The organism is uncultured Cetobacterium sp., from assembly GCF_945952365.1.
Taxonomy (GTDB): domain Bacteria; phylum Fusobacteriota; class Fusobacteriia; order Fusobacteriales; family Fusobacteriaceae; genus Cetobacterium_A.
In genome coordinates this window covers 57,672-115,342 of the sequence record NZ_CAMFHX010000002.1, presented here as the reverse complement: position 1 = coordinate 115,342, position 57,671 = coordinate 57,672, and the positions used below count along the sequence as shown (strand labels likewise).

Genomic DNA, 57,671 nt, shown 5'->3' with positions numbered 1-57,671 from the left:
AATGCCAGTGGAGGAGTAGTTCCTTGGATAAAAATTATAAATGATACTGCTGTGGCTGTTAATCAGCAAGGAAGAAGGGCTGGAGCTGTTACAGTAGCTTTAGATTCTTGGCACTTAGATATAGAACACTTCTTAGAGCTTCAAACAGAAAATGGAGACCAAAGAGGAAAGGCTTATGATATCTATCCACAAGTTGTTTTATCAGATATGTTCATGAGAAGAGTTGAAGAGGATAGCACTTGGACTTTGGTTGATCCATATGAGATTCGTAAAAAGTATGAAGTTGAACTATGTGAAATCTACGGAGAGCAGTTTGAAGAGTTATACTTAAAAATAGAGGCTGACGATAACTTAAATCTTAAAAAAGTTATAAAAGCTAGAGAGCTATTTAAAGAGATAATGAAAGTTCAAATAGAAACAGGAATGCCATATATTTTCTTTAAAGATAGAGCAAATAAAATGAATCATAACAGTCATGTAGGGATGATAGGAAATGGAAATCTTTGTATGGAAAGTTTCTCAAATTTCTCGCCAAGTAAAAAGTTTAATGAGGAAACTGAAGGTGAAACAGGTGTTAGAACTACAAAGTTGGGAGAGGTTCACACTTGTAATCTAGTTTCTATGAATTTAGCTGAGATAGAAAGAGAGGAGTTAGAGGAGATTGTAGATATATCTGTAAGAATTTTAGATAATACAATTGATCTAACAAAGACTCCAATAAAAGAGTCGGATAAACATAACTTAGCTTATAGAACTATAGGTGTTGGAACTATGGGACTAGCTGATTACTTAGCTAGAGAGTTTATGATATATGATGAATCTTTAAATGAGATAGATGAGTTGTTTGAAGAGATTGCAATTTATAGTGTAAAATCATCTGCAAAACTTGCAAAATCTAGAGGAGTATATCCTATGTTTGAAGGTTCAATGTGGGATAAAGGTATTTTCTTTGGGAAAGAGAAAGCTGAATATTTAGAAAGTTCAAAGTTTGCTGAGAAATGGGCAGAGGTTTTCGATTTAGTAGAAACTTATGGATTACGTAATGGTGAACTTACAGCTATAGCACCAAATACATCAACATCACTACTTATGGGTTCAACAGCTTCTGTAAATCCTACGTTCTCTAGGTTCTATATAGAGAAAAATCAAAAGGGTGCTGTTCCAAGAGTTGTAAAACACTTAAAGGATAGAGCTTGGTTCTATCCAGAGTTTAAAAATGTGGACCCAAAGACTTACGTAACAATTATGAGTAGAATCGGAAAATGGATAACTCAAGGTGTTTCTATGGAGTTAATTTTTGATTTGAACAAAGATATAAGAGCAAAAGATATATATGATACCTTTATGACAGCTTGGAAAGAGGGATGTAAATCGGTTTATTATATAAGAACGATACAGAAAAATACAAATATAGTTAATGAAAAAGAGGAGTGTGAGAGCTGCAGTGGATAGAAAAAAACTTTTTAATCCTTTAGGAAACGACTCTTTATCTGAGAGAAAAATTATAAAGGGTGATAGTACAAATATATTTAATCTGAATAATGTTAAATATGGTTGGGCAAACCAACTTTATAGATCGATGATGGGTAACTTTTGGATTCCAGAAAAAATTGACTTAACTCAAGATAAAAATGACTATGAGAATCTGACTGATGAAGAAGCAGCGGCATACGATGGGATACTATCATTTTTAATATTTTTAGATAGTATTCAAACAAATAATATTCCAAATGTATCAGATTATATAACAGCTCCAGAGATAAATTTGATTCTTTCGATTCAGACTTTCCAAGAGGCTATTCACTCACAATCTTATCAATATATAATAGAGTCTATTCTTCCAAAAGAGATTAGAAACTCAATCTATGATAAATGGAGAGAGGATGAGGTTCTATTTAAAAGAAATAAATATATTGCAGAGATATATCAAAGTTTCTTAGAAAATCCGAGTGATGAAAACTTCTCAAGAGTTATTGTAGCGGATTACCTTCTAGAGGCAATATATTTCTATAACGGATTTAATTTCTTCTATCTTTTAGCAAGTAGAAATAGAATGATGGGAACATCTGATATAATTAAACTTATAAATAGAGATGAGTTATCACATATTGTTATATTTGGGCAGTTGATTAAAGAGATTAAAAATGAAAATCCAGGATTCTTCTCGGATGATATGATATATGAGATGTTCAAAAATGCTGTTGATGAAGAGATAGCTTGGACAAATCATATAATTGGAAATGGGATTTTAGGTATAACTGAAGAAACAACTGAAAAATATACGAAATGGTTAGCAAATGAGAGATTGAAAACTATTGGATTAAAACCAATATATGAAGGATTCCAAAAAAATCCGTATAGACATTTAGAAAAATTTGCAGATACAGAGGGAGAGGGAAATGTTAAAGCAAACTTCTTCGAAGGAACTGTGACGAGTTATAATATGAGTTCATCTGTAGATGGATGGGATGAATTTTAAATAGTGGTCAACAAATAAAAACGACAGAAAAAATCTGTCGTTTTTTTGTTGGAAAATTATAAATCAATTGACAAAATTAAAAATAACTATTACAATTGTAGTATAAAGTAATTTGAAAGTCAAATGTTTTTGTATTTAAAAAATTTGTAAACGGGAGAGGGAGAGATGTTTAAAACAAGATTTAAATCACATCATGATGTAAAAGATGTAATCTTATCAAAAAGTAAGAGAAAATTAAAATTACCAACTTCTTATTGGAAGTTAATGAATAAAGAACCAGAGGATTTAGATGGTGGAATTTATGTTCATGTACCATTCTGCGATAAAATTTGTTCATTTTGTAATATGAATAGAAAACAATTAGATAATGATTTAGAGGATTATACAAAATTTTTAATAAAAGAGATTAATAAATATAGAGATAAAGTTTATATTCAAAAGAAAAAGTTCTCTGTAATTTTCTTCGGTGGTGGAACTCCAACGATATTAAAGCCTCATCAGTTAGAAAAGGTTCTGTCAACTTTGAGAGAGGTATTTCCTTTAGATGAAACTTATGAGTTTACTTTTGAGACAACTTTACATAACTTAACTTGGGAAAAGTTAGAGATAATGAAAAAGTATGGAGTGAATAGACTGAGTATTGGAATTCAAACATTCTCAAATAGAGGAAGAAAGTTATTGAATAGAACTTATGAACAAGAGTTTGTAATGAATAGAGTTAAAGAGATAAAAGAGAAGTTTGGAGGATTAGTTTGCCTAGATATAATCTATAACTACTTAGATCAATCTTTAGAAGAGGTTGTTGAAGATGCGAGAATAGTTGGAGAGGTAGCACCTGATAGTGTAAGTTTCTACTCACTTATGATACACGATGGGTCATCAATTTCAAAAGATTTAAGTTCTGGAGAAAAGAGTTTTGATTACAAAACTGAAAGGGATAGAGAGTTACACGATGCATTCTTAAATAACTTATTAAGTAATGGATATGAAGTTTTAGAACATACAAAACTTACAAGAGGAACGGATTCGTATAGATATATAAGAAATGTTCATAAATTAAAAGATCTAATTCCTATAGGTGTTGGAGCAGGTGGAAGAGTTCAAAATATGGAGCTTTATCATCTAAATAAATTAGTGACATTCTACTCAGCAGATTCAGAGAAAGTTATGAAGATGAAAAGAATATCAGGATTAACTCAGTATGAGCATGTTGCCTTAGAGGATTTAAAAATCGTAGCTGGAGATAGATATTCAAAACTTTATGAAGCATTACAAAACCTAGAAAAAGAGGGTTATATTGAATTGAAAGAGAATGAGTATAAATATACACAAAAAGGGATTTTCTGGGGAAATAATATCTCATCACTATTAGTTGAAGTATATTTTGAAGGATAAAAGGGGAGAGAAATGAAAAAAACAGCATTGATATATTCATCATTAACAGGTAACACAAAAAAAGTTGGAGAAGCTATTTTTGAAGTTATAGAGGGAGAAAAAACAATTTTCTCTGTAGAAGAGGTTACACCTGAAATGATAAAAAGTTATGATAGAGTTATTTTTGGTTTCTGGGTAGATAAAGGAACGGCAGATTCTAGAATCAGAAAACTTTTAGGAAAAACTTCTGGAAAAGAGGTAGCTTTCTTTGGAACTTTAGGAGCTGAACCTGATTCAGACCATGGAAAAAAAGTTTATAGAAGAGTCACTGAGCTTTGTACTAAAAATAACACTCTTCTTGGAGGATTTTTATCTCTAGGAAAGGTTGCCGATAAATTAGTTGAAAGAATGGGGAAATTCCCAATCAATTTAATTCATCCATTAACTCCTGAAAGATTAGCAAGAATTGAAAATGCAAGTACTCATCCAAATCAGCAAGATTTTGAAAACGCACAAAAATACTTTAAAATGATTTTAGGATAGAACTATACATACATAAATAAAAAAGGTGTGAAGCTTGAATTGCTTCACACCTTTTTGTATAAAGTATTAGTTAAGTTTTTCTAAAATCTCTTCGATAGATTGCTTTCCAAAGATTACATCTTTATCATTTATAATAAGGGCAGGTACTCCCATCAAATTGAATCTCTCTTTTAGAGCTGGGAATGCGAAAATGTCAATCATCTCAGCAGTGATATTAGAATTTTCTATAGCTAATCTATGGGCTCCTGTAACTACTTCAGGACAAAGAGAACAAGATAAAGAGACTGCTATCTTTAAATTTACCTGCTTATTTACAGAGTTTATTTTTGTTTTTAAATCAGCTGAAATCTCTTGGCCAGGACCAGCTATATTATATAGTGCTAGAATAAATGAGTTTAATTCATGTCCACTAGGAAGACCAGAGAACTTAACACCTCTAAAGTTATTTTCAGAATCGATAATAGCTATAGTAGGGTAGTTTTCTAATTTTATCTTCTTCTCTAGTTCAGGATTTTCTTTTTCTTTATAGATTTTTAAAGTTATCTTATCTGATATATCAGAAATCTCTGTTAAGAATCCATCTATATTTTTTGAAAGTTCAGATTCATTTAAGATTGCTACAATTTTGATATTGCTAGTAAATCTTTCGAAGATACCTGTAAGTTGAGAGATGATACCCTCATCTAAGAACTTAGAATCTGAAATATCCTTAGATATATCAGAGGTTGTAGCTATCTCTTTTTCCTCTTTTTCAAGACCTAAAGCCTCTCTTTTCTCTTCGACAACTTTCTCTAGAACAGTTGCAGCAAGAGCACCATCAGCTACAGCAGTTACAACTTGTCTCAATTTTTTAGGTCTTATATCACCTATAGCATAAATGCCTTCAACATTTGTTTTTAAGTTTTCATCAGTTAAAATATAACCAGCAGAATCTAATTGAACATGAGATTTGAATAGATCACTTTGTGGTTTATATCCAATGAATACAAAGATTCCAAATGATTCATTATCTGTAGCGATATGTTCCCAAGTTGTATTTGTAGAGTTATCTCTAAAAATAGCTTTTCTAAGTTTTGTATCTCCAGTAGCTTCCAAGATTTCAGAGTTAAATTTCACCTCAATTTTAGGATGCTTTAAAACTTTCTCAGCGATAGATTTAGCACATGTAAATTCAGGTTCTCTAGCTACTATTGTAACTTTTTTAGCAAACTTTGTTAAAAACATAGCTTCCTCTGCTGCTGCGTATCCAGCACCAATAACAAAAACTTCAAGACCTGTGAAGAATTCTCCGTCACATGTAGCACAATAAGCTACACCTCTTCCAGTAAACTCTAACTCTCCAGGGAACCCAAGTTTTCTAGGATTAGCTCCAGTAGCGATAATTGTACTAAGAGCCTTGTATGTACCAGAAGTTGTATGAATCTCTTTTATATCATTTTTAAAATTCATATCTGTAACTTCAGCTTTTAAGAATTGTACTCCAAACCCAACAGCTTGCTCTTTCATATGAACACCTAAGTGATGACCTGAAATCTCTTTTATACCAGGATAGTTAACAACTTCTGAAGTTGTAGTTATTTGCCCACCTACTTCTCCTTTTTCAATAATAAGAACATCCATTTGAGCTCTACCAGCATAAATTCCAGCAGATAAACCAGCAGGACCTCCACCGATAATTATTAAATCATATATTTTTTCCATATTTCACCTCATAAAAGTATCGATTATATAGTGTTTAAAAATTAAAGGCACTATGCAGTGCCTTTAAAGTTATTATTAAAATTATTAGATTTTTCCAATTAAATCTAAAGATGGTTTTAAAGTTTCTGAACCAGGTTTCCATTTAGCTGGACAAACCTCTCCACCATGCTGAGCAACAAATTGAGCAGCTTGAACTTTTCTTAAAAGTTCTCCAGCATCTCTTCCTATTCCTAAATCATGGATTTCATATGCAACAATTTTTCCTTCTGGATTGATAACGAAACTACCTCTTAAAGCTAATCCTTCTTCTGGAATTAAAACTCCAAACATCTCAGAGATTTTTCTTGTAGGGTCTGCAATCATAGGATATTGTATTTTTTTTATAGTATCAGAAGTATCATGCCACGCCTTATGAACAAAGTGAGTATCTGTTGAAACAGAATAGATTTCACAGTTGATATCTTTGAAACTAGCATAATTATCTGCTAAATCTCCTAACTCAGTGGGACAAACAAAAGTAAAGTCCGCAGGATAGAAGAAGAATACTGACCATTTTCCTTTTATAGATTCATTTGTAACTTCAACAAAATTTCCGTTGTGATAAGCTTGAGCTTTGAACTCCTCGATATTTTTTCCAATTAATGACATTTGATAACCTCCTATATTTTATAATTATTATTAATTTGTAATGATTACAAATTAATAATAATCTATTTTTTGATGAATGTCAAGATTTTATTTAAAAATATTTTGATAGTTAAAGTATATTTAATTATCCATAGATTTATTACTATTAAAATATAAATTTCCTTTAAAAATAATGAAGGAATATTAATAAAATAAATTTGACTTTTATAAGAAAGAGTAATAAACTCAGTAATAGAGCAAACAATATATTTAGAGGGGGTTTACAATGTCGAATGAAAAAAAAGATAACTTGATATTTAAACTGATTTTTGGTGTTATAATCGGTTTAATTATTGGGTTATTTGCAAACGAATCTTTAATAGGAGTTGTTCAAACGATTAAATTTATTTTAGGTCAAATTATATCGTTTACAGTTCCACTGATAATTTTAGGGTTTATAGCACCAGCTATAACAAAGATGAAATCGAATGCGAGTAAAATGCTAGTGACAATGTTGATGTTAGCTTATATGTCATCAGTTGGAGCAGCACTTTTCTCAATGATTTCAGGTTACGCAATAATACCTATGTTGAATATTGTGACAGTTGTAGATGGATTGAAAGCTTTACCACCGATGCTGTTTAAACTTAATATTCCACCAGTTTTATCGGTGATGTCTGCACTTGTTTTAGCACTATTTTTAGGGCTTGCAATAGTATGGACAAACTCGAAAAAATTAGAGGCAGCTTTAGATGAGTTTAATAATGTTATTTTATCTATAGTTCATAGAATAATAATACCGATACTTCCATTTTTCATAACATCAACATTTGCTACTTTAGCTTATGAAGGAAGTATTACAAAACAGCTTCCAGTATTTTTAAAAGTTGTAGTTATAGTTCTAATAGGTCATTTTATCTGGTTGACAATTTTATATAGTATAGGTGGAGCGATATCAAAACAAAATCCATTTAAACTGTTGAAAAGTTATGGTCCAGCATATTTAACGGCTGTTGGAACAATGTCCTCAGCAGCAACACTTCCAGTAGCATTATCTTGTGCTAAAAAATCAAATACTTTAGATGACGATATAGCTAATTTTGCAATTCCTTTAGGATCGACAGTTCATCTTTGTGGTTCTGTGCTAACAGAGGTATTCTTTGTAATGACAGTTTCTCAAGTTCTTTATGGAACTCTACCTGCAATGGGAACTATGGTTTTATTTATAGTTTTACTAGGAATATTTGCAATTGGTGCTCCTGGGGTTCCTGGAGGAACAGTTATGGCTTCGTTAGGAATTATATCATCTGTTTTAGGATTTGATGACACAGGAATAGCCTTAATGTTGACAATATTTGCACTACAAGATAGTTTTGGAACTGCTTGTAACGTAGTTGGAGATGGAGCGTTAGCGCTAATTCTTAACGGTTTGTTTAGAAAAAATAAAAAATAATGAAAAAAACTCTCCTTTCTTGTAAAAGGGGAGTTTTTAATTTATAATGTTATGGTATAGAAAAAATAGGTGGAGGTGGAAAATGTACAAAAGTTATAACTTTAATGAGATTAAAGATAAAATAGAAGATTTAAAAAAGTTGGACTCATGCTTTGAGTTTGAGAAAGATTTGAAAAAAGAGGATTTACTTTTTGCTCTTGAGGTCAAAGATGAGATTATAGGTTATGCTTTTTTAACGAAAAAAAATGAAGAGTATTTTTTGAATAGAATTTTTGTAAAAAAAGATGAAAGATTTAAATCCTATGGAAAAAAATTGATTTCATTTATAGTTAATACTGAAATAAAAAAAGGAAGTTTAATCGTAGAAAATCCTATTGAAATTCAGAATTTTTTAATGAAAATAGGTTTTGAAAAAAATGAAACTGGAATCTATATTTTGAAAAATTTAGAAGAGAAAGCCTCTAGAAAAAAAGAGGGACAAAAGACTGTAATCTCTTCAATAGTTTGGAATATAATTTTGGCGGCAACTAAAATAGGGTTTGGAATAATATCTAACTCTAGAGCTTTATTAGCTGACGGTTTTAACTCTTTATCAGATGTGGTAACCTCAACTGGAATTCTACTAGGAATTCATTTTAGCAATATGCCAGAGGATGAAGATCACCCTTTTGGACATGAAAAAATAGAGAGTGTTATCGGTGTAGTTATGGGAATTTTTATGATTTTAACTGCATTTGAACTGGGAAAAGGCGGAGTTGAACTTCTATTATCTGGTGAAAAGAGAACGGTTCCTGGAAGCGTAGCGATATACTTTGCACTATTTTCATCGGTTGTAAAATATTTTATGTATAAGCAGAAGATGAGAGTTGGAGTTGAAACAGAAAATAGAGCTTTAATAGCTGATGCAAAGGATAGTAGAAATGATATTTTTTCATCGTTAGGAGTTGTTTTAGGTATTGGATTGTCAATATTTGTTAATCCTGTATTTGATTTGGTAATTAGTATCTTAGTTTCGGTATTGATTTTTAAAGAGGGAGTACATGTTATTTTAGATATTACAGATACAATTTTAGATAAACAGGACATTGAATTTATAGATGAAATTAAAAAATATATTTACGAGAACACAGATATAAAAAATGTTCATGACTTGATGATGAGAAAATCAGGAGACAAAATATTTTTAGAGTTTCATATAAGAGTACCAAAAGATATGAGTGTCTATAAAGCTCATAAAATAGCTGATGATTTAGAAAATTCAATAAAGCAGGATTTTCCATTAGTAAAAAATATAACGATACATTTAGATTGTATAATAGATTAAAAAAGGAGAAGATATGAGAGTATTACTATTTATGATTACGTTATCAACGTTGATATTTGGAAAAGATATTAGCACAAGCGAGGTTTTAAAAAATTTAAATAACCCAGAGTGGATTTTCGTTGATACTAGAGATACGAATGAGTATAATGGATGGAATCTATCAAATTTAGAAAAAAATGGACACATAAAAGGAGCGACAGATTTTTCTTATGCTTGGTTAGATGAAGAGTATTTAAATTCTAAAAATGAGGTTATATTAAAAGAAAGAGTTTCTGAAAAGGGAATTGTTAAAGGTAAAAATGTAGTTTTATACGGTGTAGATAAAACTCAAATAGGAAAAGTTGAAAATTACTTAAAGCAAAATGGTTTAGATGAAGTATATACATATAATTTAACTGAAAATAAAGATTATACTCAAATTCCTTTTGAAACGTATGAAGGGTATGAGATGTTAGTTCCACCGAGTTGGTTAAAAGAGAAATTAGAAAAGAAAGAGGTTAAAGTTTATGAAGCTTCTTGGGGAAGTATAAAGGATGCCGCAGTTTATGTAGCTAACCATATACCTGGTGCTCCACATATAAATACAGATAGTATTGAACCACCACCTGAGTGGATGATAAATACAGATGAAAATCTAATTAAATTTGCAGCAGAGATTGGAATTTCAAAAGATGACGCTATTGTTTTTTATGGTGACGATGTAATGGCTTCTTATAGATTAGCAACTATTTTTAAATATTTAGGAGTTAAGGATGTTAGAGTTTTAAATGGTGGTTTAGCAGCTTGGAAAAAAGCGGGATATAAAACGGATATGGGAGTAGTAAAAGCTACACCAATAAAAGATTTTGGATCAAAAACACCAATCAATAAAAATTTAATCGTGGATGAAACTGGAGCTAAAGAGGTATTAGAAAATAAAGATAAAACTTTAGTGGATATTAGATCATATAATGAGAGAATTGGAAAAGAGTCGGGATACTCTTATATGCATAGAAAGGGTAGAATTCCAGGGTCTGTTTGGGGAAAATCAGGAAGTAAATCAACAACTTTAGAAGACTATAGAAATATCGATAATACTATGAGAAACGGCTATGAAATTATATCTATGTGGAATGGATTAGGAATTTCAGAGGAAAAAGATTTAACTTTCTTCTGTGGATCAGGGTGGAGAGCTGCGGAAGTTCTATTCTATTCAGAAGTTATGGGTATGAAAAATAATGCTCTTTATTCAAATGGTTGGATGGGATGGAGTGCTGACCCACAAAATCCGATTGAAATAGGAGAGGAAAAGTAAAAAAAGGAGTCAAACGTAATGTTTGATTCCTTTTTTCTTTATGCACCATCATATTTTTCAAAATTATTATTTTTTAGCATTGTTTGTACCTTTTTTATATAGGCACCTTTTGTTTCTGAGTAACTCTTTAAGCCGTAAGCTATCTCTGTTGGAGATTTCCCGGCGTGAACGCTAGTTCTAAGAGATTTATAAACATTTACTCTAGAAAGAGTTAGAACAAAATCTTTAACAGAGTCTTTAATAGAGTCATACTCTTTATAAGTACGATTAGTATGTCTGAAGGCATTCATACCAAAAAGATTGTTTTTCTCTTTAAAAACATTGGATGTTCCCCAACCACTTTCAATTGCTGCTTGTGATAAGATTAGAGATGTTGGATATTTAATCATTCTTTTCTCTAATTCAGACCAGTTATAAGCAGAAACTTTATAGGCTTTAAAAATTCTATCTAATTCTTTTTTTTCCTCTACGGTGTGTGATTTTTTTTTAGATAGAGCATTTACAATAGATATATCTCTATCAATCTCCTGATTTACTACTTCAATACTTGGAAGTAGCATTGAAATAAATACTTTTTTTCTATTCGTGACACTTAATTTTTTTAGATCCAATCCATCTAAAGAGTAGACGTGGTTTTCAGTAGGTTTTTTCTCTAAATCTTTAACTGATTTAACTTCAATAGTTTTATATTTGATTTCATGTGGAATATGGAAATCAATCTCAGTAGAAAACGAGATAGATGAATAAAGGAAAAAAGTAAGTATGCAAGAAATTAATTTTTTCAACATAACCTCTCCTTTATTAAAATATTTTTTGTATAGACTAGATTATATATGAAAATATATGAAAAATCAATAAAAAATTTACAGTGAACAAAAGGTGTAGTATAATAAAAAGATATAAAAAAATTAATAAAAGTGGGAGATGAAAATGACGTTAGAACGAAAAAAATCATTATTTTCAATAACAATTCCGATTTTTTTAGAGTTGTTATTAGTCACAGTAGTGGGAAATATTGATACGATTATGCTTGGAAGGTTTAGTGATAAAGCTGTTGGAGCAGTGGGAGGGATGAGTCAGGTATTGCTGATTCAAAATACTATTCTGAGTTTTATTTGTTTGGGAACGACAATATTAATGGCTCAGTTTATAGGAGCTAAAAATCATAAATCTACAAAAGAGGTAATTGCGGTTTCTTTGATAATGAATCTTTTTATAGGGATGGTTTTAGGAGTAATATATTTTATAGGTTGGGAATGGATTCTTATAAAGATTAAACTTCCATTGGCTTTGAGAGATATGGGAATGAATTACTTCAAGCTTGTTGGAGGGCTTTGTGTATTCCAGGCTATCTCTTTAACAAACGGTGCTATTTTAAAAAGTTATGGAAATACAAAACCTATGCTATTTGTAAACATAGGGGTAAACCTTTTAAATATATTAGGAAATGGTATGTTCATATTTGGATGGATGGGAGCACCAGTTTTAGGAGTAACTGGAGTTGGAATTTCAACTGTGTTCTCTAGATTTATAGGAGCAATCGCTTCAGTTGTGGTTATGTCATATTTCTGTAGTTTCAGATTTGAAGATTTGAAAAAATTTACATTTGATAAAGTGAAGAAAATTTTATCGATAGGAATTCCAACTGCAGGTGAACATCTGACTTGGAGTTTAACTCAAGTTATAATTTTATCGATGGTAAATACTATGGGAACTACTCAGATTACAGCTAGAACATATTTAGCACTGATCTCATCATTTATTATGATATTCTCAATAGCCTTAGGTCATGGAACTGCTATCCAAGTTGGACAACTTGTAGGAGCTGGGGACAAAGAGAAAGCTTATGATCAGTGTATGAAAAGTTTAACAATGTCATTTATAGCGGCAACAATTATATCTGTGCTAGTTTACTTCTTTAGATATGGAATTATGGAGATGTTTACAAAGGATACAGAGGTTATACAGATTGCAGCTAAAGTTTTCCCGTGGATGATATATATTGAAACTGGAAGAACATTTAATATAGTAGTAATAAATGCACTTCATGCAGCAGGAGATATAAAATTCCCTATGATAATGGGATGTGTAGTTATGTTAGGGGTTGCAGCTCCACTTTCTTGGGTTCTTGGAATAAAAATGGAATGGCTATTGGTTGGTGTTTGGATAGCTAATGGAACGGATGAATGGATAAGAGGGTTTGGAATGCTTTGGCGTTGGAAAACAAAGAGATGGATGGCTAAAGGATTTGTATAAATTGAATAAGTAAACAAAAAACGGATTGAGAAATCCGTTTTTTTGTTTTTTGTTATGTTGTTTATTTCTAAAACTTAATATTAAAATGATAAGATTCCAAATTTAACAAGTGTCATAGCGATTGTATATATAATTGGGAATGTAATTATCGTTCTTAGTATGAAGAATTTAGCAACATCTAAGATAGAGAATCCCATTTTAGAGTTAACAAGAATCATACCAGTTTCACTTAAGAAGATTAACTGTGCGAATGATAAAGTTCCAACAATAAATCTAGCAACTTCACTGCTAGTATTTTCTATGAAAAGAGCAGGTAAGTACATATCAGAGAATCCAACTATCATAGCTGGAGCCATTTGAGATGCAACATCTTGTGAGAACCCAAGCATCTTTAAAATTGGCATTAAAGGCATAGATAATATATTGAAGAAACTTGTATTTTCAGCAATAACTAGTCCGATAGAACCAACACACATAATAACTGGAATAAACGTGATATAGATAACTAAAACTTTGAATAGAGAATCTACAACAATCTCTTTTTCAGATGCTTTTCCAGCAGTTGATGTAGCTAAATGTAAAGCCTGTGCAAAACTTTTAGCTCCGTTATCATCAACTTTGTTACCCTCGTAATATTCATTTTTAAACTTTTTTAATGGTAATCTAGCGATGATAAATCCAGCAACTATAGTTGAGAAAGCTATCGTTCCATAGAATACCCAGAAAATTTTAGAAAACTTTAGTAAATCTGCAACAACGGCAGCAAACGAGATACCAACAATAGAGAATGAAGTTGCAATGATAGCAGCTTCTCTTTGAGTGTAGTATCCTTTTTGATATTGTTGATCAGTAACAACAATACCGATTGTTCCATCCCCTAAGAATGAAGCAAGAGCATCGATAGCTGCATATCCAGGTACCTTAAATACTTTTTTCATAATTGGAGAGATAAGTGTTCCAATAAATTCAACAAGTCCGAAAGATGTAAGTAGTGGCATTAACATAACTCCAATAAAGAAAGTAACCATAAGCGGAGGAATCATATCTCCAGCCATTAATCCACCAGTATTCTCATTACTTAAAAATTCAGGTGCAACTCCAAGTGAGATCATAATAAACATTAAAGAACCACCAATTCTTAAAATACCACTAAACTTATCAGTCACGAAAAGGTCATTTAAGTATTGCTCTTTAAAGCTCTTTTTTGCAAATCCTAATATTGTTCCAGCTATTGTTATTGTCGAACAGAACATTATTAAGAAATTAACCCAACTTGAATAGTTATTTAGAACAAAGTTTTTTAGGTGACCCATTATAATAGATGATTCACCACCAATTGAAATAGGAGCTAAAAATGCTAGTAGTCCTATTAAAGAATAAATACCAAATTTTAGTATTGCCATGATAAAAAACCTCCAGAAATTTTTAAATTTCTGCCAAATAAAAAAACATACTTAATAAAAAGTATGCCTGAATTGAGAACTTATGTTATTAAGCGTATTACTATGGCAGCTTCGTAATACTTAATTCACAGGAACATGTCGTCATCGCCATCGGCCTTAGGCTCAAAACATATAAGTGAACTAACCTCTGTTTAAATTGTTAGTTAAGTATACATTAAAATAAATTGATTGTAAAGAAAAAAATCAAAATAAATAAAAGATAGCATCTAAAAGTAGAGTAATAGAATCATAAGTACTGAAAAGGAAGGTGATTTATGTATTCGAAAGATGATATGATTTTATGGTCAATGATTGGAGCTATGGTTGTAGACGTAGGAAGATTGGAAGTTTTAGCTTTTTCACCTGAAAGTTTATTTAAAATATTTAGAAAATCGAGCCAGTTAGGAATAAATGTTTTTAAAGAAAATTATAAAGATGTTTTAGAAATTATAGATGAGTTGAAAGATGGAGTGGAGAAAGAAAAAATAAAAAATCTTTTTGGAGATTTTAAAACTTTGAGAGATTTAAAAAGTGGTGTAGAAAAAGAGAAAAATCTTATGGAGATAAATGGAATAAAGATGAGTACATATTTTTGTTCAGATTATCCTCAAAAGTTAAGAGAGTGTAAAATACCACCTTTTGTTTTGTATTACAAAGGTAAAACTTTAGATAGTAATCTTTTAATTGATAGTATATCTATAGTGGGAACAAGAAATCCAGAGGATGATAAAATTAATCAGTTTACAGAGGAGATTGTAAAGAATCTAAAAGAGAAAGTAGAATTAAAATATAATATAAGTGGATTAGCTTTAGGGTGTGATACGATTGGTCACAAAATAACGATGAAGTATGGAGTTAGAAATATAGCTATTTTGGGTCAAGGTTTGGCAACGGAGATCTATCCAAAAGAAAATCAGAGTTTGAGTAAAGAGATTTTAGAAAATGAGGGAACACTTCTTTCTGAACTTCCACCAAGTTTAAATGTAAGAGGAATATACCTCTTAGGAAGAAATAGGTTACAAGCTTATTTGACTGAAGAACTTTTAGTTTTAGAAACAGGAAATAAGGGAGGAACGATAACCACTATTAAAACGGCTTTTTCAGAAAAAAGAAAGGTTTATATAAGGAATATAAAGAAAAATCAAACTATGTTTACTTTAAAAAATATATCTAAATTAACATTTATAAGTTGTTATTCTGATATGGAGATAATAAAAATTTTAACAGGAAAACCAGCAACATTATTTACATTTCAATTTTCATAAAGTGATGTCAAGAAAAAAGAGCGATAGATTTCTGGGTTATTTTACCTAAGAAAAAAAGTCGCTCTTTACTTTTTTTAACTGCTTGACAATGATTCTAAATATAAAGTATAATTGACATTATGTTTCATATAATTACAATTTTGGAGGGGTTTTATGAAGAGAGTTTCGGTTTTATTAGGAGCGTTAGCTCTAACAACAGTAGCATCAGCAGCACCAACAAAAATTGGAGTTACAATTTATCGTTATGATGACAATTTTATGTCAACAGTGAGACAAAGTATTGAAGAGGTTGCAAAAAAGGATAAGGATGTTGAAGTATTGATGAACGATTCACAAAATGATCAGTCAAAGCAAAATGATCAAGTGGATATTTTAATTGCAAAAGGTGTTGACGCTTTAGCAATTAATTTAGTTGATCCAGCAGCAGCATCAACAGTTATAGCAAAAGCAAAAGCAGAGGATATTCCGGTGGTATTCTATAATAAAGAACCATCAAAAGCGGATATGGAAAGTTATGATAAGGCTTATTATGTAGGAACAGATTCGAAAGAATCAGGGGTTATTCAAGGGGAAGTTATAGCAAAGCATTGGGGAATGCATCCAGAATGGGATTTAAATAAAGATGGAGTAATTCAATATGTTTTACTAAAAGGAGAGCCAGGACATCCAGATGCAGAAGCTAGAACAACATATGTGACTAGAACACTGAATGAAAAAGGTTTAAAAACACAAGAGTTACATATGGATACTGGTATGTGGGACGCAGCTATGGCAAAAGATAAAATAGAAGCTTGGTTATCAGGACCAAATGGAGATAAGATAGAGGTAGTTATAGCCAATAATGATGGAATGGCTATGGGAGCAGTTGAGGCTTTAAAAGCTAACGGTAGAGCAAAGACACCTGTGTTTGGAGTTGACGCTTTGGCAGAAGTTTTAGTTATGGTTGAAAATGGAGATATAGCTGGTACTGTATTAAATGATGGAAAAAATCAAGGTGAAGCAACATATGAGATTGCTAAAAACCTAGCTAGAAAGAAAGCTCCAACAGAGGGAACTAAGTGGGAATTAAAAGATAAAATATTAAGAGTTCCTTATGTGGGTGTGGATAAAGATAATTTAAAGGACTTTAAAAAGTAATAGGTAGGGGGAGGTTTGAGCCTCCCTTTCTTTAATCAGATTGATAAGTAAAAGAGGAGAGATTATGGAAAAATATTTACTAGAGATGATAGATGTATCAAAGTCTTTTCCAGGTGTAAAGGCTCTAGATAAAGTAAATTTAAAAATAAGACCTCATACTGTTCATGCTTTAATGGGAGAGAACGGGGCAGGAAAATCAACTTTAATGAAATGTCTATTTGGAATATATTCAAAGGATGAAGGTAAAGTATTTTTGGATGGAAAAGAGGTAAGTTTTGTTTCAGCTAAAGATGCTTTAGAAAATGGAGTTTCAATGGTTCACCAAGAATTGAATCAAGTTTTACAAAGAACTGTTATGGACAATGTTTGGTTAGGGAGATATCCATTGAAAGGGATATTTGTAGATCATAAAAAGATGTATGAAGATACAAAAGAGATATTTAAAGAGTTAGAAATTGATGTAGACCCAAGAGCTAAAGTTTCAACATTATCTGTTTCACAGATGCAGATGGTTGAGATAGCCAAAGCTTTTTCCTATAATTCTAAAGTAATAGTAATGGATGAGCCAACATCCTCTCTAACGGAAAAAGAGGTGGGACATCTTTTTAAGATTATCAAAAAATTGACTGACAGAGGTTGTGGAGTTGTGTATATCTCTCATAAAATGGAAGAGATAAAAGAGATTTGTGATGATATAACAATACTTAGAGATGGTGCATGGGTTGCTACAAAAAGTTTAGAAGGAATCACAACAGATGAGATTATAAGTATGATGGTTGGAAGATCTTTAACTCAAAGATTCCCTGAAAAAACAAATAGTCCAAAAGGAATTATTTTAGAGGTAGAGGGCTTAACAGCGAAAAACTCTCCTTCAATATCAAATGTAACATTTGATTTAAGAGAAGGTGAAATCTTAGGAATAGCTGGATTGGTTGGTTCTAGAAGAACAGATATAGTTGAAACTATTTTTGGAATTAGAGAAAAATCAGCGGGTAAAGTTAAAATTAATGGAAAAGAGATAGAGAATAAAAGTAGTTTAGAAGCGATACAAAATGGATTTGCTCTTGTTACAGAGGAAAGAAGAGCGACAGGGATATTTCCACAACTGAATATAGAGTTTAACTCTTTGATATCAAATATGAGTCATTATGAGGGAAAAAATAAACTTCTCAATGGAAATAAAATGTATGGAGACACAAAATGGGTTATCGATTCTATGAGAGTTAAGACACCTAATCAAAAAACTCCTATTGGAAATCTATCAGGTGGAAATCAGCAAAAAGTAATTATTGGAAGGTGGCTATTAACAAGTCCAGATATTTTAATGCTAGATGAACCAACAAGAGGGATAGATGTAGGAGCTAAATATGAAATCTATCAGTTGATGCTAGATTTAGCTAATAAAGGCAAGGGAATAATTATGATATCTTCAGAGATGCCAGAACTATTAGGAGTTACTGATAGAATTTTAGTTATGAGTAATGGAAGAGTTGCAGGGATAGTAGATACAAAAGATGCAACGCAAGAAAAGATTTTAAAATTAGCATCACTATATTTATAGGTTATGGGAGGAACAAAATGGAATTAAATAGCGAAGAGAGAAAAGGTGGATTTTTTAAAGGAAAAGATACCAAAAAACTTTTGTTAGATGGAGGGTTATACATTGTTCTATTGATTTTAATAGCAGGAATAATAATAAAAGAGCCAGCATTTTTAAGCTTTAGAAATATGAGAAATATTTTAACTCAATCTTCAGTTAGAACAATCCTAGCACTTGGTGTTGCAGGAATAATTGTAACTCAGGGAACAGACCTTTCGGTTGGAAGACAAGTTGGATTGTCAGCAGTTATATCAGCGACGCTATTACAAGCTGCAACGAACGTCAATAAAGTATTTCCAGCATTAGATACATTACCAATACCAGTAGTAATTTTAATTGTTTGTATAATAGGGGCCTTTGTAGGGTTTTTAAATGGATTTGTAGTTGCTTATCTAAATGTAACTCCGTTTGTTGCAACGTTGGGGTCGATGATAATAATATATGGTGCTAACTCTTTGTACTATGATTATGTTGGAGCTTCTCCGATTGCAGGATTTTCAAAAGGATTTACAAGTTTTGCACAAGGGTTCTTTATGCTTGGTGGCTTCAGATTTAACTACCTAATAATATATGCAGCGTTAGCAGTTTTATTTATTTGGATTTTATGGAATAAAACAACATTTGGAAAAAATCTATTTGCAGTAGGAGGAAATCCAGAAGCTGCAAGAGTATCAGGAGTAAATGTTAAGAAAACTTTAGTATTAGTTTATACTTTATCAGGAATTTTCTATGCTTTTGGTGGTATGCTTGAAGCGGGAAGAGTTGGAAGTGCTACAAATAACTTGGGAAATATGTATGAGATGGATGCCATAGCAGCTTGTGTTGTTGGAGGAGTTTCATTTTCTGGAGGAGTTGGAACAGTTCCTGGAGTTTTAATAGGAGTAATTATATTTACGGTTATAAATTATGGATTAACTTTTATAGGAGTAAATCCTTACTGGCAATATATAATAAAAGGGGTAATTATAGTTATGGCAGTTGCTCTAGATACATTAAAATATGTAAAGAAGAAATAGGTAAAATAAAAAAGTTCTAGAGAGTTTTCTCTAGAACTTTTTTTAATCTATATATCTGATAGTTTCTTTTGTTTCCAAGCTTCTTTTTATGTCGATAACTCTTTGGTTTTTACTTCCACGCCATTTTAAATTTAAATCTTTTTCTTCGATTTTAAATTTACCATCGACCAAGATATCACACAACTCTATAAGAGATAGAAGCTTTGGATTAGTAACAATCATCTCCCAAGTAAAGCCAGACCAAATCCAAATATCTTTTTCTGGAAAACTATTTTTAAACTTTTTGATAAAGCTTACAAGAGGGTCAATATTATCTATATATGTGGGGTCTCCACCCAATAAAGAAAGACCTTTAATACTTTTGTTATACTTTTTAAAATAGTCTAAAATTTCATTTTCAATCTCTTCTGTAAAAGGAGACCCATAATTAGGGTCCCATGTATCCGAGTTAAAGCAATCTTTACAAAAGTGAGAACAACCACTTACGAAAAGACTAACTCTAATCCCTTCTCCATTAATCATATCTGTATATTTAATACCAGAATAGTTCATAACAATCTCCCATCGTTTTACATATGTTTAACTCTGTTTATTACCTCTTTTTGTTTTCCTTTATTGAAAGGTCTGCTATCTGGTTGAGCTAGGTATCCACAAACTCTTCTGATAACATTCATCTTAGTTGAATCATGATTTCCACATTGAGGACATTCAAAACCTCTCTCAGTAGCTAAGAACTCACCGTTGAAATCACAAACATGACATTTATCAACAGGTTGGTTGATTCCCATGTAATGAATTCCTATTGATTGAGCATATTTTAATACTTGATAAACAGCTTCAAGGTTTTTCTTTAATGAGTCTGTTTCAATGTAACTTATATGTCCACCAGAAGCTAAAGTGTGTCCAGGGGCTTCTAATCTTAGTTTTTCAAAAGGATTTATATTTATTTTAGAAGAAACATGGAAAGAGTTGTCGTAATACTCTTTATCAGTAATTCCTTCAATTATTCCAAATTCTTTTAAATCTATTTGTGCAAATCTATCACAAAGAGATTCAGATGGTGTTGAATAAAGAGCAAATCCTAAATTAGTTTCCTCTTTGAACTCTTTTACTTTTTTAGATATATATTCTAATATTTTAAATGATTTTTCATAAGAGTTTTCATCTAAAGCAAAGTTTTTTCCATAAAGAAGTTCAGAAACTTCACTTAATCCAATGTACCCGATAGATACAGTAGCATATCCACCCCAGATTAAATCTTTTATAGTATCTTTAGCTTCTTTTTCAGCAAGAGCTCCAGCCATCCAAAGAATTGGTGCAATCTCAGCAGGAGTATTCTCTAGATATTTAGCTCTGAATAGGTTATTTTCTTTACACATATTTAAAACTTCATCTAGCTCTTTGTAGAAACCAGCTTCGTTCCCTTTATTTTTAATAGCTATTCTAGGTAGGTTTATAGTAGTAGCTCCTATGTTGAATCTACCAGAATACTTTTCGTTTCCATTTTCATCTTTCCATGGAGATAAGAAAGCTCTACATCCCATAGGATAAACAACAGTTCCATTTTTAACTTGCTCAGGAGTTACAAATAGGATATCTGGATAAACAGATTTTGTCATACACTCAAATGCGATTTGAGATATATCCCAGTTAGGATCCTCTTCGTTGAAGTTTAATCCTTCACATACAGCATAAACTATTTTAGGGAAGATTGCAGTTTCTTTTTTAGCTCCAAATCCTTCCATTCTTGTTTTGAATACAAACTTTTGAACAAGTTTAGCTTCCCAAGATGTTTCAGTACCTATACCAACAGTTGTAAATGGAGTTTGACCATTAACAGTAGATAAACTGTTGATTTCGTATTCTAAGCCTTGCATAGATTGTTTAACAGATTCCTCTGTCATATCTACAGCATAATCAAATGCCATTGGATATTTTTCTTTTAAAGAGTTATTGTCAAACTTGATTTCGTTTTCAGATATTATAGACTCGATAATATCTTTAGATAATCTTTCAACATATTTTAACCCTTTTGCAAAGTGTTTCTTAAAACTTTTTTCAATGTATGGAACTAAAGCTCTATCTAGGTAAGGAATAGAACATCCACCGTATGTGTTAGATGAAACAGAAGCGATAATTTGAACTATATGTCCAACAGCAACTTCAACAGAGTTTGGTTCAAGCATTTTAGCGTTTCCAATGTTACATCCATTAGCAAGCATCTGCTCAATATTTACTAACTCACAATTTGTTTCTCTGAAAAGAAGATAATCTAAATCGTGGATATGAATTCTTCCACTCTCATGAGCTTCTTTTAAATGTTTTGGTAAAATTCTATTTAAATAGTAATCTTTAGATGATATTCCAGCTAAAAGATCTCTTTGAACAGAGATAGTTTTTCCATCTTTATTGGCGTTTTCATTTAACATATCCTCGTTCGATGCGTCAATTAATTCACCAATTTTTTTATATATAACATCTTCTTTTTTTCTTAGCTCGTTTTTGATAGTACGGTACTCTTGATACGAAAGAGCAATATCTTTTTCTGAAGATCCCATAAGTTTTTTTACAACTAAATCTTGGATGTCCTCAACATGCATCTTAGGAGTATCAAGATTTTCAATTTGAGTTGCTATTTTCTCGATAAGTTCAGTATTAACTGTTTTTTCTTTTTGTGTAAAAGACATTGTAATAGCTCTTACAATTCTACTTTTATCAAAGTTCACAGTCGAACCATCTCTTTTAATAACTTCCTTCAAAAAAATCACCCCAGTTTTATTTTTATTTTCTTCAAGTATTATACACACTTTTACACGATTCTACAAATGTGTAAAAAAGTAAAAAATGGCTATAAAAATGGTTAAAAAAAAATATTTGACACCAAAATACAGAGTTACTAAAGAGAAATAAAGTTGAAAAAATAATCAAATGAAAAAAAATCGAGCAAAAAAAATTCAAATATTTTTTTCGAAAAACACAATATATATTGTTAGGTTTAAAAAAATAACACAATATCTTGTGTTTTTGTTTTTTGTTATCATTTGCTTAGAAAAAATTATGAAAAAGATTAAAAAAATGTGATATAGTATTTTTTAAATACCAAATATGAGGAGGGGTTTATGTTTGATAAGCAAGTTTACATTTCAAGAAGAGAAAGATTAAAAAAAATAGTTGGAGATGGTCTGATTATTATTGCGGGAAATTCAGAATCGCCAATGTCTTATAAAGATAATTGTTATAGTTTTATACAAGACTCTACATTTTTATATTATTTTGGATTAAATTCTCCTGATTTAATAGGAGTAATAGATATTCAGTCAGATAAAGAGTATATTTTTGGAAAAGAGTTTACAATAAATGATATTATATGGATGGGTGGACAAAAAAGTTTTAAAGATAGAAGTTTAGAAGTTGGAGTAGATAAATTTTTAGAGATAGAAACTTTAGATAAAATTTTAGATGCAGCGAAATTAGAAGGAAAGAAAATTCATTTTACAAACCAATATCGTTTGGAAAATAGTTTAAAACTTTCAAAATTATTAGGAAAAACATTGGATGAGATTGAGAATGGTTTTTCACAAAAATTAGTGGCATCGATAATTGAGATGAGAAATATAAAAGAGAGTTGTGAGATTATAGAATTGGAAAAAGCTACTAATGTTACAAGAGAGATGCACTTAACGGCAATGAAAAATGTAAAGCCAGGAATGAAAGGGTATGAACTAGTTGCCTTATTAGAATGTGAAGCTAAAAAATATAATGCAACACCATCGTTCCATACAATTTGCACAACGAACGGGCAGATACTACATAACCATTTCCATGGAAACACTTTTAAAGATGGCGATTTAGTATTACTTGATTGTGGAGCAAGATTAGACAACGGTTATTGTGGAGATATGACAACAGTTTTCCCTGTATCAGGAAAGTTTGATGAAAGACAAAAAGATTTATATTCTTTACTGATAGAGATGTTTGAAAAAGCTGAAGAGTGTACAACACCAGGAGTTACAAATAAAACTGTACATATAGAGGTATGTAAAGTTTTAGCAAAAGGGTTAGTTGAAAGAGGATTCATGAAAGGTGAAGTTGAAGAGATAGTGAAAGCAGGTGCTCATGCTTTATTCTTCCCTCACGGATTAGGACATATGATAGGTTTAGATGTACATGATATGGAGAATTTAGGAGAGAATAATGTTGGATATGATTCAGAAACATTAAGAGAAACACAGTTTGGTCTTAGATCTTTAAGAATGGGAAAAGAGCTTAAACCAGGATATGTATTGACAATTGAACCAGGGATTTATTTTATTCCAGAGTTGATTCAAAAATGGAAAAATGAGGCGTTATTCAGAGAGTATATAAATTATGAAAAAGTTGAAGAGTATATCGATTTTGGCGGAATGAGATATGAGGGAGATTTTTTAATAACAGAGGATGGAAATAAAAGATTAGGAGAGAAGATGCCTAAACATTTCTATGAAATCGAAAAAATAATTGAAAAAAGATAGAAAAATCCCCCCCTGTTAAAAGGGGGATTTTTTTACATCTCAAAAATATTTATAATTTTTAAAGTGTCTGTTTCTTTAAGTTCAAATTCGATATAAGTATAGATACCTAAATCACTTTCTTGAAGTTTGCTTTCAAAAGCAATAACACCTTCGTTAAGACAATCATTAATTTCAGATGTGCTTAAATCATTGTGAATGTTGTAGTAATTATTTTCAGTCATAAAAGTGTTTAACTCTTCAAAAGTTAAAGTTTTTCCAATTAAAGATAACTCGTTTTTTAACATAATCTCCTCCTTTTTATAGATTAGAACATAATAGCGTAATGAATACCAAATGATTCATTATTTCTATTTGAACTATCTTTGTCTACTTGTGAGAAATGGTTGTTTATTTGGTAGGTATAGCTAACAGATAGATTGTTGTTTAAGAAAAATCTAACTTGGTTTTGCCATTGTAAAGAGTCGTGAGTCTGCTTAGAAGAAGAATCATTTTTAGCTCCAAAGTCATAATCTAGCCAACCGCTGAATCCAAATTTCATTCCATTCTCAAATCTATATATAGTTCCACCGTAAGCGATGTTAAACATGTACCCGTTCCATTGGTCCTCATCTCTTCCGTAGTTTCTATCAACATATCTAGCATATAGGTTTGTTTTAAAGTAATCAAACTTCATATACTTCAGCTCAGGAATAGAGATATAGTTACCAACACCTATATAGTGTTTTCTAATTCCATCTTTGCTCCCGGTATATTCATTTCTAGTACTAGCATTATCATAGTCAAATTGATAAGCTATGAACCACTCAGAAACTGGACCAATAGAAAGGTCTTTTCCCGTTAGACCATCTATTGAAAATCTAGGTGTAAACTCAGCATAAGTATAGTTATCATCTACTCCATTTTTATCACTTAAACTAGAATCTTTAAAAACGTTTGATCTATCAATGAACCAGTATAAGTCTAAAAGATTATATCTAGTAGAACCTTGAATTTCAAACAAAGTCTCTTTTTTTGAAGGCCCCCATCCGTCTGGTAAATAGTTTGATTTTACAAGACTTCCCTCTAAAACTGTAAAGTTCCAAGGCTCATATTTAGCAAAAGTAGTAGCAGAGATAGCTATTGAACCGATAAGTAAAAATTTTTTTAACATAAAACCCTCCATAAATTAAAACGTTAGTATAAACTTTTGTATTTCACTTAATAAAAGATTAATATTTTCTTTAGTCAGTACACAAACTCTAAAAAAGTTGCTATTTAATCCATCAAAAGACTCAGCTTTTCTAATTATAATTCCTTTTTTTAAAAGAAAATTATATAGAGAAGTAGCATCATATTTTGGATTTAAAATTTCACAAAGAATAAAGTTACTTTTAGAGTCGTAAACCTTGAAATCTTTAAATGATTTAAGCCCTTCATAAAGAGTCGTAAAATTTTCTAAAAAGTTTAAGTGACACATCTTGATATAATCTGAGTCACTGAACATTGCCTCACCCATGATTGCAGCAAAAATATTTATATTCCAAAGGTTAGGAATAAGAGTCATAGTATTTAAAATATCTCCCGCTGATATAATAGCATACCCCAATCTAATTCCAGGAGTTGAGAAGAACTTAGATGTACCTCTAATAACAATAATTTTATCATATTTTTGGACTAAATTTATTGCCGAGGTTTCTGAAGACTCAGTAAATTCGATATAAGTTTCATCAATCATAATTGGTTTTTGGAAAGCTTTATATATCTCTTCAATCTCTTGAATAGAAATAAGAGTTCCTGTAGGATTATTAGGATTGCAGATAACAATCATATCAAATTCTTCTTTTGTAATTAAATTTATAATCTCATCAATATTTAGTTTGAAATTATTTTCTTTTTTATAAAAGAACTTTGTAATTGAGGCTTCAATTCTATTTAGTTCTTTTTCATATTCTGAATAAGCTGGTGATAATAATAAAGCTTTTTTTGGATTGATAACTTTTATTGTAGATGCTATCAATTCTGTTGCACCACTTCCAAGAACAATATTGTTAGCATTGCAATTGCAGTAATTAGCAATACTATTTTTAAGTTCAATATATTCTGGATCAGGATAGATACTAGCTAAATTTAGGTTATTTTTAAGTTTTTCTAATCCTTTAGGACTAAGTCCAAAAGGGTTTATATTTGAACTGAAGTCAATAATTGCATTTTGCTCAATACCAAGTACACCAGAAAGTTGATGAAGATTTGCTCCATGATTACTTTTCATAAAACCCCTCCATTATTAAAATATATAACTATTTTAACAAATATAGTTTTTTTTTGCAAAATAATGTTATAAAATATAGTAGAAACTAAAAATAAAAAGGGGAATATAAGCAATGAGAAATCCAAAAGTAGTAGTAGTAGGAGGGGGAAGTGGGTTATCTGTCGTTTTAAGAGGACTGAAACACTTTCCGATAGATGTAACAGCAATTGTATCGGTAGCTGATAGTGGTGGAAGTAGTGGAATATTAAAGAAAGAATTTAATATTCCAGCTCCAGGAGATTTAAGAAATGTAATGATAGCTTTGAGTAATGTAGAGCCATTAATAGAAGAGGTATTTCAATTTAGATTCCGAGAGGACTCTTCAATAGGAGCTCATCCTTTGGGGAATCTATTAATAACAGCGATGACAGAGATAACTGGAGATGTTCAAGTAGCTTTAAAAAAACTTAGAAGACTATTTAATATCAATGGAAAAATTTTACCTGCGACTCTTGAAAAAATAGAGTTGATTGCAGAAAAAACAAGTGGGGGATTTGTTTTTGGTGAATCAGATATACCGGTTTTGGGAGAGAAAATTAAAAGAGTATTTTATGATGGAGAGGTAAATAGCCCAAAAGAAAATATAAAGGCGATTGAAGAAGCGGATTTAATTGTTTTTTCAATAGGAAGTCTTTATACAAGTATTATTCCAAATCTTCTTTTAGAGAATATGCAGGCTGCTTTAAAAAAATCAAAAGCTCAAAAGATATATATATGTAATGTGATGGGTCAGATGGGAGAAACTGAAAATTATAGTGTGGCAGATCATATAGAATCGATAAATAGGCATGTAGGTTTTGATATGATTGATAAAGTTATAGTTAACTCTGTTCAAATACCAGATGAGATTATTGAGAGGTATAGTGAAGAGGGAAGTACACCTGTTCAGTTAGATCTGAATAGATTGAAAAAAATGAGAGTTAAAGTTATAAAAGAGCCATTAATTAAAATTGATACTGAAAAAAGAGTTAGACATTTATCACATAAATTAGCAGCGGTTGTGTACTCACAAATAGATAATTTAGAGAACTTTTATGATGAATAAAAGGTAAGTTGAAGAGGCTAAAAAAAAAGTTCAAAAAAAGTTTCCATTTTATAATAACATGTGTTATCATAACATGTGTTATTATTATTGGAGGTGAATTTTAGTGAAAATCGGAGATTTAAATATAGAAGTACCAATAATTCAAGGTGGAATGGGAATAAGAGCTTCAATGTCAAGATTGGCATCAGCAGTAGCTAATCAAGGTGGAGTTGGAGTTATATCAGGAACGGCTATTCCTGCAGATGAATTTAGAGATGAAATAAGAAAAGCAAAAGAGATGATCATAGAAAAAGGTGGAGCACTAGGAGTAAATATAATGGTGGCTGCTTCAAACTTTGCGGAAGCTGTAAAAGTATCAATAGAGGAAAAAGTTGATATGATTATATGTGGAGCTGGTTTCTCAAGAGATGTATTTGATACAGTTAAAGGAACTGGAGTTAAAATAGTTCCAATTGTTTCAAGTTTAAAGTTAGCTAAGATAGCTGAAAAATTAGGAGCAGATGCAATAGTTGTTGAAGGTGGAAACGCTGGAGGACACTTAGGTACAGATAAAGACTCTTGGGATATCGTAGAAGAGATCGTTAAAGGGGTTTCTATTCCTGTAATAGGAGCAGGTGGAGTTATAACTCCAGAAGATGCCGAGAGAATGATGGCTTTAGGTGCAGCAGGAGTTCAAATGGGAAGTAGGTTTATAGCTACTGAAGAGTGTGAGGTTAGCCAAGAGTTTAAAGATGTCTATGTAAACTCTAAAGAGGGAGATGTAGTTCAACTTATGAGTTCTGCAGGATTACCTGCAAATGCGATAGTATCACCATATGTGAATAGAGTAATTGCAGAGGAAAAGTTAACACCAAAGAGTTGTACTAGTTGCTTGAAAAAGTGTAGCAGAAAATTCTGTGTTAAAGATAGTTTGATAAAAGGTCATGAAGGAAATGCTTTAGAAGGAATTTTCTTTGCAGGAAAAGATGCGTGGAAGATAGATAGCGTGCTATCTGTAAAAGAGGTATTTGATATGTTTAAAGGAAAAGTAATTGCATAAAAGAATTTAAAAATCTAGTACATAAGTGCTAGATTTTTTTTCTTTTTGTGTTATAATCAATAGATATTAAAAAAAATAAGGGGGATTTGATAGTGAAAGTTATATTTTTTATCTTAACTTTTTTTGCTGTAATAGGTGCTTTAGATAGGTGTTTTGGAAATAAGTTGGGGTATGGTCAAAGGTTTCAGGATGGAGTAAGTGTTGCGGGACCTTTGATGCTAGCAATGTTGGGGATTTTATCTATAACTCCATTGATTTCAAAATTTTCAAAGCCTTTTGTAGAGATGCTTTACTCTATAACAGGGATAGATCCTTCAATATATATAAACTCTATTTTGGCCAGTGATATGGGCGGGTATTTTTTAGCTCAAGATTTAGCTATGAATAAAAGTTTAGCTGATTTTTCAGGGGTAATTTTAGGCTCAATGTTAGGAACTGTAGTTATATTTACTATGCCTGTTGCTTTTGGTATTATTGATAATGAGTCTAAAAGTAGCTTTTCTAAAGGAATTTTGAGTGGAGTAGCAACAATTCCTTTAGGATGTTTAGTTGCAGGGATGATAATGGGAATTGATTTAGGATTGGTTTTATATAATCTGATTCCAGTTGTACTTTTCTCAGGGGTTATTTGTGGAGGACTATGGTTTTATCCTGAAAAGACGTGTAATATATTTGATAAGTTTGGAAAAGTAATGACGCTGCTAGTAACTTTAGGATTAATTTTAACGTTGGTTGAAACTATGTTTGGGTATTCGATAGTAGAGGGATTAAATCCGATAGATGAGAGTATGAAAATTATAACAAGAGTATCTTTAACATTGAGTGGTGCGTATCCATTTCTTTATTTTATAGAAAAATATTTTAGCAGCTCTTTAAAAAAAATGGGAGGACTTTTAGGAGTAGATGAAAGTGGAACAGCAGGATTCATGGCATCGCTTGTGAGTAGTATTCCTATGTTTGGAATTTTTAACAAGATGGATAGCAATAGTAAAATAATAAATAGTGCTTTTGCTGTTGCAGGTTCTTATGTTTTTGGTGGACAATTAGGTTTTATTGCAGGAGTATCTCCAGGAAATATATTACCATTTATCGTGGCTAAATTGGTTTCTGGTTTTGCTGCTATATATTTAGCAAAAACTATGTTTATAAATAAAAAGGAAAGAAATAATAGTTTTGTATTAAACAAAGGTATGGAGATAAACTAGGGAGGAATAAATGGAAAAAATTATTATAGATTTAAAAGAGAGATATGCGAAAATTTTAGATGAATTAAAAGAGTTAAATCAGTTTCTTTTTGAAAATCCAGAGTTAGGATTAAAAGAGGTAAAGGCAAGAGATAAGCATTGTGAGCTATTGAGTAAAAATGGATTTTTTGTTGAAAAAGGATACTGTGGAATAGAGACGGCATTTTTGGCAAATTATGTGGCTAAAAATCCAGGGCCAAGAATAGCTTATTTAGTTGAATACGATGCTCTACCAGAGATTGGTCATGGATGTGGACACAATATATTAGGGGTTACAAGTGTTGCGGCGGGAATACTTTTAAGAGAGTTTGTAAATATCTATGGAGGAGAGGTTTTAGTAATAGGAACACCTGCCGAGGAGACAGATGGAGCAAAAGTAAAGATGGTTAAAGAGGGAGCTTTCAATAATATTGATGTAGCGATGATAGTTCATCCAACGAGTGGAAATATTCATTTGAGAAGTAGTTCTAGTCAAGCTATGGAAGCTTTACAATTTACATTTAGAGGAAAAACTTCTCATGCTGCAGGTGCACCTCATCTAGGGATAAATGCTTTAGATGGAGTTATAACACTATTTAATACAATAAATGCATTGAGACAGCAGATTCTACCTACAGATAGAGTTCATGGAATAATAACAAAAGGTGGAGAAGCGGCTAATATAATACCAGATTTAGCAGTAGCAAACTTCTATGTGAGATCGAGAAATAAGAAAGAGTTAGATATACTTTTGAAGAAAGTTTTAAATTGTGCTAATGGAGCTGCTGTATCAACAGGAACTACTTTAGAAATAGAGAATTATGAAACAAGTTTCCTAGATTTAATAACAAATAAAACTTTAATGGAAGTCTATGAAGAAAGTTTGAAAGATATTGGAGTTGAAAAAATGGAAAACTCTGAAGATAGTGGGTCGACAGATGCAGGAGATGTAAGTCATGTCTGTGCTACAATTCATCCGTATATGCCTCTTTATAAAGATGTAATCAGTCACAGTAGAGAGCTAGCAGAGTGTACTGTTGAGGATGGAGCTTATAAAGGAATGGAAGAGGCTGTTTTAGCATTAGCTGTAACAGGAGTTAAACTATTAAAAAATACTAAACTTTTAGATGAGATAAAGTTAGAGTTTAGTAATAGATAAAAGTAAAAGAGATTCTACAGTTTTAAATTGTAGAGTCTCTTTTTTAGTTATTTTATATTCGAGCTTTTCCGAAATTTAGCAGGTGTAACTCCTGTAGATTTTTTAAAGGATTTTGAAAAATTTTCAACATTACAATAATCAAGTTTTAATGCGATTTCTGAAATTTTTAGATTTGTATTTTCTAAAAAATCAATAGCAGATTTAATTTTGATATCTTGAAGGTAGTCTTTGAAATTCATTCCAACTTCTTTTTTAAATAATCTAGAAAGATATTCTGGATTTAGTGATGTAAAATCTGCAACTTCATTTAAACTAATAGATTTATCTTTATTGATGTTGATAAAAAGCAGTGCGTTTTTGATATTTGAGCTAAAAGAGTTATATTTCTCATTATGAAAAAGACAAAGCTTTGAATACTCTTTTATAATATCTTCATCAATTTTTTTTACTTCTGCTAAGGTTGAGGAGTTTTCAATCCAAGTAAAGATTTTAGATGATAAATCATGAATAAGTGTAGGAGGAACACCAGCCTCCTCGACAGCTTTTCTAGCCAGGGCACTAGATATAAATAATCCGTTTTTAAAAGCTCTAAAAACATTACTTGGAATTCTTTGTTTTAGTTCACTTAGAGATGACATAGCTTTGTGATATTTTATTGCTTGTTCATAATCTCCGAGTTTTATTGCTTTTAATTTTAAATTTTCAAGACGGTATCTTTCGTTTGTCAGTTCTATATTTTCTGAAAAAACTTTTAAATCTTTAGGTTTATTTTCAATTTTTTTTATAGTGTCGTTAATGGTGTAGATTTTTTTTTCAATATTCATAAACTCGCAGTTTATAAGATTGAAAACTAATGGAAATAAAATTTCGGTGGGAATAGTTTTAACTTTTTTTAAATTTGAATAAAAACTGTACTCGGCTGGAGAATTTTTTTTTAAGTTGTATATTTCTTTTTGTTTTTCGTAAAAAGGATCCTCTAAAAGAAATGGTCCAATTATGAAAAAAATATTTTTTTGCAGTGATTTAACTCCAATAAAATTGATTGTATAGCCATAAGTTTTTTCTAAAGATATTGTTGTATTTTTTTGATCAATAAGAAAAGATTTTATTTCTAAAATATTATTTTCTGTAAGGGAGAAATCATCAATAACTTGAAAAGAGCTATATTTAACAATTTTTTCTCCATTCTTATTAAATATAGTGATGTTTGTGTTTGTTAGAACTCCTAACATGTTACATAAGTTAGATAAAACATTCATTTTACGGCCTCCTTAATTTAAAATAGCACAAAAAATAAAAAAAGTCAAAAAAAGACTGCGATTTTATCAAGTATTAACATTTTTTTTAATAGAAAGAGATAATATAATTAGATTAGTAAAGAGAGTCAGAAAAAAGGAGATGAAGAAATGAAAATATCAGGGTTTGTTGATGAAATAGATATTGGATTTAAAAAAGAAGTGGAGGTTGTTAAAGATTTAAAAATGAAGTTTATTGAGCTAAGGTCAATTGACGGAAAAAATATATCTGAGATGTCTTTAAGTGAGATTGATAAAATTCAAAAATATCTATTAGAAAAAAATATAGAGGTTTCATGTATAGCTTCTCCAATAGGCAAAATAAATATTGAAAATGAAAACTTTGAAGATGAGTTTACAGAACACTTTAAAAAATTTAAAAATGTAATAGAGATAGCTAAGAGATTAAAAGTTAAATATATTAGAGTTTTTAGTTTCTTTTTAAATAAAGAGAATAAGAAAAAATATGAAAGTATAATTTTTGAAAAAATAGAAAGTTTTTTAAAAGAGATTGATGGAACAGATTTAGTGTTACTTCATGAAAATGAAAAGGGAATTTACGGAGATGATATTGTAAGTTGCTTGAATCTAATAGAGTTAACTAAAAAAAATTCAAATAGATTTAAATTGATATTTGATCCTGCTAATTTTGTTCAAGTCGGAGTTTCACCTTTAGAGGCTTATGAAAAATTAAAGAGGTATGTTGAATATGTTCATTTAAAAGATGCAAAATATTCATCAAATGAAAATGTATTAATAGGAACAGGTGATGGCCAAATTTTTGAAATTTTAAGAGAGTTAAAAAATGATGGATATGAAAATTTCGTATCATTAGAGCCTCATCTTATAAACTTTAGTACTTTGCAATCGTTGGAACATGAAAGTATAAAAGATAGAAAAGCAGAATTTAAAGATGGAAAAGAAGCTTTTGAAATATCATTAAAAACATTATTAGAAATGATAAATAGAATTTAAGGAGGGAATAGATATGTTAAGAGTTGGAATAGTTGGGATAGGGTTTATGGGGAAAGTACATGTGATGTCGTTTACAGACAAACCTTTAATACCAAACGGAACAGTAAAAAATGCAAAGTTAACAGCAGTTTGTGATATAGATACAGAAAAATTAGAGTGGGCAAAAGGGATTATTCCTGAATTGAAAACTTTTACTAGTTTTAAAGAGATGTTAAGTTCTGGTGAGATTGATGCAGTTATAGTTGCAACACCACACTATTTACATCCAATAATGGGAATAGAAGCTATTAAGCAAAAGATACATGTACTTTTAGAAAAGCCAGTTGGAGTGTTTACAAAAAATATTGAGGAGTTAAATGAGATATCTGAAGAAAACAGGGATGTTACATTCGGATTGTTATTCAATCAAAGAACTAATCCATTATTTATAAAAGCTAAAGAGATAATAGATGCTGATGGTATCGGAACATTTAAAAGAGTGAATTGGATAATAACAAATTGGTATCGTCCACAAAAATATTATGATAACGGAGAATGGAGAGCAACTTGGGCTGGAGAAGGTGGAGGAGTTCTAATAAATCAAGCTCCACATCAGATAGATATGTGGCAATGGCTTTGTGGAATGCCTAATAAGGTGAGAGCGTATTGTAAATTTGGAGAGAATAGAGATGTAGAGGTTGAAACAGATGTAACAGCATATGTAGAGTATCCAAATGGAGGAAACGGAGTATTTATAACTTCTACTCACGACGCCCCAGGAACAAATAGACTTGAAATCATTGGAAATAATGGAAAAATTGTAATAGAGAATGATGTATTAACTTATAAAAAACTTCTTGTTCCTGAAAATGAATTGAATTTAGTTGCAACGGCAGATTTAAGAAATCCTAAGAATACACCTCAAGTAGAAGAAACAATATATACATCAAAAGATTTAGGAGAAGTTCCTTGGGGAGTTGAGCATGCCTTAGTTATAGAAAATTGGATAGATGCTATAGAAGGGAAAGATAAGCTAATAGCTCCAGGAATAGAGGGAATAAAAGCTTTAGAACTAATAAATAGTATGCTTTTATCAACGTTTTTAAATAAAGAGATTAATTTACCAATCGATAAAGATGTTTATTATGAGGAGTTAATGAAAAAGTGTGCAACATCTAAATACACAAAGAAATGGAGCATTTAGTTATGGAAGAAAAAAGAGTAGGTGTGATTGGATGTGGAGTTATAAGTGATGTACATATACCTTTAATAAAGAAAAATCATAAATTAGTTGCAGTGTGTGATTTAAAACTAGATGTTGCAAAAAAAATCGGTGAAGAAAATGGATGTAATTATTATAGAAATTTTGTTGATATGCTTGAGAATGAGAGTTTAGATTCAATACATATTTTAACACCACACAATATAAGGTATGAAATAGCTGAGTTAGCATGTAAAAAAGGAATTCATTTTATAATAGAAAAACCATTAGCTCATACTTATGAAGAAGCTCAAAAGTTGATAGAGCTTCTTCAAATCTATCCAAATGTTGAAGCAACAGTGGTATATCAAAATAGAAGAAATAGAAGTTATATAAAGTTGAAAGAGGAATTGGGCAAAGGTGAAACTGGAAAGGTTAAAGGCTTAGAGGCAACAGTATTTTGGAGAAGAGATTTAAACTACTACGAAGCTGCTCCTTGGAGAGGAAAGATGCTTGAGAGTGGTGGTGGACTACTTATAAATCAAGCAATTCACACAATAGATTATTTGCAAGATATTGGAGGAGAGATTGAAAACATATCTGGCCAAGTTTTTAAACTTAAAAATCTAACACTAGATGTAGAGGATACAGCTTCAATAAAGTTAGATTTTAAAAATGGAGTTCAAGGATTCTTTAGCGGGACTTTATGTAACTTTAATAATACGAGTGTAACTTTAAAGGTTTACTGTGAAAATGGAACTTATACGATAAGAGATGGAAAACTTCTGTTAAGTAAAGATAATGAAGAAGTAGTTTTAGAAAGGGATGAAAAAGGAGAGATAAAAGATTACTATGGGGCTTCACATGAAAAAGAGATTGATTGTTTCTACAACTCTCTTGGAAAAAGTAAAAAATTATATCTTCCGTTAGAAGAATCTCTAAAAAGTTTGAAAATTATAACGGATATCTATAAGGAGAGTGACTTAAGATGAAAATTGCAGTACAGATGATAGGTTATTTTATGCCTTATTTAAAAGAGGGAAAGTCTGTTGAACTTTCTTTTGCAAAAGAGTCTTTAATAAATGCAAAAGAGATGGGATATGATGGAGTTCAACTTTCTGGTTTTGGAAGAGTAACAGATGAAGTTATAGATTTTTATAGAGATACATGTAAAGAGTTAAATCTTAAAATAGTAGCAACACATATAAACTTTTTAGATTTGACTCAGAATTTGGAAATGGTAATAAAGGCGCATAAGGAATGGGGATGTGACTTGTGTGGGATAGGTGCTATGCCAATGGAATATCAAGGTAGTTATGAAAAGTATGTAGAGTTTTCTAATCTTATAAATAAAATTGGTGGGGACCTTTTAAAAGAAAACATATTCTTTATGTATCATATGCATGCTTTTGAATTTATGAAGTTTAATAAAAAATTTGGATTGGATATTCTTATGGAGAATACAAATAAAGAAAATGTGAAGTTATTAATTGATACATATTGGGCTCAATATGGTGGGGTAAACATATTGAGTTTAATTGATAAATATAGTGATAGATTAAATACAATTCATTTAAAAGATATGAAAATAGTTAGTACTGGGGAGAAGTTCTTTGATTTAGGAAAACAGGTGATATGTCCTTTAGGAGAGGGAAATATAGCATTTGAACCTATTGTAGAAAAGATAAAAAGTTTAAAAATAGATTGGATTATTATAGAGCAAGATTACTCTTTAGATGAAGACATTAGTGGTGATTATAAAAAGAGTCTTGAGTTTTTAAAAAAAATAGTGTAATAAGGGGAGTGTAACAAATGGAAATGTATAATCGTTCGAAATCATATAAGATTGGACTTTTTGTATTAAATAACTCAGCAACAAATTTAGCTATGTTTTTAACACTTTACTATATGTACTACACACAAAATATATTGGGGTTATCTGGGGTTTTAGTTGGAATAATCGCAACATGTATGAGGCTATTTGATGGAATAACAGATCCTATCATAGGTTATTTTATAGATAAAACTGATGGTCGATTTGGAAAATTTAGACCGTTTATGCTTGTAGGAAATATAATAATAGTAACTAGTTTATTTGCAATTTTTAATACACCATTAGAGTTTTCACAGATGGGAAAATATATATGGACGACCTCTTTTTATGTGGTTTACATAATAGGTTATACATTTCAAACCGCTTGTACAAAAGGTGGGCAAGTAGTTTTGACAAACGATCCTAAGCAAAGACCACTGTTTTCAATATTTGACACAATATATAATACGATAATATTTACAGGTGGAATATATGTATTGATGAGCGTGATTGCTCCAAGATACGAGGCTGGACTTTTAAGTCCTGAACTTTGGACATTTGTATCAAAGGCAACTGTAATTCTTTCAGTGGGATGTACGATATTAGCTTTGATTGGAATATGGGAAAAAGATAGAACTGAGTTCTTTGGCATGAATAAAAGTATAAAGCTAAAATTTTCAGATTATGTTGATGTTTTGAAAAACAATAGAGCTATACAGATGTTAACAATTGCAGCTTCAACAGATAAGTTAGCTATTAATGCAATGAAAGGTGTTTCGGTTTATCTGTTTGCAAACATATTACTTGATTCTAAATTACAGGGAAGTTACTCAGCGATGACAGGAATACCAATAACAATAATGGGTATATGTGGATTGTTTTGGGCTAGAAAAGTAGGGTTGAAAAAATCCTTTGTGGTGACAACATGGCTTGGAATGATTTCAACAGTCATAGTTTATATATTAGGAATGACAGGAGCTAGTACGACACTATTTTTAACTTTTATGTTTATACAGCAAGGGTTTTCGGCAGTTTCAAGTCCGATAGTGATTCCTATGATTGCAGATGTAACAGATTACGAGTTATATAGATCTGGTAAATTTATTCCAGGGATGATGGGAACACTATTCTCGTTTATAGATAAATTTGTTTCATCTCTTTCAACAACTATCGTAGGATTTGCATTAGCTTATGCAGGTGTAAGTAAGACAATAATTTCACCAAATACTTTTATAAGTACAAAGTTTAATTCGGTAGTACTTTTTGTATATTGTATAATTCCAATTTTAGGTTTTGTAGCATCTTTAGTGGCAATGAAATATTATGAGTTAAATATAGAAAAAATGAAAGATATCCAAGACTCTTTAAATTCACAAAAAAATGAGTATGAAGAGGAACTTATGGATGAAAAATTAGAGTTAGCATAAAAAATAAAAAGCGAGGTAAATAGATGTTATACCCAATAATGACAACAACTAGAAATTTAATAGATTTATCAGGAGTTTGGAGATTTAAGTTAGATGATGGAAAAGGAATTGAGAATGAATATTTTAAAGATAGATTGAATGGTAAAGTGTATAATATGCCAGTTCCTTCAAGTTTTAATGATTTAATAGAGGATAAAGAAGTAAGAGAGCACGTTGGTGCAGTATGGTATGAAAAAGAGTTTGAACTTTCAAAAGGGATTTTAAATGAAGATAGAGTTGTTTTAAGGTTTGGAAGTGTAACGCATAAGGCAGTTGTCTTTTTAAATGGAAAAGAGATTTGTAGAAATAAAGGTGGTTTTCTTCCTTTTGAAGTAGTCTTAGAGAAAGATATGTTAGTGGATAGAAATAGACTGACGATTTTGGTTGATAATACTTTAGATAATACAACTTTACCAGTTGGTGGAGTTAGAGAGTTAGATAATGTTTCAAAAGGTTTAGAAGAGTTAATGATACCTAAAGTTAAAAGACATACAGCATATTGTGTGGACTTCTTCAATTATAGTGGTATCCATAGACCTGTAAAAATATATACAACTCCTAAAGAGTTCATAGAAGATATAACTTTAATAACAGATATAGTAGAAGAAAAAGGAGTTATAGATTACAGTATACAAACCTCTTTTGATGGGGATGTATTAGTAGAAGTTATAGATAAAGAAGGAAAAAATATAGCGACTGCAACTGGAAAAAATAATAAGATTGAAATAGAGAATGCTAAACTTTGGGAGCCAGGTGCAGCATATCTTTATGAGATTAAAGTTACTTTAAAAGATGGAGATAAAATATTAGATGTTTATTATGAAAAATGTGGAATAAGAACAGTGAAAGTTGAAGCTGGAAAGTTTTTAATCAATGGAAAACCATTCTATTTCAAAGGGTTTGGAAAACATGAGGATTCAAATTCAAACGGTAGAGGATTAAATGAAGTTATCAATAGAAAAGATTTTAGTTTGATGAAATGGATTGGAGCTAATTCATTTAGAACATCACACTATCCTTATTCAGAGGAGATTATGAGATTAGCAGATGAAGAAGGGATTGTTGTAATTGATGAGGTTCCAGCTGTAGGGCTTCATGTAAACTTTATGAATACTTATATGGGAATAAAATCTTCTCAGTCAACTTGGGAAGTTTTAAAAACAAAAGAGCAACATGAAAAAGATATAAGAGAACTTATAAAAAGAGATAAAAATCATCCCTGTGTAGTTATGTGGTGTGTTGCAAACGAAACAGCTTTAGAAGAGGAAGGATCGTATGCATACTTTAAGCCAATAATAGACTTAGCAAGAGGTTTAGATGCTCAAAAGAGACCAATTACATTGGTATCTCATATAGCATATCCTTTAAATACAGAGGAAGCTCATAAAGTTTGTGCTGAGTTAGATGTACTGTGCTTTAATAGATATTATGGTTGGTACTGGGGTGTTGGTGAAGTTGAATTAGTTGAAGGTGTGATTGTTAAAGAGTTAGAGATGTGGTGGGACCATCATAAAAAGCCTATGATGTATACAGAGTTTGGTGCTGATACGGTAAATGGTTTAAAAGAGACAACGCCTGTTATTTACAGTGAGGACTATCAACAGCTTTATTATGAAGTTCATGGAAGAGCTTTTGATAAGATGGAATACTTTATAGGTGAACAAGTTTGGAACTTTGCAGACTTTGCAACAAGATATGATAGTATAATGAGAGTTGGAGGAAATAAAAAAGGAATCTTTACAAGAGAGAGAAAACCTAAAATGGCAGCATATACATTAAAGAAAAGATGGGAGCAAATTCCAGACTTCAATTATAAAAAATAAATTTAAAAATAAAAAGAGTGTATTGATTAAAATAATCGATACACTCTTTTGTCTATTTTTTAGCTAACAAATCTCTGATTTCAGTTAAAAGATTCTCCTCATTTGTTGGAGCTGGCGGAGCAGCAGGAACTTCATCTTTTTTACGAAGTTGATTTATAGCTTTTACCATTAAGAAAATGCAGAAGGCTATAATTGTAAAATCAACAACTGATTGAATAAAATTACCATATCTTATTGCAGCTTCAGGAATAGTTCCTTCAGCAGGTTTAATAACATATTTGAGGTCTGTAAAATTAACTCCTCCCAATAGAATACCAACAATAGGCATTAAAAGGTCATTAACAATAGAAGTTACAATTTTACCAAAAGCACCACCGATTATAACACCGACTGCTAAATCGATAGCATTACCTTTAATAGCAAACTCTTTAAAATCTTTTAAAAACATCTGTATCCCTCCTTATAACTTAAAATTTATAGATATTAAGAAATTTCAATAGCTTTAAGAACATCGCAATCTAAAGCATTGCGGTATAAACCTAAAACAGTAGGGATTCCATCCGATTCATCAGATTTAGAAACCATAAACTCTTTTATTTTAATTTTATGACATTTTTTACATTTATATATATAGTAGAGCTGACACATCTCATTACCATAATCATCAGTAAAATTTTTCTTAGCTAGACCTAAAAATTCATAATCGTGTACAAAATGCAACATAAGACTTCCCTCCTTTTGTTAAAAGTATTATGTTATCTATATACGAAATAAAAGTTGATTTCTTTGTTCTCTTAAAAAAAATTATGTAGTTTTATTATTTCTATTTTTTAATCCGATAGCAGCACCAGTCATAAATGTCATAAAGTCTGCAAATGGGAGAGATAACCAAACTCCGTCTATACCAATAAAGTTTGGCAAAGTAAAGATACCGATGATGATAAACACAAAACTTCTACCAAAAGATAAGAAATTTGCAATAGTAGCTCTTTCCATAGATTGTAAATAAGATATATGGATAAAGTTAGCTCCTAAAAATATAACAGCTGATGAGTATATAAGTAAGCCTCTAGAAGCTAATTTTATTAACTCTAAGTCTCCGTTAAAGAACTCGATAATAAAATCTCTCTCAAAATATACGAGTGAAAGAATTAATAAAGAAACAACAAGAGATATTTTATGACCTAAAACTAATGTGTCTTTTATTCTACTCCATTGTTTAGCACCAAAATTGTAACTGATAATCGGTTGGATTCCTTGTGCTAAACCATTAAAAATCATTCTAAAAACATAAAATATATAAGCAATTATACTAAATGCAGCTACTCCAATTTCACCAGTTAAAACCATCAGAGTCGAATTAAATAAAATTGTGATTACAGCAACTGCGAATTCTAGAATAAATGAAGGGAATCCATTTATACAAATTCTTTTAATTGCATTAAAATCAATACTTTCTTTAATAAATTTTATTTTACAATCTTTTCTTAAGAAATAAGAGAGTAAAAATAGTGCTGATGCCATTTGAGCAATACCAGTTGCATAAGCTGCACCATACATTCCCCATTTAAATTTAAGAATAAATAGAGCATCTAAAAATATATTAACTACAGCTCCAATTCCCATAGACGCCATAGCAAAATTAGGGCTGTTGTTATTTCTAACTACTGCATTAAGAGAGATAGACAACATAAAAAATATACTGAAAATAACACCTGGAATTAGGTAAGCTTTTGTTAGATAGAATAACTTATCACTACTTCCCAAAAAGTAAATAATTTTATTTTGAAACATGAGTGTTAAAGAACATATTATGATGTAAGAAATAACATTTAAAATAATCATATGTGAAAAATATTTATTAACATCATTTAATTTACCTTCTCCTTGCTTTATAGAGATAACTGTCGCTCCACCAGTTCCAAACATTAGGCTTAAAGCAATTGTTAAGGTGATAACAGGATATGCAACGTTAATAGCAGCTAATCCATCTCCACCAATACCTCTACCTATAAAAATACCATCGATAATAACATAAAAAGCTGAGATTAACATTCCCATTACAGCTGGAAAAGAGAAGTTAAAAAAAAGCTTACTTATAGAATCTTTTTCTAAATCAATTGATTTAAATTTCATTATTTACTCCTTTAAATTTTTTACGCCGAGGTAGATTATAGCATAAAAAAAAGAGACTGATAAGTCTCTTTGTTCAAAAAAGTTTTTCTTTTATAAAAAGGTTTTTAATGTTTTTTATTGCTCCAAAAACAATGATTTTATCATGGGTTTCAAGTATTGTATCTCCAGTTACGGGATTACTACTATCGTCAGGCTTTATAACAGTCAAGATTTGAAGATTATAGAATGATCTAATATGAGAGTTTTTTAATTCTGTATTTAAAAGTTCTTCTGGTAGATTTGTGATTGTAACCTCAGCAATAACTTCAGATTTGAAAATTCCTAAAACCATAATAGGATTGTCTTGGTTTTTGAATATTGCTTTTATACCAATCTTACTAATTATTTTATCAAAGCGTGTTTTTACAAAGTTTACTTTTAATAAGATATACCAGATTATAATGATAAAAATTACAGCTAAAATAGCTTTGAGTATAATTTGAAGGCTATTTTCATCATTTAATCGTGTAAAAAAATTTATAACCATTGAAACTATTGTAACGGAAAAAATATAACCAAAAAGTATGGTAATAAAAGCTAATTTTTTTCTTTTGCGTGATGAGGTAATTAGTTCGCTTTCGACAGTTGTAAAACCACAAGTAGTAAGCATGGATATAACTTGGAAGCGAGCTGTTTCTTCTGTTAAACCAGTAAGTCTGAAAAGAATTGTAAATATTTCACATATTAAAAGATAGGCTAACATTAAGCTAAAAAATGCTAAGATTGCGAAATCAGTACTCATAACACCACCTACATAGAATAATTTGTATAAAAATAAGTACTGTAGAAAAGAGAAAATCCTTTAATAAATTTTGAAAAAAGTATTCTACAAAAGGATGTTTTTTTAAAGGAAGAGATAGAGCTTTGTAGAAAAGAGAGATATCATTAAATTTAAGTTTTGGAGGGAATTATGGAGTTGAAATTTAAATTTTTAGGCAAATCTTGTTGGGTATTAGAGGTAGATAAAAAATTTAAAATTGGATGTAATCCATCATTTTTAATAAAAAAGGGAGAAGATATTAAGTTTGTTGGACCAGAGGATGAAAGTTTCAAAAATGTAAAGTTGTGGTTATTAACAGAATGTTCTCCGAATCATTTTGACGAAGAGGGTGCTAAAGTTATTGAGGAGGACTCTAAAATTATAAGTAGAAAAGAGTGTGGGAAACTCTTAAGAGATAAAAAAAATTCAAATATTGATTTTTTAGATTGGTTTAAAAAAAGAGAGGTTGAGATAAAGGGCTATAAAATAATAATCGAGGTTGTTCCAGCATACAAAGGAGGAGGTTTTTTATCAAACCCTATTTCGGGAAAAGTTAATGGTTACTTTTTAACAATATTTAATAAAAATTCCGAAGTGAAAAGAATTTATATAACAGGAGATACAATTTATGCTGAAAATATTATAAAAACATTGATATATTATCCTGTGGATACAATGATTGCAAATATAGGAAGAATAAAAAATAATTATTTTAGTGATGATAAAACTATGGATTTAGTAATGTTAAATAGTTTTATTAGAACTTTAAATCCAGAAAATGTCATAACAATATTTTCTAAAGGTGAAGCTGCAAGAAAAGAGATGAGGAAATATATAGATATAATAGAGCTAGGAGAAGAAAAAGATATTTAATAAAAAAAGGATGAAGAATAAAATGGACCCTATGTCAAGGACATATTAAAAAAGAAAGTTAAATATTTAAAAGCTGATTCTTGTATTGTACAGGAGTCAGCTTTTTTAGATTCCATTGGCAACGATAATTATTGTAATAATCAATGTAGTTTTCAATAATCTTTTCTAATTCAGATAAAGTTTGACAAGTTCTATATGGAACTTCATCTTTCATGTGCCCAAAAAATGATTCTTGAGGAGCATTATCCCAACAATTACCACGTCTTGACATCGATTGACCGATATTTAAAGATTTAAGTAACTTTTGAAACTTTGGACTTGTATAGTGACTCCCTTGATCAGAATGAACAAAGGCATCTTTTGATAGCGTTACTTCAGTATTGGATACTAAATTCTTAATAGTATCTAGCGCAATATCTATAGTAATTTTATCTGATACTTTATATGCTAGAATTTCGTTAGTAGAAGAATCTTTTATGGTCGACAAATAAGCCATATTAGAATTAGAATATGGCAAATAAGTTATATCTGTTAGCAATACTTTTCCTGGAATATTTTGTTTAAATTCTCTATTTAATAAATTAGGAACAACACTATGCTCTTTATTAGCTTTGGCTATACGTTTATATGGATTAGCTTTTCTAATGGGGCATATGATTCTATATTTTCTCATAATTCTTTGAATACGTTTTCTATTGTAATTAACTCCAAACGTATTCTGAAGCGTCATCTTTATTGAACGAGACCCTTTCTTATAGCCTTTAAATTTAAAAGCTTTTAATATATCATTTTTAACGAGTTCGTCATCTAATTCCCTACTTTCTTGAATATCTTTTGAATTTAAATATCGATAATATCCAGAACGTGAAACATCAGCTAAAGAACATAAATATTTTATCACATTTTGTCCAACTAGTTTTTGAACAATGAATTCAATTAATTTAAATATTTTCGAAGCTGCAATTTTACCGTTTATCACCTGCCTTTCTTGCAGCTCTAACTTTTTTAATAGTTCAACCTCTGCTTTTAGAAATTCAATTTCAGCATTTTTTCTAGAGATGATTTCATCTTTGGTTAACTCACGCTGAAGAGGTCGCCCGCTGTTATTCTTTCGAGTGTCATCAAGTCCTAAAATACCATGCTTATTGTATGAACTTCTCCAACGATTACTAGCGCAATCAACACGATATATTCCAATGACATCAACATCAAAACTTGCTTCTTCAAAAATTTGTCTAGAACTTTTTCCTTTCTCATACTCTGCAATAAAATGTATTTTAAACTCATTAGAGTATGTTATTGCTTTTTCACTTACTCTAATAACATATTTATTTTTAGATAACTGTTCAATTTGGTTTTTTGTAAATTTTATTTTACTCATAAAAATCACCTCTTAAATATTATTATACAAAAAAAAGACCCTACAAGATAGACTCGCTTTTTTTACGTGTCCATCCTATAGGGTCCATTTTAGAAAACTCTTCATCCTTTAATTTTTTTACATAAACATGCTAACTCCAGGTCCGATTGGTAATCCTAAGTAAGTCCATGCAACGAACATTATTGTCCATCCAATTAAGAATACGATAGAGTATGGTAACATCATAGCTATGATAGTTCCAATTCCCATTGATCCCTCTTTCTCTTCATACTTAGATGCGAATCCAACTATGATTGGGAAGTAAGACATTAATGGAGAAATAATGTTAGTAGTTGAATCTCCAATTCTATATGCTAATTGTGTATATTCAGGAGTTAATCCTAACTCAACAAACATAGGAATGAATACTGGAGACAACATTAACCATTTAGAAGAAGCTCCTCCGATAAACAGGTTAACGAATGCAGTTAAGAAGATTAATCCAACAGCAGCCCAGATTCCAGAAATTCCTAAATCTTTTAATACATCAGCAAGTTTAACAGCTATAACAATTCCAATGTTTGATTTAGAGAAAACATAAACGAATTGAGCTGAAACGAATATAATAACTAAAACTTGTCCACAAGATGCCATAGCTTTAGTCATAGCTTTTATAACATCTTTATGTGATTTAACAGTTTTAGCAGCAATACCGTAAGCTAAACCAGGAATAAAGAATGCAAGCATTAAGATATATACTATAGAATCACTGAAGAATGGCTTTAAAATTTCCATTGTTCCAGGTTCTCTATTATTTGCAGCGATAAACTTTGTAATCTCTTCTGAAGTTAATCTGAATACAGCATTTTCAGGCAATACCATTGCAAGAATTAGAGCGATGAAAGCGATAGTTGCAAATCCAGCAGCTCTTAAACCTTTCTTCTCTTCAGGAGTGATTTGATCACTTAGATTAACATCGTCTTTAGGACCTTTATAGTCACCTAATCTAGGTTCAACAATCTTATCAGTTATCCAAGCTCCAACAAATGTAATGAAGAATGTAGAAGCGAACATGAAGAAGAAGTTTGCCGTAGGAGTAACTGAGTACCCAGGTAAAACTATTTGTGCAGCTGTAGTAGTAATTCCTCCAAGTAAAGGATCTGTAGTTCCAATTAGAAGGTTAGCTGAGAATCCACCAGAAACTCCCGCAAATGCTGCAGCAATTCCAGCAAGTGGATGTCTTCCAAACGATAGGAAAATAACAGCTCCAAGTGGAATAAGAACAACGTATCCAGCATCAGAAGCGATGTTTGACATAACTCCAGCGAAAACAACAATAGCAGAAACTAGTTGTCTAGGAGTTGAGATAACAATTTTTTTAATGATAGAGTTCAGTAGACCAGTTCCTTCGGCTAATCCAACTCCAAGCATAGCTACAACGATTGATCCAAGTGCAGCATGTCCTGTAAAGTTACTAACTGTTGTACCGAAAATAGATCTAATTCCGCTTCTAGTTAGAAGGTTTTGAACATAAGTTGTTTTTTCAATAACTTGACCTGTGGCTCTTGAGATTTCTTTATAGTTAACAGAAACCCCCATTGATGACAGAATCATAGAAAAAATAATAGTTACCACAAAGAAACCGAAGAACATCGCAACTGGATGAGGTAACTTGTTTCCTGTAACTTCAACAAAGTTTAGGAATTTTTCAAAAAAGCTCATTTTTTTTGTAGAATTTGTAGACATTTTTTCCTCCCTAATAATAAAGTGAATTATGGAATAAGTGAACAAACTGAAAAGTTTTTTTCACAATTTCCATTTATGAAATATATTGAGTCTATTGATGTGGTATAGTCTCAACAAATTTTAACATAAATTGTATTATAAATCAATACAAAACTTTAAAAAAAATAAAAAAAAACGCATTTATTTTAAAAAATAGATGCGTTTTAAAAACTATAAGTTTGTTAATGAAACAATTATTTAGAAAATGAGCTAGCATTCTCTCCGGCAACCTTACCAAAAACAGTGATATCAACAACAGCATTTCCACCTAATCTGTTGCTTCCATGAACTCCACCAGTGACTTCACCGGCAGCAAATAATCCAGGAATTGGTTCGTTATTTGATAAAACTTGAGCATTCTCATTTATTTTGATTCCGCCCATAGTATGATGTACAGCAGGAGCTACTTCAACACTATAGAAAGGTCCCTCTTCTAAAGTTGTAGGTAAACTTTGTCTGCTAAATTCAGAATCGTTTCCTTTTTTTACACTTTCGTTATATTTAGTGAAAGTCTTCTCTAATTCTTTAGCTGAAATATTTAATTTTTCAGCAAGATCCTTGATAGAGTCGCCTTTTGTCAAATAACCTTTTTTATCATAGCTATCAATAGCTTTTAAACTTTTTTTAACTTTTTCATCAAACATAAGAAATGCGCTGTTACCTTTTTGATCAAGCTCAGCTTTAGAAACAACATCTCTAGTTTCTAATTCGTTTACAAATCTTTTTCCATCTCTATTGATAAGAATAGCACCATTTCCTCTAACAGCTTCTGTAATCATAACACTATTACTAGGAATAACAGTTGGATGTGTTTGAATTTGTTCCATATCAACAAAATCAACATTAAGTTCTTTAGCCATCGTTATACCATCACCAGTGGCACCTTTGTGGTTTGTTGTACCAAAACCTTCAAGAGATTCAACATATTGGACAATCATATCAGAGTTTGCTCCGAATCCTCCAGTAGCAATAACAACTGACTTAGAGTTGATTATATATTTTTGACCGTTTGGAGCTTTAACAACAATTCCTCTAATAGCTTCACCATCGTAGATTAGAGATTCAGCAAAAGTTGAAAGTCTAATATCTATTCCAGAGTTTTTAGCGGTTTTAGAAAGAGCAGCAATCATATCTGGTCCAACAGGAGCTCCACCAGTAGGTCTATGAGTTCTATCAACACTTTGACCTCCCATTCTACCAAGGTCAGTTAAATCAGCACCTTTAGAGATTAACCAATCAACGATTTCAGCTGAAGAGTTGGCCATTTTTGTAACTAAATTTTTATCGTTAGTATTTTTTCCACCTTTCATAGTATCTTCAATAAATATGTTTACAGAATCTTTAATGCCTTTATTTTTTTGAATAGATGTTTCAGCAGCATTAAGTCCACCAGTGGCATAGTTAGTATTTCCTCCTAAAATAGCAGCTTTTTCAACTAAGATAACTTCAGAACCATTATCTTTAGCAGCGATAGCAGCTGTAAGGCCTGCTCCACCGCCTCCAATAACTACCACATCAGTAGTAACATCATTATAAGTAATGGCTTTCTTTTCTCTAGCCGTAAGCTTTGCACCAGACTCTTTGATAGCCCTATCGATAGCTCTTTTTAATCCTACACTCGTTGATGTAGCACCCGCAACATTATCTACTTTAACAGATTGAGTTTCAATAATATCTGTAATAATTGAATTCATACCATCTTTCGTAAAACTACTTTCTTTTTCCTCTAAAACTTCAATGTTTTTAATTTCATTATCAATGATATTAACTTTAACTTTAATATCCCCATTGTATCCTTTAGCAGAAGAAACATAATCTTTTCCATAAGCTAAAGTTGTTGTTAAAAGTAAAGAAGTTAAAATACTGATATATTTTTTGTTAAAAAACTTCATAAAAATAATCCTCCTGTCATTTATCTATGTAATAATACTAATATACAATAGTCATATTGTAAAGTATAAGTGATTAAAAATCAAGTTTTATATAATAAAAAATGACGAAAAGTACATATTTCGTCATTTTTAGGATTCTAAACTATTTTTTTTCCGTGATATTCACAACTAGGAATTAAGTTATTTATCTCTTTAAAATTCTCCTTTGTAACACCGCCACAAACGATAATTTTAATTTTATTTTGGGCAATAGAAATAAATTTATTTAAAAGTTCAGCACCTTCAAAAGCTGTTGATTTTTTACCAGACGTTAAAATTCTATCAATCCCTAATTCAGCTAATTTTAAAATATCTTTTTCAGGATTTTCTATCTCATCAATAGCTTTATGGAAAGTGATACTCATAGGTTTAGCAAGAGTTACAAGCTCTTTTAATAGTGTATAATCAATTTCATTATCATCTGTTAGAACACCAAAAACTACCCCTAAAACACCAAGTTCTTTACAAATTTTAATATCCTCTTTCATAATTTCAATTTCATCTTTAGAGTAATTAAAGTTTCCACCTCTAGGCCTAATCATTACGAAAGCTGGAATTGCAAGTTCTCTAATTTTTTTTATTGTTCCATAAGAGGGAGTTGTTCCACCTTCATGAAGGTTTTCACACAATTCAATTCTATTAGCACCATTTTTTATAGCGATAAGAGCTTCTGAATATGATCCAACACACGCTTCTAAAGTAATAGGAGATTTAATAACCTCAATAGGAGTATTAGGTGAGATATTTCCACCTTTAATTACTCTTGCAAATACACCTTCACGAGGCATTATGCAGTCCCCAACTCTATAGTAAATTTTACAGTGGTGATGACACTGTTTCCCTTTTTGAGTTATCTCTAATAGTGATTCACCAATTTTTAAAATAGAACCTACAGCTAAATTATTTAAGTCGATTCCCTCGATAATTAAATTTTCTCCAAAAGCTCCAAAATCTACATTTCCACCTTTTTTATTAAACTCTTCAATTTTTTCAAGTTCTAAAAGACTGATTTGTCTATGCCAATTTCCAGCATGAGCATCTTTTTCTAAACCAAAATTTTCAATTAAAACCCCATTCTCCACGACAGTTTTCTCAGTTCCCTTTTTTTCACTGATACAAATCGCAATAAGTTTTCCCATTTTATCCTCCTATTTTATTCATCCCTTTTGTTTCAATATTCTCAACGATATCTGTAGAGTTCATCTTGTGTTCTTTAGGTTTTTTATTATAGATAGCTTCCTCTATAAGTTTTGCTAAATCTTCAACAGATATGTTATGTTTTAGATGGGCTGATAAATCAATTCCTTCATTGTAGTGTAGGCAAAGTTTTAAAAATCCATCTGATGTAACTCTAATACGATTACACTTGTCACAAAATCCATTAGAAAGTGGACTTATGAAACCAATCTCCCCTAAAAATCCTGAAACTTTATAATATGATGCAGGACCATCAGTGATTTCATTACAATTTTTTTCTAAATTGTAGTGAGACTCAATAAAAGATAGTATTTCAGAGTTTTTCATAGAAATAAATTTTTTACCTTCACCAATAGGCATAAGCTCAATAAATCTAACTCCAATATTTAAATTTTTAGTTAAATTAACAAAATCTAAAATCTCATCATCATTGACACCTTTCATAATAACAACATTTAAACGAACTCTATCAAAATTGGTTTCTACAGCTTTTTTTATAGTTTCAAAAATTTTGTTAAAGTTTCCTCCACGAGTTATTTCATTATATTTTTTTTCGTTTAAACTATCTAGGCTTATATTGATTCTATCCAGTCCGTTTTTTTTAAACTCTTCTAAATTTTCTAAAAGATTAAATCCATTTGTGGTAATTGCAATTTTTTCGATCCCTTCAATTTTATCTATTTTTTTCAAAATTTCAGGAAAATCTTTTCTAACTAAAGGTTCTCCACCTGTGATTCTTATTTTTTTGATTCCAATTAATGAAAATGCTTTAACAATTTTTTCAATTTCGTCACTACTTAATAGATTAGATAGTTTTGAAAAATTATTAGAGTTTTCAGGAAGACAGTATTGACATCTCAAATTACAGTTATCTGTAATAGAGAGTCTTAAATAGTTAATCTGTCTGTTGCTTTTATCTAACATAGGCTTTCGACTCCTTAAAGTGTTTATAAAAATTATTTTTCGTAATCTTTTTTAAATTCAATCTTTGCATTTAGAAACTCTTCCATCTCTTGTAGTAATTGAAATAGAGTAGCTCTATTTTCAAATTCAGCTCTAGTTTTAGGAAGTGGAAAGTTTGAAAAAAGCTCTTTTAACTCTTTATGCTCGACAATAAGAGGAGTTGTTTTTTTGTCGATTTCAATATTATCAGCAACCTTTAGAATAAAATCAGCTATAATAAGACTGTAATCATGTGTTATGTATAGTCTTTTGAAACATGTTCTCATTCTTGTGAGTATTCTATATTGTCTTCTTCTTAAAGAGAAAAAATTTAAATCTTGATTACATTTATCAAAAAGAGAGTTATCGTAATCTAATAAAGAAAACTTTCTCCCCTCCTCAATAGTTGCTTTTAAAGAACGGAAATTTTTATCCTCATCAACTGAAACACAACTACATCTTAAACTTTCGGCAATATCAATTAAAATAGTTTTCAATATACTATCAACTTTTAATTTAATAGAGTCAATAATCTTAGAGTTTGTAGGCATATATAAGTTAAGAAGATTTCCTACAGATAATCCGAGTATTAGAACATAAAATTCATTTAATAAGAAATCAATAGAGATTGATTTTTCACTTAAAATATGAGTTGCTAAAACCGTTGTAACTAAAAATCCTTGAACTATTCTAAATTTCATACAAAGAGGCATAAAAAGAAGAATAAATATTCCAAGCGTGATATATTCATACCCTAAGAAAGATGATAATAAAATAAATAGAGACATCCCTAAAAGAACAGCAAAGAATCTTTCGATTGTAATTTTGATACTATCACTTTTAGTTGCTTGGATAGATATAATTGCAATAATACTTGCAGTTAATCCATATTTTATACCGAAATAGTCAGCAAGATAATATGATAAAAAAGAAGCTAAAGCTGTTTTTAAAACTTTATGATCAAAATATTTAAACATATTTTTCTCCAGGGTTTTCCATGTTGTAATTAAAAAAAGTTTTCATAAATTCCTCCCTTGCAATTGTTTCTACATAAATTATATATAAAAAATTGAAAAATATCAAAATAAAATATATAAAAAAAATACCTCACTTTTTGCTGAGGTATTTTAAAAAATAATATTAGATGTTAAAAAAAGTATCTATTGTTTCATCATCAGGTTTTTCTCCTAAATATGACCCTATTACAAAAACAATTAAACTCATAAAAATTACAGGAACAATTTGATGTAGTCCTGAGAATGAAATTTTGAATACAGAGAAATATATAAATGAAGCGACACCAAATATCATAGATGAAATAGCTCCGATTGCATTTGCTCTTTTCCAGTATAATCCCATAATAATAGGACAGAAAAATGCAGCTTCTTGACCAGCTAAAGCAAATAGATTTATCCAAACAAGTAAGCTAGGTGGATCAAGTGCTAATAAAAATACAATGATTCCAATAAAAAGCGATGTGAATAGTGAAAGCTTTTTAATTTTAGTATCACTTGGATTTGGATTGATATAGTTGATATATAAATCTTTTACAATAGTTGCTGATGAAAGAATTAAGAATGAATCAACAGTAGACATTATAGCAGCAAGAGGTCCTCCAATAAATACACCAGCTAAAATAGGGTGTAAATTTGAAATTGCTAGAGTTGGAATGATTTTATCACCAATCTCTACTCCTGGAAGGATAGCTACTCCCATAACACCAATTAGATGCATAACTAACATAAGAATTCCCACAACTGAGGTACCAATAATCATAGCATTGTGCATTGATTTACTATCTTTAAATCCCATGCATCTAACAGATGTAGCTGGTAGACCTAAAATGGCTACTCCCACCAGCATCCAGAAAGATAAAATAAATGGCTTAGCAATAGCTCCACCAGCGTCTGGAGTTAAAAGTGATGGATTAGTTTGTTCTATAGATCTCATAATATTTTCCATACCACCTCCAACTTTAAGCATTGTAAAGAATAATATTCCAGATGCGACTAACATAACACCACCTTGAATGGCATCAGTTAAAGCTACAGCTCTAAATCCACCAATCGTTGTATATGTTATAATAACAAATGAAAATATAATTAAACCAACAATATAAGGTAAGCCAGTAACACTTTCAAATAATCTAGCGCCTCCAACAAAGTTAGCTACAATTGTTCCAATGAAAAAAATAAGCATGATAACAGATCCCAAAATAACAACTATATCATTTTTATATCTAGCTCTTAAAAGGTCAGTGATTGTTAAACCACCAATTTTTCTTGAGATTATAGCTAGACGCTTTCCTAAGATTCCAAGAGTTAAAAAGGCAGTCGGTGTTTGTATACACGCTAAAAGAACCCACCCAAGTCCCATTTTATAAGCTACTCCAGGACCTCCAATAAATGAGCTTGCTCCGATGTAAGTAGCAATAATTGTCATAGCTAAAACAAATCCACCCATATTTCTACTTCCAATAAAATATTCTTCCATAAAATCAACACTACCACTATTTTTGATTTTATTAACTTTCCAAGCAACTCCTAGCATTAAACAAAGGTATAAAATAATCGGTAAAAGTATAAGCATTTAATCCTCCTAATCTAAATCGATATCTTTGAAAAATAATTTTACTGCTATAAATACTAAAATGTTTATAACAACTAACCCCAAAACACATGAATAAAAAAACCAGCTAGGTAAACCTAAAATAAATTGATTGCTTTCTGCTTTGTAGATGTAAGCAAAATAATACCACCAGCAAAAATAAAAGGCATAAAGAAGAACTGTAATAAGAGCTTCTTTATTAATTTGTCTAATATTTTTTCTCATTATAAAAACCTCCCTATTAAAAATAAATAATATAAAAAAAGAGAGCAAGTAATGCTCTCTTTAGATTAACTATTGTCTTTCGCTTTTTAACTTTTCAGCCATAGCTTTTGCAATGTTTTCTAATCTTTTTTGATCCTCTGGAGTAGGTTCTCCTTTAGCTTCTACAGATTCAGCAATAATTTCCAGTCCTGGAAGAGCGTCAGCAAAAGATTGAATACCTCTTACTCCACCACCACTCCATAACATATTTCCGAAAATTCCAAGATATCTATTTTTTAAACCGTAGTTTTTTAATTTATGTAAAAGTCCTTGTAAAACAGGATAAACATCATTGTTATGTGCTGCAGATCCAATAATAAGCCCTTTGTACTTCCAAATATCGCTGATAATATAAGAGTGATCAGTTTTTGAAGCATCGTAGATTTTTATATTTTTGATTCCGTTCCAAGAAAGTTCTCTAGCAATAACGTTTGCCATTTTAGCTGTTGTACCATAAAGAGTTCCGTAAACAATAACTACTCCCTCTTCTTCAGGAGTAAAGCTAGCCCAGTTAGCAAAATGGTTGATAACTACAGAGATATCTTTTCTCCATAAAATTCCATGAGAAGGACAGATATATTTAATCTCAAGTCCACCTAATTTTTTTATTGCATTTAAAACTTGTGGTCCATATTTACCAACAATGTTAGCGTAGTATCTTCTCATTTCATCTTCATAGAAAGAGAAATTAATTTCATCGTCAAAGATTCCGCCATCTAAAGTACCGAAACTTCCAAAAGCGTCGTTAGAGAATAAGATTTTATCAGTTGTATCATAAGTTACCATTGATTCAGGCCAGTGAACCATAGGAACCATTGCAAATGTTAAAACATGTTTTCCTAAGTTTAAAGTATCTCCCTCTTTTATACAGATGAACTTTGCTTCATCAAAATCAGGTATGAAAGCTTTAATCATTTTTAAAGTTATTACGTTACCAATGATTTTAGCTTCTGGGAAGTGTGCCATAACTTCACCTAAAGATCCTGAATGATCAGGTTCCATATGATTAACAATAATGTAATCAAGTGTTTTTCCTTTTAAAATTCCATTTATTTTTTCGATGAATAATCCAGCAGTAGAAAAGTCAACTGTATCAATAATACAAGTTTTTTCATCGTTTATTAGATATGAGTTATAAGCAACACCTTGCGGTAGTGGCAAATAATTTTCAAATCTTTCAGTTTTTCTATCGTTAGTTCCAATCCAGAAAACTTTTTCTGTAATAGGCGCATGATAATGCATATTTTCCTCCTTGATATTTTAGTCTATATTAAGTGATTATATTCTAATCTAAAAATGCTAAAAATTCAACTATATTTGTAAAAATAAACAATAATTAAATATAGGTTAACAAAAACTATACAAAAAAAATATAAAAAGTACATAGAAACATATTAAAAAAATAGAAAAAGTAAAAAAAGTTTTACGAAAATTAGAAGTGGTGATATAATCAATTTAAAGTTAGGGTTAATATTAATTTAAAAGTTAACCAAAAATATTTATAAATATGTGGCATAAGGAGGATTGAATGAATCCAATATTTTTACAGATAGGAAGTTTTAAGTTAAGCTACTATGGATTATGTTATGCTATAGCTTTTTTTGTAGGAATAGAGCTCTTAAAAAAAGAAGCTGACAAAAAAGGGATTTCTAAAGCCTTGATAGAGGACTATGCTTTTGTTGCTATGCTTTCAGGACTTTTAGGTGGAAGATTGTATTATGTTTTATTTAATTTCTCATACTATTTAAATCATCCTGCTGATATTTTAGCTGTTTGGAAGGGTGGAATGGCTATTCATGGTGGAATTTTAGGAGGATTTATAGGAACATTAATATATGCTCATAGAAAAAAACTAAATGCATTTTTACTGGGAGATATGGTAGCACCTTTACTTTTATTAGGACAAGCAATAGGAAGATTTGGAAATTTAGCGAATGGAGAGGTTCATGGAGTTCCAACATTTACACCGTTAAATATTATTTTTAGATTAAAACCGAGTTTTTATGGTTGGTATGACTATTACAATAGTTTAAGTTTAACTGATAAAGCGAACTATAAAGAGTTAGTACCTTGGGGATTAGTTTTTCCAACAAGCTCTCCAGCAGGAGAGGAGTTTCCAAATTTACCACTTCATCCAGCAATGCTTTATGAAGCGGGATTAAACTTTATAGGTTTTATATTTCTATATTTCTATATGAGAAATAAAAATTATAAAACTGGAACAATATGGTGGACATATATAATAATTTATAGTATAAATAGAATAATAGTAAGCTTTTTTAGAGCTGAGGATTTAATGTTATTAGGAATTCGTGCACCACATGTTGTGAGTTTTATAATGTTACTAATAGCAGCAATAATTATAGTGGTAATCAATAAAAAGTCAGGGAGTGATAAATAATGAAAAAAATCTTAGGTATACTATTGATGTTTACAGTTTTATTTGGAGGGTGTTCAAGTCTAACAACTAAAAGTAGAAGATTGGTAGGAAGGGAATATATACTTATTCAAGAAAATTCTATTCCTAACGTTTTAATAGGATTTGATGATCATAACTTCTATGGATTCTCAGGGTTAAATAATTATTTTGGAAGATACGAGAAAAAAGGAAATAGAATAAAATTTGAAAAGCTTGGAGCAACATTGATGGCTGGTTCAGATAAAGTTATGAAGATGGAAAGTGAATACTTAGAAAAATTAGATTTAGTTCAATCGTTTACTTTAGAAGATGATGTACTGACACTTAATTTAAAAGATGGAAGCAATTTGAAATTTAAAGAAAATAAAATGGTTGACAAAAAACTAAAATAGTACTATAATCAAATATCAAAATAAAATAAATATATCCAAGGAGAAAAAACTATTTTTTCCTATAAGAAATTGGATTTAGTTAAGGCGGAATTTTTTTTTTCGCCTTTTTTTTTTCGATTTTATAATTTGAATGGAGGATATTTAATGAAAAGAACTAAGTATGTATTTGTGACTGGTGGGGTTGTATCATCTCTAGGAAAAGGAATAACGGCAGCATCTTTGGGAAGATTATTGAAAGAAAGAGGTTATAGTGTAACTATTCAAAAGTTTGATCCATATATAAATGTAGACCCAGGAACTATGAATCCATATGAGCATGGAGAAGTTTTTGTTACAGTAGATGGAGCTGAGACAGATTTAGACTTAGGTCACTATGAAAGATTTTTAGATGAAAACTTAACAAAATATAACAATATAACAACTGGAAGAATCTATCAATCTGTTATTAATAAAGAGAGAAAAGGTGAATACTTAGGAAAAACTGTTCAGGTTATTCCTCATATAACTAATGAAATAAAATCTAAAATAGAGTTAGTAGGAAAAGAGAGTGGATCAGATATAGTTATAACAGAGATTGGTGGAACAGTTGGAGATATTGAATCGACACCATTTCTAGAAGCTATCAGACAGTTTAAATATGATGTAGGAAGAGAAAATGTTTTATATATCCATGTGACATTAGTTCCATATCTGAAAGCAGCTGGAGAGTTGAAAACAAAACCTTCTCAGCACTCTGTAAAAGAGTTAATGAGCTTAGGAATAAGACCTGATATTTTAGTTTGTAGAACAGAGCATCCTCTGAATTCAGATTTAAAAAGAAAATTATCGATGTTTTGTGATATAGATCCAGATGCTGTTATAGAAGCACCAGATGCAAAAACAATTTATGAAGTCCCTCTTATAATGGAGAAAAATGGATTAGCAAAGGTAGCTTGTCAAAAATTAGGAATAGAAAATAGAGAGCTTACTCTAGATGCATGGAAAGAGGTAGTAAAAAATATAAAACATCCAAAAGATAAGATAAAACTAGCTGTAGTTGGAAAATATATAGAGTTGAAAGATGCATATATAAGTATAAATGAATCGATTGAACATGCAGCTTATAGTTTAGGTTTAAAAGCAGATATTCACTATGTTCAAGCAGAGGATTTAAATCCATCTTCATTGGAAGGATTTAATGGAATTTTAATCCCTGGTGGATTTGGAGATAGAGGAGTAGAGGGTAAAATTGATGCTATAAAGTTTGCTAGAGAAAATAAGATTCCATTTTTAGGAATATGTTTAGGAATGCAAACAGCTGTAATAGAGTTTTCAAGAAATGTTTTAGGAATGAAAGAAGCTAATTCAACAGAGTTTGATAAGCTGAGTAGATATCCTGTTATTGATATTTTACCAGATCAAAAAGATATTAAAAACTTAGGTGGAACAATGAGATTAGGTGTTTATCCTTGTAAATTAGAAAAAGAGAGTTTGGCATATGAGCTTTATAAAGAGGAGCTTATTTACGAGAGACATAGACATAGATTTGAGTTTAATAATGAGTTTAAAGAGATTATTCAGGAAAAAGGATTGAAAATATCTGGATCATCTCCAGATGGAACTTTAGCAGAGATAGTCGAGTTACCAAAAGAGTTACACC

The 57,671-nt window shown here is 30.6% G+C and carries 50 protein-coding genes and 1 pseudogene (2 of these 51 cut by a window edge); 27 read left to right on the top strand and 24 right to left on the bottom strand.

Annotated features, from left to right (window positions below; genetic code table 11):
• The 4 genes from Q0O83_RS01210 to Q0O83_RS01195 all read left to right on the top strand — a co-directional run.
• Nucleotides 1-1,452, top strand: the 3' portion of a protein-coding gene (locus tag Q0O83_RS01210) for a ribonucleoside-diphosphate reductase subunit alpha (RefSeq protein ID WP_294093326.1). It extends 795 nt beyond the left edge of the window; only the last 1,452 of its 2,247 coding nucleotides appear in the window; its start codon lies beyond the left edge, outside the window; the stop codon is at nt 1,450-1,452.
• Nucleotides 1,445-2,479: a ribonucleotide-diphosphate reductase subunit beta gene (locus tag Q0O83_RS01205; RefSeq protein ID WP_294093365.1), complete on the top strand. Its 1,035-nt coding sequence runs from the start codon at nt 1,445-1,447 to the stop codon at nt 2,477-2,479. The genes Q0O83_RS01210 and Q0O83_RS01205 overlap by 8 nt, the downstream gene beginning before the upstream one ends.
• A gap of 165 nt (nt 2,480-2,644) precedes the next feature.
• Nucleotides 2,645-3,874, top strand: a complete 1,230-nt coding sequence (locus Q0O83_RS01200) for a coproporphyrinogen-III oxidase family protein (protein WP_294093324.1) — start codon at nt 2,645-2,647, stop codon at nt 3,872-3,874.
• Between the two features lie 12 nt (nt 3,875-3,886).
• A complete protein-coding gene (locus Q0O83_RS01195) occupies nt 3,887-4,396 on the top strand; it encodes a flavodoxin family protein (protein WP_294093322.1) in 510 nt (169 codons plus the stop codon).
• A gap of 66 nt (nt 4,397-4,462) precedes the next feature.
• On the opposite strand, the gene Q0O83_RS01190 is transcribed toward Q0O83_RS01195, so the two are convergent.
• Together Q0O83_RS01190 and ahpC are read right to left on the bottom strand one after the other, a co-directional pair.
• Nucleotides 4,463-6,097 (bottom strand): FAD-dependent oxidoreductase, encoded by a 1,635-nt coding sequence (locus Q0O83_RS01190; protein WP_294093320.1) that lies wholly within the window; start codon nt 6,095-6,097, stop codon nt 4,463-4,465.
• A gap of 84 nt (nt 6,098-6,181) precedes the next feature.
• Nucleotides 6,182-6,745 (bottom strand): alkyl hydroperoxide reductase subunit C, encoded by a 564-nt coding sequence (gene ahpC / locus Q0O83_RS01185; protein WP_294093318.1) that lies wholly within the window; start codon nt 6,743-6,745, stop codon nt 6,182-6,184.
• Between the two features lie 265 nt (nt 6,746-7,010).
• Here ahpC and Q0O83_RS01180 point away from each other — a divergent pair, with 265 nt between their 5' ends.
• The 3 genes from Q0O83_RS01180 to Q0O83_RS01170 all read left to right on the top strand — a co-directional run bounded on the left by Q0O83_RS01180 (nt 7,011) and on the right by Q0O83_RS01170 (nt 10,795).
• Nucleotides 7,011-8,177, top strand: coding sequence for a dicarboxylate/amino acid:cation symporter (locus Q0O83_RS01180; protein ID WP_294093316.1), 1,167 nt, complete (start codon nt 7,011-7,013; stop codon nt 8,175-8,177).
• 82 nt (nt 8,178-8,259) lie between these two features.
• Nucleotides 8,260-9,501, top strand: a complete 1,242-nt coding sequence (locus Q0O83_RS01175) for a GNAT family N-acetyltransferase (protein ID WP_294093315.1) — start codon at nt 8,260-8,262, stop codon at nt 9,499-9,501.
• Between the two features lie 13 nt (nt 9,502-9,514).
• Nucleotides 9,515-10,795 carry a rhodanese-like domain-containing protein gene (locus tag Q0O83_RS01170; protein ID WP_294093313.1) on the top strand — a complete coding sequence of 427 codons (1,281 nt, stop codon included), beginning with the start codon at nt 9,515-9,517 and terminating at the stop codon, nt 10,793-10,795.
• Nucleotides 10,796-10,833: 38 nt separating this feature from the next.
• Here the strand turns inward: Q0O83_RS01170 and Q0O83_RS01165 are convergent, their stop codons facing one another.
• Complete coding sequence (locus Q0O83_RS01165) at nt 10,834-11,583, bottom strand: glucosaminidase domain-containing protein (RefSeq protein WP_294093311.1); 750 nt, start codon at nt 11,581-11,583, stop codon at nt 10,834-10,836.
• Nucleotides 11,584-11,725: 142 nt separating this feature from the next.
• Between Q0O83_RS01165 and Q0O83_RS01160 the strand changes: the two genes are divergently transcribed.
• The gene (locus Q0O83_RS01160) at nt 11,726-13,051 is read left to right on the top strand and encodes an MATE family efflux transporter (protein ID WP_294093309.1); all 1,326 of its coding nucleotides are present in this window, start codon (nt 11,726-11,728) and stop codon (nt 13,049-13,051) included.
• An 80-nt stretch (nt 13,052-13,131) separates the two neighbouring features.
• Here the strand turns inward: Q0O83_RS01160 and Q0O83_RS01155 are convergent, their stop codons facing one another.
• A complete protein-coding gene (locus tag Q0O83_RS01155; protein ID WP_294093307.1) occupies nt 13,132-14,454 on the bottom strand; it encodes a YjiH family protein in 1,323 nt (440 codons plus the stop codon).
• Between the two features lie 314 nt (nt 14,455-14,768).
• Here Q0O83_RS01155 and Q0O83_RS01150 point away from each other — a divergent pair, with 314 nt between their 5' ends.
• The 4 genes from Q0O83_RS01150 to mglC all read left to right on the top strand — a co-directional run bounded on the left by Q0O83_RS01150 (nt 14,769) and on the right by mglC (nt 19,511).
• On the top strand, nt 14,769-15,758 hold the full coding sequence (locus Q0O83_RS01150) for a DNA-processing protein DprA (RefSeq protein WP_294093305.1): 990 nt from the start codon (nt 14,769-14,771) through the stop codon (nt 15,756-15,758).
• A 153-nt stretch (nt 15,759-15,911) separates the two neighbouring features.
• The gene (gene mglB / locus Q0O83_RS01145; protein WP_294093302.1) at nt 15,912-16,895 is read left to right on the top strand and encodes a galactose/glucose ABC transporter substrate-binding protein MglB; all 984 of its coding nucleotides are present in this window, start codon (nt 15,912-15,914) and stop codon (nt 16,893-16,895) included.
• Nucleotides 16,896-16,959: 64 nt separating this feature from the next.
• Nucleotides 16,960-18,456 carry a galactose/methyl galactoside ABC transporter ATP-binding protein MglA gene (mglA, locus tag Q0O83_RS01140; RefSeq protein WP_294093300.1) on the top strand — a complete coding sequence of 499 codons (1,497 nt, stop codon included), beginning with the start codon at nt 16,960-16,962 and terminating at the stop codon, nt 18,454-18,456.
• A 17-nt stretch (nt 18,457-18,473) separates the two neighbouring features.
• On the top strand, nt 18,474-19,511 hold the full coding sequence (gene mglC, locus Q0O83_RS01135) for a galactose/methyl galactoside ABC transporter permease MglC (RefSeq protein ID WP_294093298.1): 1,038 nt from the start codon (nt 18,474-18,476) through the stop codon (nt 19,509-19,511).
• 42 nt (nt 19,512-19,553) lie between these two features.
• Here the strand turns inward: mglC and nrdG are convergent, their stop codons facing one another.
• Both nrdG and nrdD read right to left on the bottom strand, forming a co-directional pair.
• The gene (gene nrdG, locus Q0O83_RS01130; protein WP_294093296.1) at nt 19,554-20,063 is read right to left on the bottom strand and encodes an anaerobic ribonucleoside-triphosphate reductase activating protein; all 510 of its coding nucleotides are present in this window, start codon (nt 20,061-20,063) and stop codon (nt 19,554-19,556) included.
• A gap of 17 nt (nt 20,064-20,080) precedes the next feature.
• A complete protein-coding gene (gene nrdD, locus Q0O83_RS01125; RefSeq protein WP_294093294.1) occupies nt 20,081-22,270 on the bottom strand; it encodes an anaerobic ribonucleoside-triphosphate reductase in 2,190 nt (729 codons plus the stop codon).
• A 360-nt stretch (nt 22,271-22,630) separates the two neighbouring features.
• Here nrdD and Q0O83_RS01120 point away from each other — a divergent pair, with 360 nt between their 5' ends.
• On the top strand, nt 22,631-24,022 hold the full coding sequence (locus tag Q0O83_RS01120) for an aminopeptidase P family protein (RefSeq protein WP_294093292.1): 1,392 nt from the start codon (nt 22,631-22,633) through the stop codon (nt 24,020-24,022).
• Between the two features lie 32 nt (nt 24,023-24,054).
• Here the strand turns inward: Q0O83_RS01120 and Q0O83_RS01115 are convergent, their stop codons facing one another.
• Genes Q0O83_RS01115 through Q0O83_RS01105 form a run of 3 tightly spaced genes read right to left on the bottom strand, consistent with a single transcriptional unit; the run spans nt 24,055 to nt 26,270 of the window.
• The gene (locus Q0O83_RS01115; RefSeq protein WP_294093290.1) at nt 24,055-24,306 is read right to left on the bottom strand and encodes a hypothetical protein; all 252 of its coding nucleotides are present in this window, start codon (nt 24,304-24,306) and stop codon (nt 24,055-24,057) included.
• A gap of 20 nt (nt 24,307-24,326) precedes the next feature.
• Nucleotides 24,327-25,172: an outer membrane protein OmpK gene (locus Q0O83_RS01110; RefSeq protein WP_294093288.1), complete on the bottom strand. Its 846-nt coding sequence runs from the start codon at nt 25,170-25,172 to the stop codon at nt 24,327-24,329.
• A 15-nt stretch (nt 25,173-25,187) separates the two neighbouring features.
• Nucleotides 25,188-26,270 (bottom strand): histidinol-phosphate transaminase, encoded by a 1,083-nt coding sequence (locus Q0O83_RS01105; RefSeq protein ID WP_294093286.1) that lies wholly within the window; start codon nt 26,268-26,270, stop codon nt 25,188-25,190.
• A 112-nt stretch (nt 26,271-26,382) separates the two neighbouring features.
• On the opposite strand from Q0O83_RS01105, the gene yvcK reads away from it, so the two are divergent.
• The 4 genes from yvcK (at nt 26,383) to Q0O83_RS01085 (ending at nt 30,775) form a co-directional block, all read left to right on the top strand.
• Nucleotides 26,383-27,354, top strand: coding sequence for a uridine diphosphate-N-acetylglucosamine-binding protein YvcK (gene yvcK / locus Q0O83_RS01100; RefSeq protein ID WP_294093284.1), 972 nt, complete (start codon nt 26,383-26,385; stop codon nt 27,352-27,354).
• A gap of 103 nt (nt 27,355-27,457) precedes the next feature.
• Nucleotides 27,458-28,393 (top strand): nitronate monooxygenase, encoded by a 936-nt coding sequence (locus Q0O83_RS01095; protein WP_294093282.1) that lies wholly within the window; start codon nt 27,458-27,460, stop codon nt 28,391-28,393.
• Nucleotides 28,394-28,485: 92 nt separating this feature from the next.
• The gene (locus Q0O83_RS01090) at nt 28,486-29,598 is read left to right on the top strand and encodes an ethanolamine utilization protein EutH (RefSeq protein ID WP_294093280.1); all 1,113 of its coding nucleotides are present in this window, start codon (nt 28,486-28,488) and stop codon (nt 29,596-29,598) included.
• A gap of 10 nt (nt 29,599-29,608) precedes the next feature.
• A complete protein-coding gene (locus tag Q0O83_RS01085; protein WP_294093277.1) occupies nt 29,609-30,775 on the top strand; it encodes a M20 family metallopeptidase in 1,167 nt (388 codons plus the stop codon).
• Nucleotides 30,776-30,822: 47 nt separating this feature from the next.
• Here Q0O83_RS01085 and Q0O83_RS01080 read toward each other — a convergent pair whose 3' ends face one another.
• Complete coding sequence (locus Q0O83_RS01080; protein WP_294093275.1) at nt 30,823-32,034, bottom strand: response regulator transcription factor; 1,212 nt, start codon at nt 32,032-32,034, stop codon at nt 30,823-30,825.
• A gap of 147 nt (nt 32,035-32,181) precedes the next feature.
• On the opposite strand from Q0O83_RS01080, the gene Q0O83_RS01075 reads away from it, so the two are divergent.
• The 6 genes from Q0O83_RS01075 to uidA are packed head-to-tail and all read left to right on the top strand — an operon-like array spanning nt 32,182 to nt 39,327.
• A complete protein-coding gene (locus Q0O83_RS01075) occupies nt 32,182-33,045 on the top strand; it encodes a TIM barrel protein (protein WP_294093273.1) in 864 nt (287 codons plus the stop codon).
• A 13-nt stretch (nt 33,046-33,058) separates the two neighbouring features.
• Nucleotides 33,059-34,228 (top strand): Gfo/Idh/MocA family oxidoreductase, encoded by a 1,170-nt coding sequence (locus tag Q0O83_RS01070; protein WP_294093271.1) that lies wholly within the window; start codon nt 33,059-33,061, stop codon nt 34,226-34,228.
• 2 nt (nt 34,229-34,230) lie between these two features.
• On the top strand, nt 34,231-35,217 hold the full coding sequence (locus tag Q0O83_RS01065; protein ID WP_294093269.1) for a Gfo/Idh/MocA family oxidoreductase: 987 nt from the start codon (nt 34,231-34,233) through the stop codon (nt 35,215-35,217).
• The gene (locus tag Q0O83_RS01060) at nt 35,214-36,020 is read left to right on the top strand and encodes a sugar phosphate isomerase/epimerase family protein (RefSeq protein ID WP_294093267.1); all 807 of its coding nucleotides are present in this window, start codon (nt 35,214-35,216) and stop codon (nt 36,018-36,020) included. Before Q0O83_RS01065 ends, Q0O83_RS01060 begins: the two co-directional genes overlap by 4 nt.
• Nucleotides 36,021-36,037: 17 nt before the next feature.
• Complete coding sequence (locus tag Q0O83_RS01055; protein WP_294093265.1) at nt 36,038-37,465, top strand: MFS transporter; 1,428 nt, start codon at nt 36,038-36,040, stop codon at nt 37,463-37,465.
• 23 nt (nt 37,466-37,488) lie between these two features.
• Nucleotides 37,489-39,327, top strand: coding sequence for a beta-glucuronidase (gene uidA, locus Q0O83_RS01050; RefSeq protein ID WP_294093263.1), 1,839 nt, complete (start codon nt 37,489-37,491; stop codon nt 39,325-39,327).
• 52 nt (nt 39,328-39,379) lie between these two features.
• On the opposite strand, the gene mscL is transcribed toward uidA, so the two are convergent.
• The 4 genes from mscL to Q0O83_RS01030 form a co-directional block, all read right to left on the bottom strand.
• Complete coding sequence (gene mscL / locus Q0O83_RS01045) at nt 39,380-39,775, bottom strand: large-conductance mechanosensitive channel protein MscL (RefSeq protein WP_294093259.1); 396 nt, start codon at nt 39,773-39,775, stop codon at nt 39,380-39,382.
• A 35-nt stretch (nt 39,776-39,810) separates the two neighbouring features.
• Nucleotides 39,811-40,050, bottom strand: a complete 240-nt coding sequence (locus Q0O83_RS01040) for a hypothetical protein (RefSeq protein ID WP_294093257.1) — start codon at nt 40,048-40,050, stop codon at nt 39,811-39,813.
• An 81-nt stretch (nt 40,051-40,131) separates the two neighbouring features.
• Complete coding sequence (locus tag Q0O83_RS01035; protein ID WP_294093256.1) at nt 40,132-41,463, bottom strand: MATE family efflux transporter; 1,332 nt, start codon at nt 41,461-41,463, stop codon at nt 40,132-40,134.
• A gap of 73 nt (nt 41,464-41,536) precedes the next feature.
• On the bottom strand, nt 41,537-42,244 hold the full coding sequence (locus Q0O83_RS01030) for a hypothetical protein (protein WP_294093254.1): 708 nt from the start codon (nt 42,242-42,244) through the stop codon (nt 41,537-41,539).
• Nucleotides 42,245-42,412: 168 nt separating this feature from the next.
• Here Q0O83_RS01030 and Q0O83_RS01025 point away from each other — a divergent pair, with 168 nt between their 5' ends.
• On the top strand, nt 42,413-43,135 hold the full coding sequence (locus tag Q0O83_RS01025; RefSeq protein WP_294093252.1) for a hypothetical protein: 723 nt from the start codon (nt 42,413-42,415) through the stop codon (nt 43,133-43,135).
• A 58-nt stretch (nt 43,136-43,193) separates the two neighbouring features.
• Here the strand turns inward: Q0O83_RS01025 and Q0O83_RS01020 are convergent, their stop codons facing one another.
• From Q0O83_RS01020 to Q0O83_RS00980, 10 genes and pseudogenes are all read right to left on the bottom strand, one after another.
• The gene (locus tag Q0O83_RS01020) at nt 43,194-44,516 is read right to left on the bottom strand and encodes an IS3 family transposase (protein ID WP_294093250.1); all 1,323 of its coding nucleotides are present in this window, start codon (nt 44,514-44,516) and stop codon (nt 43,194-43,196) included.
• A gap of 117 nt (nt 44,517-44,633) precedes the next feature.
• Entirely contained in the window at nt 44,634-46,241 is a 1,608-nt protein-coding gene (locus tag Q0O83_RS01015) for an AbgT family transporter (protein WP_294093248.1), read from the bottom strand.
• Between the two features lie 233 nt (nt 46,242-46,474).
• Nucleotides 46,475-48,172 (bottom strand): flavocytochrome c, encoded by a 1,698-nt coding sequence (locus Q0O83_RS01010; RefSeq protein WP_294093246.1) that lies wholly within the window; start codon nt 48,170-48,172, stop codon nt 46,475-46,477.
• A 137-nt stretch (nt 48,173-48,309) separates the two neighbouring features.
• Nucleotides 48,310-48,915, bottom strand: a complete 606-nt coding sequence (locus tag Q0O83_RS11845) for a copper homeostasis protein CutC (protein ID WP_366515942.1) — start codon at nt 48,913-48,915, stop codon at nt 48,310-48,312.
• Between the two features lie 27 nt (nt 48,916-48,942).
• Nucleotides 48,943-49,350, bottom strand: a pseudogene (locus Q0O83_RS11840) (MOSC domain-containing protein); the annotation flags it as partial.
• Between the two features lies 1 nt (nt 49,351).
• A complete protein-coding gene (gene moaA / locus Q0O83_RS01000) occupies nt 49,352-50,332 on the bottom strand; it encodes a GTP 3',8-cyclase MoaA (RefSeq protein WP_294093241.1) in 981 nt (326 codons plus the stop codon).
• Nucleotides 50,333-50,364: 32 nt separating this feature from the next.
• The gene (locus Q0O83_RS00995; RefSeq protein WP_294093239.1) at nt 50,365-51,327 is read right to left on the bottom strand and encodes an aromatic acid exporter family protein; all 963 of its coding nucleotides are present in this window, start codon (nt 51,325-51,327) and stop codon (nt 50,365-50,367) included.
• Between the two features lie 163 nt (nt 51,328-51,490).
• Nucleotides 51,491-52,939, bottom strand: coding sequence for a sodium/pantothenate symporter (panF, locus tag Q0O83_RS00990; RefSeq protein ID WP_294093237.1), 1,449 nt, complete (start codon nt 52,937-52,939; stop codon nt 51,491-51,493).
• Between the two features lie 9 nt (nt 52,940-52,948).
• The gene (locus Q0O83_RS00985) at nt 52,949-53,182 is read right to left on the bottom strand and encodes a YhdT family protein (RefSeq protein ID WP_294093235.1); all 234 of its coding nucleotides are present in this window, start codon (nt 53,180-53,182) and stop codon (nt 52,949-52,951) included.
• Nucleotides 53,183-53,251: 69 nt separating this feature from the next.
• Nucleotides 53,252-54,463 carry an FprA family A-type flavoprotein gene (locus tag Q0O83_RS00980; RefSeq protein WP_294093231.1) on the bottom strand — a complete coding sequence of 404 codons (1,212 nt, stop codon included), beginning with the start codon at nt 54,461-54,463 and terminating at the stop codon, nt 53,252-53,254.
• A gap of 286 nt (nt 54,464-54,749) precedes the next feature.
• Here Q0O83_RS00980 and lgt point away from each other — a divergent pair, with 286 nt between their 5' ends.
• The 3 genes from lgt to Q0O83_RS00965 form a co-directional block, all read left to right on the top strand.
• Nucleotides 54,750-55,622 carry a prolipoprotein diacylglyceryl transferase gene (lgt, locus tag Q0O83_RS00975; protein ID WP_294093229.1) on the top strand — a complete coding sequence of 291 codons (873 nt, stop codon included), beginning with the start codon at nt 54,750-54,752 and terminating at the stop codon, nt 55,620-55,622.
• The gene (locus Q0O83_RS00970; RefSeq protein WP_294093227.1) at nt 55,622-56,032 is read left to right on the top strand and encodes an META domain-containing protein; all 411 of its coding nucleotides are present in this window, start codon (nt 55,622-55,624) and stop codon (nt 56,030-56,032) included. The genes lgt and Q0O83_RS00970 overlap by 1 nt, the downstream gene beginning before the upstream one ends.
• A gap of 144 nt (nt 56,033-56,176) precedes the next feature.
• Nucleotides 56,177-57,671 carry the 5' portion of a CTP synthase gene (locus Q0O83_RS00965; RefSeq protein WP_294093225.1) on the top strand. Its footprint extends 119 nt past the window's final position, so only the first 1,495 of its 1,614 coding nucleotides appear in the window; it begins with the start codon at nt 56,177-56,179; its stop codon lies beyond the right edge, outside the window.

Excerpts from the sequence above, each read along its gene's own strand:
- Q0O83_RS01200 (WP_294093324.1), top strand. The coding sequence starts at position 2,645 with ATGTTTAAAACAAGATTTAAATCACATCATGATGTAAAAGATGTAATC.
- Q0O83_RS01195 (WP_294093322.1), top strand. The coding sequence starts at position 3,887 with ATGAAAAAAACAGCATTGATATATTCATCATTAACAGGTAACACAAAA.
- Q0O83_RS01190 (WP_294093320.1), bottom strand. The coding sequence starts at position 6,097 with ATGGAAAAAATATATGATTTAATAATTATCGGTGGAGGTCCTGCTGGT.
- ahpC (WP_294093318.1), bottom strand. The coding sequence starts at position 6,745 with ATGTCATTAATTGGAAAAAATATCGAGGAGTTCAAAGCTCAAGCTTAT.
- Q0O83_RS01180 (WP_294093316.1), top strand. The coding sequence starts at position 7,011 with ATGTCGAATGAAAAAAAAGATAACTTGATATTTAAACTGATTTTTGGT.
- Q0O83_RS01175 (WP_294093315.1), top strand. The coding sequence starts at position 8,260 with ATGTACAAAAGTTATAACTTTAATGAGATTAAAGATAAAATAGAAGAT.
- Q0O83_RS01170 (WP_294093313.1), top strand. The coding sequence starts at position 9,515 with ATGAGAGTATTACTATTTATGATTACGTTATCAACGTTGATATTTGGA.
- Q0O83_RS01165 (WP_294093311.1), bottom strand. The coding sequence starts at position 11,583 with ATGTTGAAAAAATTAATTTCTTGCATACTTACTTTTTTCCTTTATTCA.
- Q0O83_RS01160 (WP_294093309.1), top strand. The coding sequence starts at position 11,726 with ATGACGTTAGAACGAAAAAAATCATTATTTTCAATAACAATTCCGATT.
- Q0O83_RS01155 (WP_294093307.1), bottom strand. The coding sequence starts at position 14,454 with ATGGCAATACTAAAATTTGGTATTTATTCTTTAATAGGACTACTAGCA.
- Q0O83_RS01150 (WP_294093305.1), top strand. The coding sequence starts at position 14,769 with ATGTATTCGAAAGATGATATGATTTTATGGTCAATGATTGGAGCTATG.
- mglB (WP_294093302.1), top strand. The coding sequence starts at position 15,912 with ATGAAGAGAGTTTCGGTTTTATTAGGAGCGTTAGCTCTAACAACAGTA.
- mglA (WP_294093300.1), top strand. The coding sequence starts at position 16,960 with ATGGAAAAATATTTACTAGAGATGATAGATGTATCAAAGTCTTTTCCA.
- mglC (WP_294093298.1), top strand. The coding sequence starts at position 18,474 with ATGGAATTAAATAGCGAAGAGAGAAAAGGTGGATTTTTTAAAGGAAAA.
- nrdG (WP_294093296.1), bottom strand. The coding sequence starts at position 20,063 with ATGAACTATTCTGGTATTAAATATACAGATATGATTAATGGAGAAGGG.
- Q0O83_RS01120 (WP_294093292.1), top strand. The coding sequence starts at position 22,631 with ATGTTTGATAAGCAAGTTTACATTTCAAGAAGAGAAAGATTAAAAAAA.
- Q0O83_RS01115 (WP_294093290.1), bottom strand. The coding sequence starts at position 24,306 with ATGTTAAAAAACGAGTTATCTTTAATTGGAAAAACTTTAACTTTTGAA.
- Q0O83_RS01110 (WP_294093288.1), bottom strand. The coding sequence starts at position 25,172 with ATGTTAAAAAAATTTTTACTTATCGGTTCAATAGCTATCTCTGCTACT.
- Q0O83_RS01105 (WP_294093286.1), bottom strand. The coding sequence starts at position 26,270 with ATGAAAAGTAATCATGGAGCAAATCTTCATCAACTTTCTGGTGTACTT.
- yvcK (WP_294093284.1), top strand. The coding sequence starts at position 26,383 with ATGAGAAATCCAAAAGTAGTAGTAGTAGGAGGGGGAAGTGGGTTATCT.
- Q0O83_RS01085 (WP_294093277.1), top strand. The coding sequence starts at position 29,609 with ATGGAAAAAATTATTATAGATTTAAAAGAGAGATATGCGAAAATTTTA.
- Q0O83_RS01080 (WP_294093275.1), bottom strand. The coding sequence starts at position 32,034 with ATGAATGTTTTATCTAACTTATGTAACATGTTAGGAGTTCTAACAAAC.
- Q0O83_RS01075 (WP_294093273.1), top strand. The coding sequence starts at position 32,182 with ATGAAAATATCAGGGTTTGTTGATGAAATAGATATTGGATTTAAAAAA.
- Q0O83_RS01070 (WP_294093271.1), top strand. The coding sequence starts at position 33,059 with ATGTTAAGAGTTGGAATAGTTGGGATAGGGTTTATGGGGAAAGTACAT.
- Q0O83_RS01065 (WP_294093269.1), top strand. The coding sequence starts at position 34,231 with ATGGAAGAAAAAAGAGTAGGTGTGATTGGATGTGGAGTTATAAGTGAT.
- Q0O83_RS01060 (WP_294093267.1), top strand. The coding sequence starts at position 35,214 with ATGAAAATTGCAGTACAGATGATAGGTTATTTTATGCCTTATTTAAAA.
- Q0O83_RS01055 (WP_294093265.1), top strand. The coding sequence starts at position 36,038 with ATGGAAATGTATAATCGTTCGAAATCATATAAGATTGGACTTTTTGTA.
- uidA (WP_294093263.1), top strand. The coding sequence starts at position 37,489 with ATGTTATACCCAATAATGACAACAACTAGAAATTTAATAGATTTATCA.
- mscL (WP_294093259.1), bottom strand. The coding sequence starts at position 39,775 with ATGTTTTTAAAAGATTTTAAAGAGTTTGCTATTAAAGGTAATGCTATC.
- Q0O83_RS01040 (WP_294093257.1), bottom strand. The coding sequence starts at position 40,050 with ATGTTGCATTTTGTACACGATTATGAATTTTTAGGTCTAGCTAAGAAA.
- Q0O83_RS01035 (WP_294093256.1), bottom strand. The coding sequence starts at position 41,463 with ATGAAATTTAAATCAATTGATTTAGAAAAAGATTCTATAAGTAAGCTT.
- Q0O83_RS01030 (WP_294093254.1), bottom strand. The coding sequence starts at position 42,244 with ATGAGTACTGATTTCGCAATCTTAGCATTTTTTAGCTTAATGTTAGCC.
- Q0O83_RS01025 (WP_294093252.1), top strand. The coding sequence starts at position 42,413 with ATGGAGTTGAAATTTAAATTTTTAGGCAAATCTTGTTGGGTATTAGAG.
- Q0O83_RS01020 (WP_294093250.1), bottom strand. The coding sequence starts at position 44,516 with ATGAGTAAAATAAAATTTACAAAAAACCAAATTGAACAGTTATCTAAA.
- Q0O83_RS01015 (WP_294093248.1), bottom strand. The coding sequence starts at position 46,241 with ATGTCTACAAATTCTACAAAAAAAATGAGCTTTTTTGAAAAATTCCTA.
- Q0O83_RS01010 (WP_294093246.1), bottom strand. The coding sequence starts at position 48,172 with ATGAAGTTTTTTAACAAAAAATATATCAGTATTTTAACTTCTTTACTT.
- moaA (WP_294093241.1), bottom strand. The coding sequence starts at position 50,332 with ATGTTAGATAAAAGCAACAGACAGATTAACTATTTAAGACTCTCTATT.
- Q0O83_RS00995 (WP_294093239.1), bottom strand. The coding sequence starts at position 51,327 with ATGTTTAAATATTTTGATCATAAAGTTTTAAAAACAGCTTTAGCTTCT.
- panF (WP_294093237.1), bottom strand. The coding sequence starts at position 52,939 with ATGCTTATACTTTTACCGATTATTTTATACCTTTGTTTAATGCTAGGA.
- Q0O83_RS00985 (WP_294093235.1), bottom strand. The coding sequence starts at position 53,182 with ATGAGAAAAAATATTAGACAAATTAATAAAGAAGCTCTTATTACAGTT.
- Q0O83_RS00980 (WP_294093231.1), bottom strand. The coding sequence starts at position 54,463 with ATGCATTATCATGCGCCTATTACAGAAAAAGTTTTCTGGATTGGAACT.
- lgt (WP_294093229.1), top strand. The coding sequence starts at position 54,750 with ATGAATCCAATATTTTTACAGATAGGAAGTTTTAAGTTAAGCTACTAT.
- Q0O83_RS00970 (WP_294093227.1), top strand. The coding sequence starts at position 55,622 with ATGAAAAAAATCTTAGGTATACTATTGATGTTTACAGTTTTATTTGGA.